49 protein-coding genes, 1 riboswitch and 2 other annotated features (1 of these 52 running past the window's edge) are annotated in these 57,671 nt (G+C 37.4%); of the genes, 6 read left to right on the top strand and 43 right to left on the bottom strand.

Features of this window, described 5'->3' with window-relative positions:
• The 12 genes from EJN67_RS04890 to EJN67_RS04835 form a co-directional block, all read right to left on the bottom strand.
• Positions 1-85: the start of a UDP-N-acetylmuramoyl-L-alanyl-D-glutamate--2,6-diaminopimelate ligase gene (locus EJN67_RS04890; protein ID WP_129723143.1), read on the bottom strand. 1,370 nt of this gene lie to the left of the window's left edge; only the first 85 of its 1,455 coding nucleotides appear in the window; its start codon is at positions 83-85; the stop codon falls past the left edge of the window.
• Positions 86-174: 89 nt separating this feature from the next.
• On the bottom strand, positions 175-2,307 hold the full coding sequence (locus tag EJN67_RS04885; protein WP_207207966.1) for a stage V sporulation protein D: 2,133 nt from the start codon (positions 2,305-2,307) through the stop codon (positions 175-177).
• A gap of 31 nt (positions 2,308-2,338) precedes the next feature.
• A complete protein-coding gene (locus tag EJN67_RS04880) occupies positions 2,339-2,815 on the bottom strand; it encodes an FtsB/FtsL family cell division protein (protein WP_129723139.1) in 477 nt (158 codons plus the stop codon).
• A 14-nt stretch (positions 2,816-2,829) separates the two neighbouring features.
• Positions 2,830-3,765 (bottom strand): 16S rRNA (cytosine(1402)-N(4))-methyltransferase RsmH, encoded by a 936-nt coding sequence (rsmH, locus tag EJN67_RS04875; protein ID WP_129723137.1) that lies wholly within the window; start codon positions 3,763-3,765, stop codon positions 2,830-2,832.
• 23 nt (positions 3,766-3,788) lie between these two features.
• Complete coding sequence (gene mraZ / locus EJN67_RS04870; RefSeq protein ID WP_129723135.1) at positions 3,789-4,220, bottom strand: division/cell wall cluster transcriptional repressor MraZ; 432 nt, start codon at positions 4,218-4,220, stop codon at positions 3,789-3,791.
• A gap of 249 nt (positions 4,221-4,469) precedes the next feature.
• Positions 4,470-5,207 (bottom strand): C40 family peptidase, encoded by a 738-nt coding sequence (locus EJN67_RS04865; RefSeq protein ID WP_165000738.1) that lies wholly within the window; start codon positions 5,205-5,207, stop codon positions 4,470-4,472.
• A gap of 141 nt (positions 5,208-5,348) precedes the next feature.
• Entirely contained in the window at positions 5,349-6,062 is a 714-nt protein-coding gene (locus EJN67_RS04860) for a PD-(D/E)XK nuclease family protein (RefSeq protein WP_129723131.1), read from the bottom strand.
• Entirely contained in the window at positions 6,052-8,250 is a 2,199-nt protein-coding gene (locus EJN67_RS04855) for an ATP-dependent helicase (RefSeq protein WP_129723130.1), read from the bottom strand. Before EJN67_RS04855 ends, EJN67_RS04860 begins: the two co-directional genes overlap by 11 nt.
• Position 8,251: 1 nt before the next feature.
• Entirely contained in the window at positions 8,252-10,306 is a 2,055-nt protein-coding gene (locus EJN67_RS04850; RefSeq protein WP_129723128.1) for a UvrD-helicase domain-containing protein, read from the bottom strand.
• Positions 10,307-10,330: 24 nt separating this feature from the next.
• On the bottom strand, positions 10,331-11,020 hold the full coding sequence (locus EJN67_RS04845; RefSeq protein ID WP_129723126.1) for a metallophosphoesterase: 690 nt from the start codon (positions 11,018-11,020) through the stop codon (positions 10,331-10,333).
• A gap of 52 nt (positions 11,021-11,072) precedes the next feature.
• Positions 11,073-11,711, bottom strand: a complete 639-nt coding sequence (locus EJN67_RS04840) for an adenylate kinase (RefSeq protein WP_129723124.1) — start codon at positions 11,709-11,711, stop codon at positions 11,073-11,075.
• A 91-nt stretch (positions 11,712-11,802) separates the two neighbouring features.
• The gene (locus EJN67_RS04835) at positions 11,803-12,570 is read right to left on the bottom strand and encodes a hypothetical protein (RefSeq protein ID WP_207207965.1); all 768 of its coding nucleotides are present in this window, start codon (positions 12,568-12,570) and stop codon (positions 11,803-11,805) included.
• A gap of 135 nt (positions 12,571-12,705) precedes the next feature.
• Here EJN67_RS04835 and EJN67_RS04830 point away from each other — a divergent pair, with 135 nt between their 5' ends.
• Positions 12,706-13,494: an amidohydrolase family protein gene (locus EJN67_RS04830; protein WP_129723119.1), complete on the top strand. Its 789-nt coding sequence runs from the start codon at positions 12,706-12,708 to the stop codon at positions 13,492-13,494.
• Positions 13,495-13,510: 16 nt separating this feature from the next.
• Here the strand turns inward: EJN67_RS04830 and EJN67_RS04825 are convergent, their stop codons facing one another.
• The 4 genes from EJN67_RS04825 to EJN67_RS04810 all read right to left on the bottom strand — a co-directional run bounded on the left by EJN67_RS04825 (position 13,511) and on the right by EJN67_RS04810 (position 16,508).
• Entirely contained in the window at positions 13,511-14,221 is a 711-nt protein-coding gene (locus EJN67_RS04825) for a phosphatase PAP2 family protein (protein ID WP_129723117.1), read from the bottom strand.
• Between the two features lie 84 nt (positions 14,222-14,305).
• Positions 14,306-15,136: an energy-coupling factor ABC transporter ATP-binding protein gene (locus EJN67_RS04820; protein ID WP_129723115.1), complete on the bottom strand. Its 831-nt coding sequence runs from the start codon at positions 15,134-15,136 to the stop codon at positions 14,306-14,308.
• A complete protein-coding gene (locus tag EJN67_RS04815) occupies positions 15,124-15,837 on the bottom strand; it encodes an energy-coupling factor transporter transmembrane component T family protein (protein WP_129723113.1) in 714 nt (237 codons plus the stop codon). Before EJN67_RS04815 ends, EJN67_RS04820 begins: the two co-directional genes overlap by 13 nt.
• On the bottom strand, positions 15,828-16,508 hold the full coding sequence (locus EJN67_RS04810; protein ID WP_129723111.1) for an energy-coupling factor ABC transporter permease: 681 nt from the start codon (positions 16,506-16,508) through the stop codon (positions 15,828-15,830). The genes EJN67_RS04815 and EJN67_RS04810 overlap by 10 nt, the downstream gene beginning before the upstream one ends.
• A gap of 297 nt (positions 16,509-16,805) precedes the next feature.
• Between EJN67_RS04810 and EJN67_RS04805 the strand changes: the two genes are divergently transcribed.
• Positions 16,806-20,711, top strand: a complete 3,906-nt coding sequence (locus EJN67_RS04805) for an AAA domain-containing protein (RefSeq protein WP_165000737.1) — start codon at positions 16,806-16,808, stop codon at positions 20,709-20,711.
• 88 nt (positions 20,712-20,799) lie between these two features.
• Here EJN67_RS04805 and EJN67_RS04800 read toward each other — a convergent pair whose 3' ends face one another.
• Genes EJN67_RS04800 through EJN67_RS04775 form a run of 6 tightly spaced genes read right to left on the bottom strand, consistent with a single transcriptional unit; the run spans position 20,800 to position 26,462 of the window.
• A complete protein-coding gene (locus tag EJN67_RS04800; protein ID WP_129723107.1) occupies positions 20,800-21,888 on the bottom strand; it encodes a GerAB/ArcD/ProY family transporter in 1,089 nt (362 codons plus the stop codon).
• 12 nt (positions 21,889-21,900) lie between these two features.
• A complete protein-coding gene (locus EJN67_RS04795; RefSeq protein WP_129723105.1) occupies positions 21,901-22,107 on the bottom strand; it encodes a hypothetical protein in 207 nt (68 codons plus the stop codon).
• Positions 22,107-23,300 carry a Ger(x)C family spore germination protein gene (locus EJN67_RS04790; RefSeq protein WP_129723103.1) on the bottom strand — a complete coding sequence of 398 codons (1,194 nt, stop codon included), beginning with the start codon at positions 23,298-23,300 and terminating at the stop codon, positions 22,107-22,109. The genes EJN67_RS04795 and EJN67_RS04790 overlap by 1 nt, the downstream gene beginning before the upstream one ends.
• Before the next feature lie 4 nt (positions 23,301-23,304).
• Positions 23,305-24,819 (bottom strand): spore germination protein, encoded by a 1,515-nt coding sequence (locus EJN67_RS04785; RefSeq protein WP_129723101.1) that lies wholly within the window; start codon positions 24,817-24,819, stop codon positions 23,305-23,307.
• Between the two features lie 51 nt (positions 24,820-24,870).
• Entirely contained in the window at positions 24,871-25,713 is an 843-nt protein-coding gene (locus tag EJN67_RS04780; RefSeq protein WP_129723099.1) for a hypothetical protein, read from the bottom strand.
• A 32-nt stretch (positions 25,714-25,745) separates the two neighbouring features.
• Positions 25,746-26,462, bottom strand: a complete 717-nt coding sequence (locus EJN67_RS04775) for a L,D-transpeptidase family protein (protein WP_243641231.1) — start codon at positions 26,460-26,462, stop codon at positions 25,746-25,748.
• A gap of 190 nt (positions 26,463-26,652) precedes the next feature.
• Positions 26,653-26,754: riboswitch (purine riboswitch) on the top strand.
• A 125-nt stretch (positions 26,755-26,879) separates the two neighbouring features.
• Here EJN67_RS04775 and EJN67_RS04770 point away from each other — a divergent pair.
• Both EJN67_RS04770 and EJN67_RS04765 read left to right on the top strand, forming a co-directional pair.
• Positions 26,880-27,947 (top strand): solute carrier family 23 protein, encoded by a 1,068-nt coding sequence (locus EJN67_RS04770; protein WP_129723095.1) that lies wholly within the window; start codon positions 26,880-26,882, stop codon positions 27,945-27,947.
• A gap of 34 nt (positions 27,948-27,981) precedes the next feature.
• Complete coding sequence (locus EJN67_RS04765) at positions 27,982-28,527, top strand: phosphoribosyltransferase family protein (protein WP_129723093.1); 546 nt, start codon at positions 27,982-27,984, stop codon at positions 28,525-28,527.
• Between the two features lie 42 nt (positions 28,528-28,569).
• Here EJN67_RS04765 and clpB read toward each other — a convergent pair whose 3' ends face one another.
• The 5 genes from clpB to EJN67_RS04740 all read right to left on the bottom strand — a co-directional run bounded on the left by clpB (position 28,570) and on the right by EJN67_RS04740 (position 35,165).
• Positions 28,570-31,167, bottom strand: coding sequence for an ATP-dependent chaperone ClpB (gene clpB, locus EJN67_RS04760; RefSeq protein WP_129723277.1), 2,598 nt, complete (start codon positions 31,165-31,167; stop codon positions 28,570-28,572).
• Positions 31,167-32,120 (bottom strand): DnaJ C-terminal domain-containing protein, encoded by a 954-nt coding sequence (locus EJN67_RS04755; protein WP_129723091.1) that lies wholly within the window; start codon positions 32,118-32,120, stop codon positions 31,167-31,169. The genes clpB and EJN67_RS04755 overlap by 1 nt, the downstream gene beginning before the upstream one ends.
• A gap of 107 nt (positions 32,121-32,227) precedes the next feature.
• On the bottom strand, positions 32,228-33,397 hold the full coding sequence (gene thiI / locus EJN67_RS04750; protein ID WP_129723089.1) for a tRNA uracil 4-sulfurtransferase ThiI: 1,170 nt from the start codon (positions 33,395-33,397) through the stop codon (positions 32,228-32,230).
• A 6-nt stretch (positions 33,398-33,403) separates the two neighbouring features.
• Entirely contained in the window at positions 33,404-34,600 is a 1,197-nt protein-coding gene (locus EJN67_RS04745) for a cysteine desulfurase family protein (protein ID WP_243641230.1), read from the bottom strand.
• Positions 34,601-34,628: 28 nt separating this feature from the next.
• Positions 34,629-35,165, bottom strand: a complete 537-nt coding sequence (locus EJN67_RS04740) for a DUF6106 family protein (RefSeq protein WP_129723087.1) — start codon at positions 35,163-35,165, stop codon at positions 34,629-34,631.
• Positions 35,166-35,323: 158 nt separating this feature from the next.
• Here EJN67_RS04740 and EJN67_RS04735 point away from each other — a divergent pair, with 158 nt between their 5' ends.
• Positions 35,324-36,811, top strand: coding sequence for a hypothetical protein (locus EJN67_RS04735; RefSeq protein ID WP_129723085.1), 1,488 nt, complete (start codon positions 35,324-35,326; stop codon positions 36,809-36,811).
• 40 nt (positions 36,812-36,851) lie between these two features.
• Here EJN67_RS04735 and EJN67_RS04730 read toward each other — a convergent pair whose 3' ends face one another.
• The 3 genes from EJN67_RS04730 to EJN67_RS04720 all read right to left on the bottom strand — a co-directional run bounded on the left by EJN67_RS04730 (position 36,852) and on the right by EJN67_RS04720 (position 40,217).
• The gene (locus tag EJN67_RS04730; protein ID WP_129723083.1) at positions 36,852-38,030 is read right to left on the bottom strand and encodes a S1C family serine protease; all 1,179 of its coding nucleotides are present in this window, start codon (positions 38,028-38,030) and stop codon (positions 36,852-36,854) included.
• 75 nt (positions 38,031-38,105) lie between these two features.
• Entirely contained in the window at positions 38,106-39,533 is a 1,428-nt protein-coding gene (locus EJN67_RS04725) for a sensor histidine kinase (RefSeq protein WP_129723081.1), read from the bottom strand.
• Positions 39,534-40,217, bottom strand: a complete 684-nt coding sequence (locus tag EJN67_RS04720; protein WP_207207969.1) for a response regulator — start codon at positions 40,215-40,217, stop codon at positions 39,534-39,536.
• A gap of 188 nt (positions 40,218-40,405) precedes the next feature.
• On the opposite strand from EJN67_RS04720, the gene EJN67_RS04715 reads away from it, so the two are divergent.
• A complete protein-coding gene (locus EJN67_RS04715; protein WP_129723077.1) occupies positions 40,406-42,556 on the top strand; it encodes a methyl-accepting chemotaxis protein in 2,151 nt (716 codons plus the stop codon).
• A 1-nt stretch (position 42,557) separates the two neighbouring features.
• Here the strand turns inward: EJN67_RS04715 and EJN67_RS04710 are convergent, their stop codons facing one another.
• The 13 genes from EJN67_RS04710 to EJN67_RS04650 all read right to left on the bottom strand — a co-directional run bounded on the left by EJN67_RS04710 (position 42,558) and on the right by EJN67_RS04650 (position 57,528).
• Positions 42,558-43,010: a hypothetical protein gene (locus EJN67_RS04710; RefSeq protein WP_129723075.1), complete on the bottom strand. Its 453-nt coding sequence runs from the start codon at positions 43,008-43,010 to the stop codon at positions 42,558-42,560.
• A 29-nt stretch (positions 43,011-43,039) separates the two neighbouring features.
• A complete protein-coding gene (locus tag EJN67_RS04705; protein WP_129723073.1) occupies positions 43,040-45,415 on the bottom strand; it encodes an endonuclease MutS2 in 2,376 nt (791 codons plus the stop codon).
• Between the two features lie 136 nt (positions 45,416-45,551).
• A complete protein-coding gene (locus tag EJN67_RS04700; RefSeq protein ID WP_129723071.1) occupies positions 45,552-47,087 on the bottom strand; it encodes a DUF4127 family protein in 1,536 nt (511 codons plus the stop codon).
• A 147-nt stretch (positions 47,088-47,234) separates the two neighbouring features.
• The gene (locus EJN67_RS04695) at positions 47,235-47,576 is read right to left on the bottom strand and encodes a cell division protein ZapA (protein WP_165000736.1); all 342 of its coding nucleotides are present in this window, start codon (positions 47,574-47,576) and stop codon (positions 47,235-47,237) included.
• A gap of 84 nt (positions 47,577-47,660) precedes the next feature.
• Entirely contained in the window at positions 47,661-50,054 is a 2,394-nt protein-coding gene (gene pheT, locus EJN67_RS04690) for a phenylalanine--tRNA ligase subunit beta (RefSeq protein ID WP_129723066.1), read from the bottom strand.
• Between the two features lie 15 nt (positions 50,055-50,069).
• Entirely contained in the window at positions 50,070-51,089 is a 1,020-nt protein-coding gene (gene pheS, locus EJN67_RS04685; RefSeq protein WP_129723064.1) for a phenylalanine--tRNA ligase subunit alpha, read from the bottom strand.
• Between the two features lie 53 nt (positions 51,090-51,142).
• Positions 51,143-51,377, bottom strand: a binding site (T-box leader).
• A 51-nt stretch (positions 51,378-51,428) separates the two neighbouring features.
• The gene (locus tag EJN67_RS04680; protein WP_129723062.1) at positions 51,429-52,229 is read right to left on the bottom strand and encodes a TrmH family RNA methyltransferase; all 801 of its coding nucleotides are present in this window, start codon (positions 52,227-52,229) and stop codon (positions 51,429-51,431) included.
• Positions 52,230-52,254: 25 nt separating this feature from the next.
• Positions 52,255-52,926 carry a potassium channel family protein gene (locus tag EJN67_RS04675; protein WP_129723060.1) on the bottom strand — a complete coding sequence of 224 codons (672 nt, stop codon included), beginning with the start codon at positions 52,924-52,926 and terminating at the stop codon, positions 52,255-52,257.
• An 18-nt stretch (positions 52,927-52,944) separates the two neighbouring features.
• Positions 52,945-54,300, bottom strand: a complete 1,356-nt coding sequence (locus EJN67_RS04670; protein ID WP_243641229.1) for a TrkH family potassium uptake protein — start codon at positions 54,298-54,300, stop codon at positions 52,945-52,947.
• Between the two features lie 220 nt (positions 54,301-54,520).
• The gene (gene rplT, locus EJN67_RS04665; protein ID WP_129723058.1) at positions 54,521-54,880 is read right to left on the bottom strand and encodes a 50S ribosomal protein L20; all 360 of its coding nucleotides are present in this window, start codon (positions 54,878-54,880) and stop codon (positions 54,521-54,523) included.
• Positions 54,881-54,909: 29 nt separating this feature from the next.
• Positions 54,910-55,107: a 50S ribosomal protein L35 gene (gene rpmI / locus EJN67_RS04660; RefSeq protein WP_129723056.1), complete on the bottom strand. Its 198-nt coding sequence runs from the start codon at positions 55,105-55,107 to the stop codon at positions 54,910-54,912.
• Between the two features lie 21 nt (positions 55,108-55,128).
• Positions 55,129-55,647 carry a translation initiation factor IF-3 gene (gene infC, locus EJN67_RS04655; RefSeq protein WP_207207968.1) on the bottom strand — a complete coding sequence of 173 codons (519 nt, stop codon included), beginning with the start codon at positions 55,645-55,647 and terminating at the stop codon, positions 55,129-55,131.
• A gap of 14 nt (positions 55,648-55,661) precedes the next feature.
• Positions 55,662-55,775: a sequence feature (ribosomal protein L20 leader region), on the bottom strand.
• 244 nt (positions 55,776-56,019) lie between these two features.
• On the bottom strand, positions 56,020-57,528 hold the full coding sequence (locus tag EJN67_RS04650) for a cellulase family glycosylhydrolase (RefSeq protein WP_165000735.1): 1,509 nt from the start codon (positions 57,526-57,528) through the stop codon (positions 56,020-56,022).
• Positions 57,529-57,671: the final 143 nt, after the last annotated feature.

Here is a 57,671-nt window from a genome sequence, read left to right as displayed (position 1 = left end):
CATAATGTAAACCCTGTATATCTATATTTAAATCTCCATCTGCCTTAATATATGGTACTTCCCTCAATATATCATTAAGTTTCATCGTTGCTCCTCCATTATAGGAATAATTTGAATTATCTTTTGAATTATCTATAGTATACTCACTTTATGGAAATCCATGCTAATATATGGCTATTCTTCCTCAGGAGCGTCAAATTTTACCGTAACAGTGCTCCCTTTATCAACCTCTTCTCCCGCCTCTGGCTGCTGCGATACTGCAATACCGCTTCCCTGTATGGTCATCTTAAGCCCTACGGATGATAATAACTGATTGGCCTCCCTTATGGACTTTCCTGCTAGATCTGGTACTATTGCACGCCCACTCCCGCCCTGTTCAGCATTTTGGGCATTTTCCCTTTTCATATATAAAAGCACTGTAGTATCTACCATTACCTCTGCTCCCGGCTTTGGCATTTGGTCTTCTACGATAGTACCTGTCTCCTCACCAATATAGTTAAGTTTAGCATCCTTTAGCTGTTTTGCAGCCTCAGTTAGCGGCAATCCTATAACATTTGGTACTTCTACCATTTGTCTATATTCCTCTGTATCTTCATCAAAGATAGGTTCTACTTCTAGGTATTTTAATGTATCCTCCAATATCATCTTTACATATGGTGCTGCAACTACACTTCCAAAATCAACCGGTGTCTGTGGCTCATCCACCATAAAAAGTACTACTACCTGTGGCGCCTCAGCAGGTGCAAATCCTATAAAAGATGATATATGCTTACCTTGCATTATCTTCCCATTTTCCCCATACTTCTGGGCAGTTCCTGTCTTGCCACCTATCCTATACCCTGGTATATATGCGTTTTTGCCGCCGCCTTCCGATACAACACTCTCCAATATATCACACATTATTCTAGAATTTTCAGCTGAAATTACCTGTCTTACCTTTTTAGGCTTTATTTCCTCTATTACATTTCCCTCTTCATCTTTAAATTCCTTGGCTAAATGGGGTTCCATTAGATTGCCGCCATTTATAACTGCAGAGACAGCATTTACAAGCTGTATTGGTGTAACCGCTATTGCCTGACCAAACCCCATACGTGCAAGATCTACATTTTTCACCCTGCTTTTGTTCATTACAACCCCTTGTTCCTCGCCTAAAATGTCTATACCCGTTTTTTGTCCTAGTCCAAAGGCATCCATGTATTTATAGAACTTATCCGTTCCCAATCTAAGTGCAATCTCCATAAAAACAGGGTTACACGAGTTTTGAACTGCCTTTTTGAAATCCTCATGCCCATGACCTCCCGCCTTCCAGCACTTTATCCTCTGCCCATCCACCATCTTATACCCAGGACAGTCAAATGTACTATCAAGGCTTACTACACCATCCTGAAGGCCTGATGCAGCAGTTAAAATCTTAAATGTAGAACCAGGATCTAAATTATCCTTTACAGAGATATTCTTTATATATTTTTGCATTTCATTAAAATCCAAGTTTCTTGGTGGATCATTTGGATCAAAATCAGGACGATTGGCTATTGCCAAAATCTCACCTGTATTTGGCTCCATTATAATACAATACACTTTTTTTGCTTTATAGTGCTCCATGGCATCAGCTACTGCCTTTTCAGCAAAATGTTGTATGGTCTGATCTATGGTTAAAACCAAGTTCCAACCATTCTCAGGCGGTATATATCTGCTTACATTATAGGGCAAAGTCCGCCCCCTTACATCTGTTTCTGTCACAATCTTACCTTGAAATCCCTTAAGCTGCTTATCATAAAACAGCTCTATACCTTCCTGACCTTCACCATCAACTCCAGTAAATCCGATTATATGTGATGCGAGATTTTTATTTGGATAATAGCGCTTGCTCTCCTCAGTAAATACTATTCCCTTTATATCCAGTTCTCGAACTTTATTAGCCATCTCTTTAGATATTTGCCTTTTAATCCATACTTCAGACTTTTTCTTATCGGATATCTTCTTATAAATATCTTCTTCAGGCATTTCTAGTACTGGTGCCAGCATTTGAGCTGCCTTTTTAGGATCTTTTATCTGATTGGGCCGTGCGGCCACCGTTTCAGCACTGGCACTCTGGGCCAGCACATTACCATTTCTATCATAGATAATACCCCGTTTAGGTGCAACAGGTAGTTCTCTGGTCCATTGACTCAATGCTTTCTTTTGCAGATCAACACCCCATACCAGTTGAACGTAAGCCAGACGTCCAATCAGTATAAAAAAAATCAGGGTTACCCCCATAAGCAGAAACAGTAACCTCTTTTTATTGGTAACCTTTGGCGCTGTCAAACACAACTCCCCCTCTCCCATATAAGGGTTGCTAGTCTAAAAAACTTATAATCCTTGTAAATACATCTTTTATGGAATGTTGCCGATTGGCATTACTTCCTGCACTATTTTTATTAGAAACTTGCTTGTTATCAGGAAGCTGAACGATCTGTATCTGACCCTTTGCAGGATAATTCATACCTAAATTTTCTTTGGCTACTTTTTCAATATTGTTTAGGTCTCCGCCTTCGGCCAGTTCTACTTTTAGTGCATCTTGAACGCTATAGCTTTTTTTAAGATTTGCCTCCATCTCCAGTATTTTTTGGTGATTTTCGGATATCTTTGCATAGCGCACCACTACTAAGCATGCCATACTAAATACTAAAAGCAAGGTTATGATAGGTTTTACCCTATTCTTCGGTTTTGCCCTTTTTTTTGGCCTCGGCTGAGTATTTTGCCGCGTTTGACGTTCAACCTCCTGCCAGTCTTCCTGAGTTACTAAATATTCCTGTTCTTGCGCTACTAACAATTTATTCAGCCTCCTTATATTTTATGCAGCTTTTGACATCCTCTAAGTTTTGCACTATGGGATCGAGGGTTTAGATTTAATTCTTCCTGTGTAGATGTTATTGGCTTTTTATTTATAAGATTTACAACAGGTTTTTTACCACAGGTACATATGGGTGCTTGAGGCGAACAGGTACAAGGATTCTTTAGCATTCTAAAAGTCTGCTTTACCAACCTGTCCTCCAAAGAATGGAATGTAATAATGCACAACCTTCCGCCTGGATTTAGCACATCTACTGCATCTGTGATGGCCTGTTTTAATATACCTAGTTCATCGTTGACTTCTATGCGTATAGCCTGGAAAGTTCGCTTTGCAGGATGCCCTCCAGTTCGCCTTGCCGATGCGGGTATAGCTGCTTTTATAATATCCACTAACTCCCCTGTAGTATCTACCGGTCTGCTATCTACGATAAATTTAGCTATACGTGATGCCCATCTCTCCTCGCCATATTCCCTTATAACCCTAGTCAGTTCCCTAACAGAATACTCATTTACCACATTCCAAGCACTAAATGATTGGGTCGGATCCATGCGCATATCAAGGGGTACGTCCACCTTATATGTAAATCCCCTATCAGCCGTATCTAGCTGATGGGATGATACCCCCAAATCTAGTAGCATTCCATCAATTCCACTTATATCAAGTCTAGATAATATATCCTTTATATGAACAAAATTGTCATGTAGCAATACAAAATTTCCTTCAAAATCTTTAAGCCTCTTCTCTGCTGCTTCAAGTGCATTAGTATCCCTATCTATACCTATCAACCTGCCCCCTGGAATAACGGATTTTATTATCTCAATAGCATGTCCAGCACCGCCTAGCGTACCGTCTACCATGATCTCCCCTGGATGGGGTTTTAACATTTCAAGTACCTCATCCAACAGGACAGGTGTGTGGTTAAATTGCATATATAGTCCTCCAATGTACTTTATTAAATACCCAACTCTGCCATGTGCTCTACTATTGCATCATGGTCTAAATCTGCATCTTCATTATAGCCATCCCACATATCCTTACTCCAAATCTCTATACGTGAAGATACGCCTATTATGACTACATCCTTCTCCAATGCAGCATGTTTACGTAAATTGGCAGGGATAAGAATACGTCCCTGCTTGTCCAGCTGACATTCAGTGGCCCCTGCAAAGAAAAATCTAGTAAATGCACGGGCTTCTTTGCTAGTAAGGGGTAAGGTGCGTAGTTTTTTCTCAAGTTCCATCCATTCATCATTGGGATATACAAACAGACAATTATCAAGGCCCTTGGTAACTACAAAGGTATCTCCAAGTTGCTCCCTGAATTTAGAAGGCATTATAATCCTGCCCTTTGCATCAATTGTATGCTGGTATTCCCCAATGAACATGTCCCAACTCACCCCTATATATTATTATGACACCACTTTACCCCACTTTCAACCACTTTATTATTATTTCTTTATTTTTTAGAAAATTCCTGCATTTATTTGAATGAAAATATATAAATGCCCAAATCATATACATCCATGAAAAACTTGATTTGATAGTATTTTAAGATTAGATGCATATTATGAGCACTAAAAAAGCACTATTTTTTATACAAAAAATAGTGCTTAATACCTAATATTTTATTGAGTTTATCTATCTATTCTTTTACCCCATTTAAAGCATCTTTGATAGAATCCTGAATTTAAAGAACTTACCTTTACGCCACCTGTTCTTTTAGAAGAAGATGCATGGATAAACTTGCCATTCCCTATATACAAACCTGCATGATTTACAGGATTGTTATTATTAGATGTGGTTTTGAAAAATACCAAATCTCCAGGTCTTAGTTGATTCTTTGATATGGTCATACCATATGAACCATGGGCCTGGGAATTTGCACTTCTTGGCAATTTTACACCAAATTTCTTATACACATATGTAGTAAAACCAGAACAATCGAATGCATTCGGGCCTGAAGCTCCATAACGATATGGCTTGCCAACAAACCCCATTGCAAAATCTATAATGTTTTGCGATGAATCTAAACCTATATTTGCTTCAACCCTTGCAGAACCCCTTGAGCTTGCAGAAGATGAATTAAACATCCTTGCACTTGTATTTTTTCCGACTATACCATCAGCCTTAAGACCATTGTCCCTTTGGAATTTCTTCACTGCTTCCCTGGTTATGGGACCATAGTAACCAGTTATATGAGATTTTTTTATGTATCCTTTGTTATATAACACCTGCTGTAATTTTGTTACTTCATTGCCCCTACTTCCTTCTCTCAGAAGTGAAGCTGCATAAGCTGTGCTGTCTACAGCTAATACCAACAAGCAGATGGCAATTGCCAATACACAGCATACCACTTTAGATAATTTTTTCAAAACAGTCCCCCCTAGTTTTATTCTCGCTTTTATCATTATAACCCTTGTCCTTAAAGGGGGCAAACCTGATTTTCTGTAATTATTACAATTCTATTACGTTGTATTAATATTTTCATAACATTTGCTATGTTTCCTTAACTTTTACTCCTTTTTTTGATTACAGAAATAACAATACTCACAACGTTCACAATTTTTTTCTCTGCCTGTCATATCATAAAGCTCATAATCAAACTGTTCTATCTCATCTATGAGCCTTTTCAGGCATATATAGTCATCTTCAAACTGTTCTTTTGAATATTGAAGCCTTATGGGATATTTAGCATATACAGGCTGCCAATATACCATGGTTATCTGTTCCGGCACCACTTCACTTCCTGTTAGCAGTCCACCCGCCTTTGCCATTACATATAGATATACCTTTGTCTGAAGCTGTGCCCTTGCCCATTTAGGAGATAACTCATGATGTTCGGTCTTCCAATCATATATTGTAATATTGTCCATTTCGTCTATTACCACAAGATCGTATTTTGCCCTAATCCTTTTTTCATCCCTAACCCGCAACTCATACTCTGGAAAATATCTAACCCTATCATCTATTGGGACAAATTGCTTTAAATCATCTATCCATTCATTCAGCTCAGCATATTCTTCCATATATGCATTGCTATCCGGTACACCTAAAAAATAGCGTTGGGCCATTAGATGAAAGTTTTTGCCCTTTTCTATGCTCATCTTGAACTCATCATCTTTATCATTATCCCAGTATAATCCATCTATATAACGATACTTAAATTTCAAAGGACAATGTCTAAATTCATTTAGGGCATACTGGCTAAAATAAAAATCATCTTTCATTATGCATTCCCCCTAAAGCCCTTGTTTTATCCCATTTTATATACTTCGCCAGTACATTGTAATATGCAGATGTACTGCCACTTGCTGTGATTACTAGGCTAATCTTTGCCCTTGTAATCCCCACATACAATAGGCGCATCTTTTCACCTATTGTATCTAGCCTAGACTGGATAATTGCATTATCTATACTACGCCTACCCGTTAATCGATCAACCTCAGCCCGTATTATAGCAGGAGCATTTTTATATTCTTCACTGAGCATGTTTAAATCACCCATAAAAGGATCATCAAGCCTTGCCTGAAAATCACCGGTATTCAGACAGGTTAAAAACACACCATCCCATTCAAGACCTTTCGATTTATGATATGTCGCTATAGTCACCTCTCCCGCCTTTGGTTCATATCCTTCCATGTCATATACCACGCCGGCAAAGTAATTATATGAATTTTTTATATTTTTAAGCTCCTCCGCCAGATCCTTAAGTGACCAGGAAGGATTGGCCATTGTGAAATATCTGATATCCCCTGCCACTTTCTGTGCTATGGCCATTTGCTGCTCGTCAAAATCAAGCCTCTCTCCTATATGCAATACTAAATATTCCGGCATACTGCTAGACATCTCCATGAGTTCCTTGAAAACCTCTTGCCATTTTTCCCACTCAGCCCACAATCCCTCTTCGATTACCTGTTTAGGTAGCATATCTCCATCAATTTTAGAATCTATTGGATAAAAAATATCCTCTAGATTTGCCTTGCTCAAAAATTGACGTATATGACGGGAACCCTTTATGTCTTCAAATTTAGGCAGAAAATTGAGTACATCAAGCAGCTTTTTATTATCGGACGGGGTGGATAGGTAATCAAGAAATGCACCTATTACATTAGCGGTATATGCCCTATCCTTTGGATAGCTTGTAAGCTCCCTATAAGGGATTGCCTTTTTTTCAAGTTTTTTTATGAGCAATTGTATATAACTGTTTTTAGGTACCAATACAGCTACTGTCTTATCCGGATGCTTTTTAATAAATTTACCTACCGATCGAGCTACAAAATCCATCTCATCATCTAGATTTTGAAATTGTCTACAGCACAAAGGATAGACCTCAGGCACAGGATTTGGGTAGGGATCAGTTCTATCAACCGGTTGTATATACTGATTCTCAAGCGCATCTAGGCATTCAGGTGGAATGACATCATTTTCCCTCGACCATGATACAAAATAATTGGCAAGATCAATTATTTTTTCACAGCTCCTGCTAGCTAGCCATATGGGTTGAATACATGTGCTATCCATGCTATAAAAGTCTTTAAACAGCTTTGGATCTGATGCCGTAAACGTAGACATTATGGCTTGATTGCCATCACCAACCCTCACTAGATTACCATGGGTTTTACACAAAAGCATTAGCATCTTTTGCTGAATTGGAGTGCTATCCTGAGCCTCATCTTCAAATATATATCCATACCTATTTTGATATTTTTCCAATATATCAGGATATCTTTCCAATGCATAAAGGGCGTTGGCCAGTATATCATCAAAATCAAGCACACCCCTTATAGAAAGCTCTGCCTGATACATCCTGTACACCTCGGCACACCAGTCGAGCATAAAGAAATGTCCATTTTCATTTAATACATCATCTAGTTTATCCGGACTCCATCCCGCAACTTTTATATAGGATATAAATGGCCCCACGAGCCGAATGAATGCATCTGACCATTTCTTCATATCCGCCTTACGGTATTCATGGCTAGATACCTGTGAAGTCGGCGGGAGAAGTGAATAAAACATTTTAGTATTTTCCTCTATAAATCTAGTACATACATCAGTTATTATAGATTTTTGTTCATTTTCATCCACTATCTGAAATTCATCATTTATGAATAACCTATCAGGCTTTTCCTTTATAATCTTCATTGCCAATGAATGGAGGGTCATTACCTCATATCCATCTACTGGATTTAAGCCTTCCGCCTCCAACGCTTTTGATATCCTCTGCTTAAAATTAGCAACAGCACTGTTCATATATGTAACTATAAGTATATTCTCTCCTGTCTCCCTTATAAGCTTGACAGCCAGCTGGGTAAGTATAAAAGTCTTGCCGGCACCTGGCACACTTGGAACTGCCAAATACCCCCCATCATACTCCATAACCCTATCCTGTCCAGGACGTAAGTATATGTCCATATCAGCTGTCCCTCCCCTTTAATGCCTTGTCCCAAAACATGGCAAGCAGTCCTTCCTCTTCATATCCCTGTCCATTATACCTGCTAGATGATAGTATAACCCGCTCCCCACAGCGACAGAGCAGGGATTTTACTATGACAGATAGCTTCTCGAAGGCAAAATATTCTTCCTTATCTGGAGTTAATCTCCCATCCATATCCCAGTCAACAGATAATACATAAGGGTTAAATAGCTCCTTTATATCCCTAGGGAGCCAAATATTGCTCCTTATATCACACCATATCTGTACCTTTTTATGTCTAGATGTGGATAGATAGTTTATGGGCGTCGTAAGGAGCACTCCTTCCCTCTCCATAACCTCCTGCATATCCAAGATGGTCTCTGCACCCTTGGCCCCTTTTAAAATAGTGAGTATAAACTCCCGTCCTGCTTTTTTTTCATCCTCAATAGCTGACAAGCTATCTAAAAAGGCTGAAGCAGTATCTATAAGCTGTTTACAATAGTTTATATTTTGTCTAGATTGGGGAAGCGGTACCAATATATCCATAAACATCCGCTTAAAAAACCCATCTATTGGGATAAAAGGACCTTTTATATAATCTAAAAGCCATTCCCTTACATATGCATATTTTTTTGAATTTTCTATACCTATGCGTCCTCGCCATGCTATATCCTCTACTGCAGGCAGCATATAAGGCTTTTCCCGGACTATGGCCTGGGCAAGAAGATCCGCACGTATAGGATCAATACCTAATATGAGACCTACTGCATCCCCTATATCCTTGCGATCTGGCAGTATTTCATACTCCGGATGGGCAATGGAAGCAAATGTTACCATGGCATTTATAAAACTGTTATCCTTGGCCCTACGCCTCCTAGTGCTGTTTACAACTTCTATCCCCTTATCATTTAAGAAATTATGTAATACTCCCTCAAGCACTGGATCCACAAAAGGCGATATGACAGCAATATCATTTGGATCATACCCTTCATCAACAAGCTTTTGTACAGTACATCCCACTCTATCCAGCATTTCACTACGAAGATCCGTATCTATAGCCCATTCTATATCAACAGTATTTACAAGAACAAAAGGTATAAGCCCTGTTTTTATGCCATCGCCAAATTCTCTTGCAAAACGGCACATGGATTGTGTACAGGTATAGCTCTTATCAAGGGAAAATGATGCACACTGAGGTTCTATTACCTTTAGTACATACTCGGGGTGGGCACCGTAGAATCTACTATATCCCCCATCATAGCCAAAGGAGAAGAATGCATCTTTTACATTTGACAGCAAAAAATCTATCAAATTAGCAGCAGCAGGTGTCATCTCTTCACAATTGTCCACTAACAATGCATCAAACCTATCTTTTAAGGACGCTTGGTATACATCATCCCCTAGCAATATATCATTGTATATGTAAGCAGACATTGCATAATCTAGACACCCGCACTCCAGACACTTATTTATATAATCTTCTATTATTGTATCCATCTGGTCATATAGGGCCATATCCATAAGATTGGCATCATATCGACCGCCATATAGCCTTGTTCCTATCTGGTTATATGGAATATTTGCCAGAGAAGCGCTTGTCAATGCGTTCATAAGCTGCATACCTATATCGTGGGATGGAGCCGATATGTCAGGTAAAAAACCCCGTTCCCTGTACCTATCTATGGTCTGATTCATCAAATGTTGGGCAGCCTCAAAAGAAAGATAATTAGGCTCTATATCATGTCGCCTTATTTTTGAGCAAACATTAAGCACTACGGGCCAGTAAGTCCTCACTTCCCTTTGTACAAAACCAAAGTAGGAAGTACGCATAACCTCACCTGGAACCATATCATCCACTTCTTCCTGCCATATAAGAGATTGGCCCCTGTTTAAAACCATCACCAGTATCCTTGATGAATCAAGTCCATCTCGTATCAATTTTAGATACCGCTCCTTCAAAACGGTGGTCTTACCGCTGCCTACGCATCCCTTTATAATTACCTTGCTGTTTATGGGCAAGTTCAATATCTCCTGCTGCTTCTTGTCAAGTAACATACACCCCACCCTCCCCTAATACATCTATACCTCCATTATCAATTTTAGTTCAAAATTTAAATAATCACATGATACCAGATGATAGTTTATTCCATCTATCAATCCTTCCGTCACATTGTTTAGGCTATCACCATGTAAATGCCCAAACAGTATATGTTTTATGGGATAACCCTCTATTATATCCATAATCTTTGTCTTTTTACCCCTATCATCGAAGGGTGGATAGTGGAACATCATTATGATCTCCTTATCCATAGGTATATCCTTAAGGGATAGTATAAGCCTGTTTAGCTCCCTCTCAAATATCTTTTGGTCGTGCTCTGTATAATCCTTACCGCCAGGTGCAGTCCAGCCCCTAGTCCCACAAAACACAAGACCGTCGAGCTCTAAATAGTCATTTTGTATGGCGTACATATTAGGCGGGAGAGCATTGCGCACCCTTGATATAGAACTCCACCAGTAATCATGATTACCCTTCATGAGTATTTTCCGCCCGGGCATGGCACCTATCTCATTTAGATCCATTATTGCCTCTCCCAAATTCATGGCCCAGCTAATATCACCTGGTATAAGCACTATATCCTCTGGTCTTACTTTTGATTGCCAGCTTGCCTTTATCTTATCCCAATGTCCCTGCCAATGGGAACCAAAGATGTCCATGGGTTTAGGATTGGAACCGGATAAATGCAAATCACTTATTGCAAATATTTTCATAAATAATAACTCCTTAGTAAAAAACCGTGGTGCCGGGCATCACGGTTTTATGTTAAATCTTGTCTATTATCTGTTTTTGTATATCGTCAGGCGTTTTGTCCACATCATCCACCATTATGCAGATATATTTTGAATCTCCCGATTTATAATATTGTTGAAGGGGAGCAGTCTTATTCTTATACTCCTCAAAACGTTCCTTTATAGTTTCTTCATTATCATCATCCCGCGTAATAAGCTTTCCACCGCACTTGGGGCACTTATCATACCCTTGCTTTTTATGGAAAACACCCTTACAGCTAGAGCACACCCTTCTGCCCAATAACCTATCTAAAAGCACCTCTTCGGTTACATCAAAGTCTATTACCATATCTACTTTTCTATCCCTAGAAGATAGCATATCATCTAAGGCCTCAGCCTGTGCTACTGTCCTTGGATATCCGTCGAATATCACGCCACTTTCATATTCCTCTTTATTTAGGGCGTCCTCTACCACCAGATTTACCACATCATCAGATACCAATTTACCCTCTTTTACCACCTGCACTTTAGGATATAATGGGTGGTCCTCGTCGCCCAATATCGCCCTAAAAAGATCTCCAGTAGATAGGTGGTTAAGACCAAATCGTTTTGCTAGAATCTGCCCCTGTGTCCCTTTTCCGGAACCTGGAGGGCCTAATAATACAATATACACCTATTTTCCTCCTTGCTGTAATTTTTACTATTCTACTGTTTTTCATTTTATAAGAATGATTTTACTAAAAATTTAACCTAATTACAAGATTTTATTCCAAAATCCCAACTATATTGACCTGTGCAGTACCACTATAAACATCGTCCTGAAGCTTTAGGGGCACTATAGTCAGCACTATAGCCGGTTTGTCCAATATTTCTGCTTTATCCTTTTCTATTTCCAAACACTCCTTTTGATCACAAAGTACGGTTTTTTGCCGACCTACACCGGTATATTGTATATTCGTTGCAGGAGGTTCCTTAATAACATATCCCTCCGGTATGATTTGATTTTTCACCTCCGTCCCTTCATCTAGTAAATTCCATACAAAGGCCTCATATATATCCCCTGTACCAGGAGCCAACTGGGTCCAGTTAAACACGGCATAATCATCAAGTTTTTCAAACATCTTATATGCGGGCAACTTCAACAATACATTCTTATCGTTCTTTTTACCCTTTTCAGCAATTTTTTCCCCCATGATATAACTCTTGTTTGCATAATATGAGAAATGATAAACGTCATAACCATCCTCACGTTTTTCTACTGCCATATCAAAATCGAGCCTCAATAGCTCCCCTTTATTGGAAAAAGTAACAGTAAACGGCTTTGCACTATCTTTATAGATATACGCCTTTCTATGTTCAAATTTATATCCCTTTTGGATATCGGAAAAGACGCTGCTGAAATGAACATCAAAGATATTATTTGGCATTTTTATCTTTGGTGTAAGCATAAACCATAAATATAGTACAAATAATAGTGCAATGAATATTACCAATCCTAAGATGCTCCATAGGACTACTTTTTTTCTGATCAACATCGCCACTCCTTCCTAGTATATTTTATTTCGCTATTCAATATAAAAATCCTTTATTTTTAAAAAAACAACTTGCACATAGTAATAATATGATATTATACATTATGGATAAACTTTAACCATGGAGATGATCAAATGAAACATATAATAGATATCCACACACATGCCTTTCCAAAAAACATTGAGCCAAAGGCAGTAAATTTTTTAAGAAAATACTATGGGCTTGAAATACCTTGTAGTGCAACAATGGATAGCCTCATTAAAAGTGCAAAACAGGGTAATGTAGATAAAATAGTCGTATGTTCCACGGCTACCTCAGCCCATCAGGTAGAAGATATAAACAATTTTATATCCTATAATACAGATGATAGATTAATAGGGTTTGGTACTATTCATCCCGATTATCTAGACTTTGAAAATGAGATTAAGCGCATACAACATTTAGGGCTTAAGGGTATAAAACTCCATCCGGATTTTCAAAAATTCTACATAGACGATCCAAAGATGTTCCCAATATATGAGGCGATTGGGGACAAACTCCCAATACTTATGCATACAGGGGATCCAAACGTAGATTATTCCAGTCCCAAAAGGCTCTCTAAGGTGCTAGATCTCTTCCCCAAGCTACGGATAATAGCAGCCCATATGGGAGGATACTGCCGTTGGTCCGAAGCAGAAGAATATTTGATAGGCAAGGAGCTTTTTATCGATACTTCCAGCACACTCTTCAAGCTATCTCCAAAACAGGTAACAGATATAATAAGGAAACATGGTACCCATAAAGTACTCTTTGGCACCGATTATCCCGTATCCTCACATAAGGAAGAACTGGATAGATTTTTCCATCTTCCACTAACAACCAAAGAACAGGAGGCAATACTTTGGGAAAATGCATCTGAGCTGTTGGATTTAAAAATGGAGTGATATTTTATCACTCCATTTAAATGTTTGATTTTGCCGATACCTCTTCTTGATTGGTAACCAATATATGGCGTTGTACAAATCGCGGCATATTATATACCAGAAAGTACATAACAGCTGCTAAAATGGTCCCCCACATCACATCCTTTATGGAATGCTGCTTTATAAACATGGTAGAAGCACATATGAGCACCATGCATATAAAAGATATGAGTTTTATTCCCGGCTTGTCATCTAGCATCCCACAACGCCTTAAAGCCATATGTACTGCTATGGAATTATATACATGTATGCTAGGGCACACATTTGTAGGTGTGTCAGTCATATATATATTCCTTATCATTCTAGATAGAATATCGTTTTCCACTATAACAGGGCGCAAGTTTTGCCCATTAGGAAATACCATATATATGGTATAGCATACGCACATTCCGCCAAACATATATATACATAATTTATAAAATTCCTTTTTTGATTCCTTCCCTACATACCAAAATATAACACCCATATATACAAACCAAAACAAATAGGGAATCACAAACCATTTTATAAAAGGTATGTGATAATCCAATCTTGATACCATATAATACTTAGGCTCTATTGTCCTTTCACAATAGTTAAACCAAATCTGGCACACTCCATACATCGAGGCCCAAGCATAATGCTTATACTCATAAATGATACCCTTAATTCTAGACCATTTAGTATTTTCATCTTTAGACTGCAGCATTTACAAAAACCCCTTTAACAAATATTTCACAACTTCTGATAAGCATTATACTACAAAACCTATATAAAATATCTTAATATTTTATTACTTTTTTAAAATATTTAATAAAATTTCTTCTGCCTCATCCATATCATGGGGAGTTTTTAAATCATACCCCTTACGTTTCAATCGAAAAAATAGTTCCATGAGAACAGGTGGCTCCAAATTGGCCTCTTTCAGTATATCTACCTTACTAAAGGTATCCTCCGGGCTTCCATTGTGTATTATCCTCCCGCCTGCTATCACATATACCTTATCGGCAATATGGGGTACCAGATTTATATCATGGGTTGTTATCACAAGAGAGGTACCCCATTCCCTATTTATATCATTTAAAAAATTTATCATATCCATCTTAGCCCTTGGATCGAGACTATCAAATGGTTCGTCCATTATCAAAATTCTAGGATGCATTATCATCGCTCCCGCCAGTGCCACCTTCTTTTTCTGTCCACCACTTAAATAATGCGGGATCTTATCTAGAAGATGGTCTATCCTTAGACGTTTTGAGATATCCCTTACCAGTTTTTCTGTTTTTTCTTTGTCAACCCCGTCATTTAATGGGGTAAAAGCTATATCATCGTATACAGTAGGACCTATTATCTGTTCATCCACATTTTGAAATACTACACCAATATCCTTACGTACATCATTGAATCTTTTATCCGGTCTCATCCCCATAACCTCTACCTTACCTTCAACCGGCGATAAAAGACCTAGTATATGTTCAAGGAGAGTAGTCTTGCCGGCACCATTAGGACCTAATATAACCACCCGTTCCCCTTCTTTTACTACAAAATCCAGTCCGCATATGCTAACCTCCGTATTATCTGGGTATACATGCTTTAAACATTTAACTCTTATTAAATCTTCCATGTCATCACCATCCCAATAAATATAAGCAAAGATAGGCTTAATAGCATTAAATCGTTTAAACCCATATTTCCCTTTGCCCTTCCGATCTTTATTCCCCCATTATACCCCCTTAACATATATATCCTATACATACGTTCGCTCATCTCAAACGAATGGAGTATTATAACCCCTAGCACTCTAGCCATATTAGCGAGATTTTTACCAAGCCCCAGCCTATGATATCCCCCACGAAGCCTCATGCTTTTCAGCGTATTTGCTATGGAGTCCACAAGGATAAAGAATGTCCTGTATGTAAATATAAATATATCAACCAAGATAGGAGGCATAAATACGGAAAACAGCGATAATATCTGGATATATGGGGTGGTTGAAAATAAAAAGAGCATAACAAGAGCTGCATCCACAGATTTTAATACTATTGCTAACGCAAGTGCCTTTGATTCCCCTATCTTAAATAGTGCAAATATCGCACTAAATATAGCAGGATATATGGCCAAATGCCCTATCCGTCCCAATGGGATACGGGCAACAAGAAATAAAACTATAACAAATATCAGCATGATACATAGCTTTATCAAATTGACAGTGGATATTATAAATATAAGCATAAAGATGGACAAAATTATCTTGGATAATGGCAGCGCCTTGTGAAAAGGGCTACTGCCATTATTGGATATATAATCAAAATACGCTAAATACATATAAGATCAGGCCTTACCTTTCTTAAAAAAGATACTACTAGTGCAGTAACTACACTTTCGATAGTAAAGCCAAGCAACAGCACGACAGATAGTGCCCCAAATCCTATCTGTTCTCCTTTGTGAGCCTGGTCAGTTATATGTGTTTCATGCCCATCATGATGATGTAACATGTGCTCCATATCAAGATTTCCAGACATCGCTAACACTCCAAACATGAGAGCTGTAGATACCATAAGAGCTATAAATGTAGAAAAACCGGCGGATAATGGTTGGCTCATCCTGCGGCTAAAAACATGAAATAACTTTGTGCCTACATACATCTCAACACCTATTATAATAGTATTGAGGCCTGCTACAGTAATACCTCCATGTCCTATAAATGCCAATATGATATTTACTACAAATATAGCTGTAAATGCCAGATTAGGCCCTGCCAGTATACCACTTAATACTGAAAAATTTATATGAAATGGTATAAAACCAAGGGGTATTGACATGGTTACAAGCATTATAGCCGCCACCACTCCTGTCATTGGAACCTTCTTTACTGCCTGATGACGGTCGATTCCCTTAAGGGATATGTACACTATAAGTATAGCTCCCACATATGCAGATAAAAGTAACCACCATACATTGTTAAGTACACCATCTGGTAAGTGTATATGACTCATTATAAAACCTCTTTTCTAAACTAAATGCATATCATTTGCATTTATATTTTATTATTGCACCCTCCCTTTGTCAATCCTATTTTACGAATCATTATAATATAAACCACATATATTATTGGCCTATGGGAAAAAATACTATACATATGCCTTAGGCAAAATTGATTAAATTCAACAAAAAAGCAAATAAACTTTGTAGATTTTTCCCATTATTAAAAGGTACAAAGTGTAGTATAATTCATAATATAATAAACTAATTCTAGTATTTTTTTAATTAATAAGATTTGGAGAGGGATGATTATGGCGGCATTAGCCAAACAACCAGACTGTAAAGTTTTGGACAATTTAGATGATATAGTAAACATACTGTCAAGAAGGGATAAGAAAAAGCGTCCTGCTTCTTTTACTTGGAGTCAAGTAGACAAAGAAGTGCATCGCCAAATATTATACCTTGTAGCAGACGAACTAAATCTATCCAGTCCCCGGTTTATAGCATCCAAACATCTGGAAAAACATAAATTTAAATTTTTAAATGGTTCTCCACTAAATGGTCTATATTCATATTATAAAAATAATGTTCCTAGAAAAAAAGGGGATCATATTATAATAAATATATGTGACCAACTGGATATACCAGATGTGGACATAGACGACTGGATACATTACTTAAAAAACAATAATATATTTTCGTGGAGAAACGTGCCAAATGATGTAAAACGAGAAGTTTTGCTCCGTGCCTGCCAGGAATTAGGCTATCCCCACCCCCTTTCTATCAAAAATAACGACTTTTCCCATAGATTTGAATTTTTAAATGGTAGAACCCTAACGGGTTTTTATACCTATTTTAAGAATATATCTAGTAATATGCGGGGAAATGTAATAAAAACAATGTGCGACACATTGAATATAGAGATAAGGGAAGAAGATTGGATAGAGTATATAGTAAGTGACTCCACCAATGTATTCTGGGATATAATCCCTACAGACATAATGGGAAGCATACTCTATAAATCGGCAAAACAAATGGGATATACCAATCCCCGTATGATGTCTATAGATGATCTCAAGATACCTATTAATTTTTTAAACGGACTTACTCTGTATAGTTTCGCCTCACGATTTTTTGGAGTTGATAAAGGCGGTACAGCTAGTGTAGATTATATATGCGATAGGTATGAGATACCTCAGTTGGAATTTAACGAATGGATATATCTAATATCCCATCATCAAGGATACAAATGGGAAAGAATGCCCCGTTCTTATATAAATCGCATACTGACTATAAGGGCAAATGAGATAGGAAAATCAAATCCACGGATGTTGAAATATGATGATATTTGTGCCCCATGTAAATTTTTGAACGGGAAAACACTATCTAGCCTATATACCTATTTTAGCAGTATCAAGCCAGATGGTGATGGAGATATAATAAACTTCATGTGTGATGAGACAGGTGTACAACCTCTTACCATATATGAATGGATATCTACTATAGAAGGGCCTAACTCAAAGACATGCTGGGATAATATTCCTCTGAGTGTAAAAAAGAATATACTTATTATGGCAGCAAATGAACTTGGACTTAAAAGCCCTAGGATGATGGATTATAAAGATTTTTGCAACACCCGCTTTAAATTTTTAAAAGGTAAAACCCTATCGGGCCTCTATGCCTCCTATGCGGCAAAGGACAAAAATGTAAATACACCTGTGGTAATTACCATATATGATGACTTAGGTATAGAGCAACTTACAACAAATGATTGGATAGAGGCCATAGGCCTTTCAAATATGTGCCGATGGGATAGTGTACCCCTAAAAGTGCAAAGGGAAATGATAATTAGGTCAGCATCTGAGATGGGACTTCCCCACCCTAGACTTATGGGTACAAAAGAATTTGATAGCGTTCCATTAGCTTTTTTAAAGGGTAAAACCTTGTGTGGCCTTTATTATCATTATGGGGCAAAACTACCGAATCCAAATATGCAGATAACCCAGTTTATTTTTGACACCCTAAATATCCCTAGATTGGATATTCACCCAAAGACTGGGAGAATAAATACTATAGATACAGAAACCCATAATAAATATTTCGATAGTCATGCCAACTTCAAGGCCTTTGTAAATGACTATTTGCAACATTTTAATATGGAAAGCCTATGTAAAAAGTATACTGCCATAAATAATGCAAAAAAAGCCGGTATATACAAAAAAGGGCTTGTAACCGTACTTGCACCCTTAAGCAAAGAAGAATATTTAGATTATCTATATGAGGCATTAAAGAACATACCGAGGGATGAACTAGGGTTTAGAAAAAAAGATGGAGACTATACACTACAGAGGAAAGATCTATATGCGATTGCAAAAGTTCCGTACCATGAGCGCCATAGGAATAAAATAGATTTTTCTTACCCACTCATAGTCCCTTTAAAGGAAAAAGCTTGGGTTATAGAACAGCTGAAGATGCACAAGGATATACTGAACATTACGGTTCAAAAGTTTCATGAGGTGCCTTGCATATATTTGGTTTATCTCGAAGAAACTGCTATCTTCCAAATTCCCATGGCTTTTATGCCAGGAGATATTTTAACCTCAAATACAGGATATGAGTTTGAAGTAGTTGATTGCCGAGAGAAGAAAACAGAGGATGCATACGTAGCTGAGCTTAGACCTTTATCCCCCATTCAGGATTGGGAGTTTAACGGTATTAAGTCTTTTACTAGGGACTCAAATGATAGCATATTAGCAACTTTTATGGAAAATCTTATAGAGGATGTCGAAATGGACACATTATCTCCCCTCATGGCGATAGTGCTGGGACTGAAAAAAGAAAAACGTCTAACTGAACAAAGCCTAAAAAAAATACCGGACAAAGAGTTTATCAACAAGGCTATTCTCACCAATTCGGCCCAGAAACAAGGGGTAGAACTGGCATGTTCCCTAGATGGCAAAGAAAACACCATTGCCATTATACAGGGTCCCCCTGGAACTGGAAAAACCACCTTGATAGAGGAGATTGCCCTTCAATATTATAATAAGGGTAAAAACGTCCTTATAATTGCAAAGACCAATGTAGCAGTAGATAATGTGCTCGAAAAGCTGATAACCCATAAGATAAGAGTGCTGCGTACTGGAAATAATATTGAACTTAAATCTGCACTACCATATGCAACTACCGTATCAACATCTAACGCAAGGTATATGGCCATGCTTGCAGATAATAACAGGATATCTCTAGGTACACCTATGGGATACTATCTAGATAAGAACATAGATCCATCTGAAGAACACTATGATATTGTAATAATAGACGAAGCTTCACAGATGGATATACCAGAAACGCTTTTTGCCCTACATTTTGCAGATAAATGTGTGATGATAGGTGACCATTTGCAAATACCTCCCTTCCCTACACCAACGGAGGTGCTCCTTGAATATGATCCATATATGGACATAACTACAAGGGAAGAATTGCAAAAAAGCCTGTTTGAAAACTTAATAACAGATAAATTTAGGTTCAATAGTCTGCTACTAGATATAAATTATAGAACTGATAATCCTAAAATGGTGTCCCTAATATCCGATCTAGTATATGATGGTAAGTTGTCCCCAAATAGGGATTCCATGTATTACATGGTGCCACGTACTAAACGGAAAAAATTGTTCCCGGATAATCTTATAGAGGTTATAGATACCTCTGAATTTGCCGATGAACGAACCAGGATGGAAACCGAAATAAACGCCACATATTATAACTTGTGTGAAGCCATGCTATCGGTAAAGAAGGTGCTGGATCTTGTACAAAAGGGCGAATCTTTAAATGATATATGCATAATAACACCCTATAAGGCCCATGCTGAAAAGATAAAAGAAATCTTTATGAACCAGTCAAAATATTTTATAGGATACAAGCAACCCCTGGCACAGTTTATCAATAAAAACATATATACAGTAGACTCGTTTCAGGGGCGGGAGCAACAAATAGTAATTATAAACTGGGTACGGAGCAATTACAGTCTACCTGGACTACCTACTAAGACTGGATTTTTAAGGGACTTTAGACGAGTAAACGTTGCCTTATCCCGAGCAAAGAAGCAACTTATAATAATAGGCGATTTTGAAACTCTAACTAAATCCGATAATATGAAGGTTAGATATATGTTTTCAAAATTAAAAGCCTTAAATGCCCAAAAGAAAATTGTATTATAGTGTGATTACTGGCCAGCTCATACTAAGCAGAATTATGAATTGCTTGATATAAGCTGGCCAGACAACCTATCTATTCTTAAATTTTTAATTATATCTTTTTTCGCACTTTGCCTATTATATATACAGAAACCGGTATTATTGCGCCAAAGGTAAGATCTCCAAAATCTGCTACTTTAGAAGAAAATGATTGCAATTCAAATAAACTCTTTGCTATGTACAGGCTAAAGAAATATATAAAAGTTAGCATTATCCATATAAATGGCTTTATAGTAGATAATTTAAACAAATATTTGCCTGTTTTCAAAGTAATATATGTCATAGTCGCAATTAATATGGCATCTGCAGATATCCATAGTATGACTACCAATGATTCCAATCTCTCCAGCGTATTAAAAAGGGATATGATCTTTACTGAAGCTACAAATGGTAAAGGTAATCTTTGTACTATGGAGGCTCCCACGCGTCCTATGACTATAAACAGAAAAAGCATTGTAGTTATAAAGAGAAAAAATGTAGTTTTTATCCCTGTTTTCCATATTTTTTCCTTATCGTTTATCTCATCACCAAAAAAAAACATATAAACAAAATACACCCACAATGATAAGATGCTCAAGCTACCATCTAAAATAGGTATTATATCCTTATATGTTATAGGGGTCAAATTTTTTATATCTACTTGAGGAAGCATCAAAAATATCAGAATTATAAAAACTGTAACTATCACATAAAATATAATTTCATTCATCCTGCATATGGTTACAATTCCAGATTGCAACATCACCCCTACAAAAGCTAGCATGCATATCATGAATATCCGTATATCACCATTCGGAAAAATAGTAGCAACCAATCTGCCTCCATAGTATCTGGTAAATAATGATGTAATTATTACAAACCACATAAGATACAATGCCGCCAGCACTATAGCTAGCGGTCTGCCTAATATATCTTCTATAATATCAAGCACAGAATTATTAGGATATTTTTTATAGATATTATGTAATAATATAAAAAGCACTGCTAAGACTATTGCAGTAGGTATAGGTATAAGCCATGCAGCTCGTCCTGCCTTTCGTGCTGTTGTCAGTGGTACAAACCTTATGGCAGCCGTAAATAGTATAGTCATAAAAAGTAGCATGGCCTGATATAATGACACTTTATTTTTATCAGATAACACCCCTATATCCTCCTATTCCTGTATTCCTAAAGTTTTTAGAGTAATATATGTAAAACTATTTCTATATGGATTAGCAAGATAAAAATAACCAAATAGCAAAGTAACTATGCTAAATCCTATAAGCACCTTTATATCCTTTTTAGTTCCTTCCCTCTTTAATTGTTTAATACCAAAATACACAGATAATACAATAACAAAAGTTAATATTATCCAGTCCATCATTGATCATCTCCCATACTTCTTGTAGATTGTCGTATATCATAAGTTCTATTTATCTTTCCCTCTACATGTACAGCCACATCTATATCTGGAAAGGTATCAAACCAACCATCCTTAATACTGTCCCACTGTATTGGGTATTTATTATAAATTGCATTGCTAAACTGAAATATATCTGCATTATGCTCTTTTGCAAATGCAAGAGCCGATAATACCTCCCTTTCTATTATTTTTTCTTGCTGCTCATTTAAATAGTCAATGTACTCCATTTTAAATATATTTGCATGCCCTTGATATTCTGATATATTGCTGCTCATGGCAATCCTTATCAATATGGATATCTGATCATCCAAAATCTTTGGAATTATTTTACCCTTTGCCTCAATTATATCAAGTGCTACTCTGTTTTTCTCCCTATCATAGACTATAATAGGACATGAAAAGACTCTATTTGTTGCCCAATTCAGTCCTCTAGTCGTATTGCTATCTAAAAAACCTGCCAATGTCGTTCCTTTAAAAATAGCTAACCCTGAAAGTTCGATATCCCTTTGTCCTGTAGTTTTATCCCTATTCTCTATTAACTGTACACATGGTATATATGAAGACACCTTCGTATCATCAAACATCTTCATCAAATCTATCAATTCTACTTTAGCCGATACAGATAAATTATCGTTATTCTTAAGTAGTGCTTTAAGTCTATCTCCTATAAATGCCTGGCTTGTGGTACCTGTCCGTATAAATTTCTCTGCGGTGCATCCTTTTACTATGAAAATATTGGAATTTAAACGCATTTCATGATCACGGGATAAAAAATCCATATATTTTAATATGTCATTTTTGGCAATTTCCTCATCTATTAATATATTACTAGTATGGCTATAAAAAGGCGTTTTATCTGCAAAACTATTTAATTTTCTTAAAGCTTCAAATATAGTCCTTCCTTCAGACACCAAAATAGCAGCTGTTCCCTGATTAGGTCCCCCCTGTTCATCCCCACCGCCCTGCCCTTTCTTGCCCTTAGCTGCAACAGTAATCTTTACATTATCTGGATTCGTAGAGGACTTATCAATTCCCATTACTTCTATAAAAAGCATATCATTTATTTCTATTCTACTACCAAATGGGTTTTTACATCCCACAAGCGTAAATAATATTATAAAAATGAGGATGAAACTTATAATTCTGCGCATCGCCTTAACCCCGCCTCTTTTTATTTGTGGTCTTTAAGTTTATAGGTCTATTTTTCTGCATACTTATTGGAAATCTAAACAATGCATCTTCCTCCCGTTCACCATTTGTTGCCACAAACGGTGATAAATATGGTACTCCCAATATATTAATAGTGCATAGATGATATAGTAGAATAAGCCCACCCATGCTCAATCCAAATAGTCCCGCTATACTACTTAGTATAACCAGTATAAATCGCCATAATCTAAGTGCATTGGAAAAATCCTGATTTGGTATGGCAAAACTTGATATGGCTGTCACTGCTACAGCAATAACAACGGCAGGAGATACCAATTTTGCACTTACTGCTGCCTGCCCTACTATAACTGCACCAACTATGGATACTGCCTGTCCGATATTTTGAGGCAGTCTAAGTCCAGCTTCAACTAAAACTTCAAAAGCTATAAGCATAATTATAATCTCCACAAAAGAGGGAAAAGGTACCCCTGCTTTTGAAAAATCAATGGATATGGCCAATTCCGTAGGAATCAGATCATGATGAAATGAAGTAATTGCCACATAAAATCCTGGCAGGTATAAAGTAACTACTACCAATATAAATCTTAAAAATCTTATTATGGAACTTATTATGAAATTTTGGGAATAGTCCTCAGGTGCCTGTAAAAACTGCAAAAAAACAGCAGGGACTATAAGCCCTAAGGATATTCCATCTATAACAAGCCCTATCCTGCCCTCTATTATATTGGAACAAAATTTATCCGGTCTTTCAGTATATAATACCTGGGGGAATACCGTATGCTTTTTATCTATTATGTATTCTTCTACAAAGGCAGTAGTAAGTACACCATCCACTTCAATATTTTTTAACCTTTTTTTTACTTCACTGACCATATTTCTATTAGTTAGATTATCAATATATATTATACCAACGGAGGTGGATGTCTGTTCCCCCAAGGTAATTTTTTCTATCCTTAGATTTGGAGATTTTATTTTTCGCCTTATAGTAGCCGTATTTACACGTAATGTTTCAACAAAAGCATCCTTTGCTCCCTTTATAATATTCTCTCCAGACGGTTCAGTTATACTCCTTTTCTCAAAACCCTTTACTTCAAAAGTAAAGGCAATATGTGAAGCATCAAAAACCAATGCAATGCTCCCGCTTAGGACATCATCTAGAACTTCACTTATATCACGCTGTTTTTTCTGCGATGAATAGTATACAGTACCTTTATCCAATCCCTTTATTATTTCTGCTTCCGTCTTTGCCCTTTTAAACTCCATTTGTTCCTCAAGTGGTTTTAATATAAAATTGCTTATAAGGCTATTATCAATTAGACCATCTATAAAAATCAGCTGCACAGGTACATTCTCTCCCACATATATGCACCTGAATATTACATCTTCGCTCCCGCCAAGTATCTTCTTTAAATTATGGGAGTTTAACTGTACATGCTCTTTGTTTTTATCCACATTTTCCCGATCCCTTAATTTTAACTTGTTTATAAGATCCCGAAACATAAATAACACCACCTAGGTGTTTATTATTCCCCTTAATATTAAATTAATGTATTAGCGCACCAATTTCAATTTATTTGGTATCAGAGATACAAAATAGACCAAAAAATATCCACAGACTAGAAGTATAGACGTTAATATATTAAATTTTAAAAAGAAGCTATCCACCAATTCTACAATCAAACTATGTATAATTTCTGGCGGTAATGGTGGAATATCTATAAAACCATACATCTGTACCATGCCTTTTATTATTATATATATGTAAATATCCAGCCCTGCTCCCGCCATCATGGCAGATCCAGACCATAGTACAGCATCTCTTATATCAAAGCTAATAAGCCATATAAGTCCGAAAAGCACCAATAAAAATGCTAAAAATACTAAAGGTGCCCTTTCCAATATGCCAAATATACGTCTTATACCCCAAAGAAATCTGGTAGACGTGATATCAGCTATTAATATACTGTCAGGCAAAGGAGACAACATGAGTTTTGTAAATTTTTGAACTGCTTTTGAAAAACCATTCTGTCCAATAACTTCCACCATTTTATCCTTTACAGGATCAATTTTTAATTTAGGAATTTCATTGGTTTCTCCTCTAAAAAATTCCATGCAATCTTTAAGTGTATTATCCACTTGACCCCGTACAAAAGATTCGTCCAACACCTCTTCCATTAGAGAAGCAGCTTCTGCACCATAGGGCAGAGTATTTCTCGTAATAACAAATGAAACCTGTCGCACTTGAGTATAAAATTGTTGTTTTTGAAAGGCATCCATGTAGAATTTATCCTTTAAAAAAGTCATGCTTGAAACTGCAGCAAATTGTAGAGCTGCAATTGAAAAACATAACATAACTATTAATATTGGGATAAATATGACCCTTATATACCTCATCGCATATATTCTCCTTTGTTATGCTAAAAAGACTATTCAAATGATATTATACCAAGGGCATTATAGGTTTGCCAATCCACTGTATGGTTGATAGGCAGTCCCATATCCTTTTTAAATCTTATAATTGCATTCTTTAATCCTTCTCCATAGATGCCATCCAAGCTGCCCTCATAATATCCAAGGTTTTTAAGGCGTTTTTGTACTTCCAACACATGGGAACTTCTATCCCCTGGGGTCAACTTTCTGAGTCCGCTTCCTATATTGCCAAATGGGCCACCATATACTACAACCCTTGTCCCTGTAGGCACTATATCATATAATTTTTCCACATCCCTGTTATGCATACGAAAACATCCTCCCGATGCCATGCTACCTATAGATCCTGGTTTGTTTGTACCATGTATGCCATATTTGCCCCATGGCACATTGAGCCCCATCCATCTTGTACCAAATCCTGAACCCCAATTTCTTGCCTTATATACTATCTTCCACGAACCTATAGGTGAAGGGGATGATGATTTACCCTGGGCCACCGGGTATTTTGCTACAAGTTCATCTCCCTTGAAGAGATATAACATGGATTTTGTAAGATCAATATATATATTATATTCATCTTCTTTTATTATCCCTGTCGCTAATGAAGTCTGTCCCAAATTGCCATCATAATTTCTCATTAACATATATACTACCAATAATATCACCAAATACACAATATTTATATATTTTTTATTAACCTTTTTTTTAGCCAAATCACCACCTCCAGTCAAGTTTAATATATTCATAGAATTTTATGTTTAGACCAAATATATTTTCAATAGCTTTATGTTAGTATCTTCTAATTAGCTATTGCCACCTTAAATGCAAATCTTTACTAACATATAACAGCATAAATTAGCGTAAAAATTATTTGTTTTTTGTCGTTTTATATGGTATAGTTTTATTGAATTGAATAAAGGGTCTCATATAATCCTGCTAATATGGAGCAGGAGTTTCTACTGGGCAACCGTAAATTGTTCAACTATGAGAACTACGGTTTTACCATGCCAATTTTAAGGCTTGGTATTATATTTTTTTGTCAAAAACCGGGTCTCTCATATAGAAAAGAGACCTGGTTTTCTGTTTTTATAAAATAAAATTTAATAAATAGATCGGAGGAAGAAACTCTAATGGAATTTATTCATGATTTATTAGCTGCACTAGGAGTAATACTAAATGGCTTACCGCAAGGACTATTAGCATTATCATTTGGATTTGCCTCGGTACCTACCGCCTTGGCCTTTGCAACTGGTGCCATAGGAAACAGCATAATAGGCTTAGTAGCCCCCATATCATTTCAGGCAGAAACCATAACGCTGGCAGGCACCATGGGAAAAGATTTTCAAGAGCGTATATCAATGATATTCATTGGCGGACTAATAATGACAGTCATAGGTGCATTTGGACTTTTAGAAAGGATAGTAGACTTTATAGGGCCTGCCATAACAGGAGGTATGATGGCCGGCGTAGGTATAATGCTGGCTAAAGTAGCTTTGGAAATGGCCCGCAAAAATAACATAGTGGGATTTTCATCTATAGGTATTGCATTTTTGACCTATTTTATGACTAAGGATCTTGTATATACCATAGTAATTTCAGTAGTAATATCCACCATAATATCCATAATACTTAAACAGGAATCGAATATAAAGGTTTCACCCAATGAAAAACTCACCCTTCAAAAACTTACAATAAATCCATCAGTACTAAGGGGCGCCCTATCCATGGTATGCTTAAATATCGGTGCCAACATAGCCTTTGGCAAGATAACAGGACAGATTGCCAATGCAAATGTCAATATAGATAAACTCTCGATAGTAAGTAGCCTAGCCGATATGGTATCCTCCATATTTGGAGGTGCCCCTGTAGAATCCATAATATCAGCTACTGGCAGTGCACCCCATCCCGTATTTTCAGGGGTAATTATGATGTCCATCATGGCAATTATACTATTTGTAGGATTACTACCCAAGCTCGGTAAATATGTACCCAGCGAATCAATAGCAGGATTCCTATTTGTGCTAGGTGCTATAGTAACCGTACCATCAAACGCCCAAGCCGCTCTTACCCAGGCTAATATAGCCGGTGGAGCAGTGATAGGAGGCGTTACCATGACAGTTACAGCAATAACAGATCCATTCCTTGGTATGCTGTCAGGTCTTATTGTAAAACTATTGGCAGGATGGTTGGGATTGTAGATTTTATAACCAAAATATCTTTGGAGGTAATATTATGCAAGATAGCTATACTTTAAAGGTTGCTGGCATAACAAGGCAACTACCTATAATACAAATAAGTGATAATTTGGCAATTGCCAGCTTTGTAATACTAGGAGATACGGAAATAGTATGTGCTTCAGCAAAGGAATTGTCAAAAAAACTCCCACCGGTAGACATATTAGTAACAGCAGAGGCAAAGGGAATTCCCCTGGTATTTGAGATATCCAGACTGCTTAGCATGAAACACTATATAGTAGCCAGAAAGAGCATAAAAGCATATATGGATGCACCCTTAGTAGATGAAGTAGAATCCATAACTACTCAAAAAAAGCAAATACTATGTCTTGATAATAACGATGCAGAGGCTATAAAAGGCAAAAAAGTAGCAATAATAGATGATGTTATAAGTACAGGCGAATCATTGGAAGCAGTGGAAAGGCTGGTCAAAAAGGCGGGAGGTATAATATCCGCCAGGGCAGCCATACTGGCAGAAGGTGATGCGGCAAAAAGGGACGACATAATATTCTTAGAAGAACTGCCTCTTTTTCCTCTGGAATAGATAAAAGCAGGGCAACTTTTGATATCAAAAGTTGCCCTGCTTTTATCTATTCTTAACTATATACTCAAAATCTCCATCTCGATTATCCACAACTACATGACAGCCATCATATATATCGCCCTGTATGATGCGCCTACCTATATCTGTTTCTAGATTACGCTCTATAAATCGTTTTATAGGTCGTGCACCATATACAGGATCATATCCACCTTCCAATATTAGATCTTTTGCTCCATCAGATACCTTTAAATATATATTCCTAGCCTTGAGTCTAGTCTTGAGATCCTGCAATTGAATATCTATAATGCGCTTTATCTCATCCCTTTGCAGCGGTTTAAATAGCACTATATCATCAATACGGTTTAAAAACTCCGGTCTAAAATTGCCCCTAAGTTCTCCCATAACGGCATTCCTTGTGGATTCATCTATACTCCCGCCTTCCATCAGCCTGTCCATGAGTATATCGCTACCCAAATTAGAAGTCATTATTATAATAGTATTTCTAAAATCCACCGTATGCCCCTGACTGTCGGTAAGCCTACCATCATCCAAAAGCTGCAGCAATATATTGAATACATCGCTATGGGCCTTTTCAATTTCGTCAAACAATACTACTGAATATGGCTTACGCCTTACCGCCTCTGTAAGCTGCCCTCCTTCTTCATATCCTACATATCCAGGAGGAGCACCTATAAGGCGCGATACTGCAAACTTCTCCATATATTCCGACATATCTATCCGTACCATATTTTCTTCACTATCAAACAGTACTCTGGCTAAAGTCTTTGCTACCTCAGTCTTTCCTACACCAGTAGGACCTAAAAATATAAAAGAACCTACGGGCTTTCGCGGATTTTTGAGCCCTGCCCTCGCACGTATGACGGCATCTACCACTGCCTGAACCGCTTCATCTTGTCCTACTACCCTTTTATGCATTATCTCATCTAGTCTAAGCAGTTTTTCCCGTTCTCCCTCCATCAATCTGGATACGGGAATGCCTGTCCAGTTAGCCACTACCTGGGCTATCTCCTCTTCTGTAACTTCTTCCTTTAAAAGCCTTTTACTATAGTCTGTAGACTCTATACTTTGTTTTTCTTCTTCCAGCTCTTTTTGTAGGTTTGGCAACACACCATATTGAAGCTCAGCCATCTTATTTAAATCATATTCCCGTTCGGCCTTTTCTATCTGGGATCTAGTATCCTCTATCCTCTTTTTTATATCCTTTAGCCGCTCTATAGAATCCTTTTCTCCCTGCCATTGTGCCTTCATAATATTTGATTTTTCATTTAATTCTACAAGTTCCTTTTCGAGATTTTGTAGCCTACGCTTGGAGGCCTCGTCGCTCTCCTTTTTAAGGGCTTCTCTCTCTATTTCAAGCTGCATTATACGTCTGGTGATCTCATCGAGTTCTGCCGGCATGCTATCTATTTCCGTCCTAAGCATAGCAGCTGCTTCATCCACCAGATCTATAGCCTTATCAGGCAGAAATCTATCGGTTATATATCGATTTGACAACACTGAAGCTGCTATAATGGCATTATCTTTTATCCTAACACCATGATATATCTCAAAACGTTCCTTAAGTCCCCGCAATATGGATATGGTATCCTCCACACTTGGTTGATCTATAAGTACCGGTTGAAATCTGCGTTCTAGCGCCGCATCCTTCTCTATATATTTTCTATACTCGTCAAGGGTAGTAGCACCTATGCATCTTAGCTCACCCCTTGCCAATTTTGGCTTTAGGATATTCCCTGCATCCATGGATCCCTCCGTCCTGCCGGCACCTACCACATTATGAAGTTCATCTATAAAGAGGAGCACTTCGCCATTTGATTGCTCCACCTCATCCAGTACTGCTTTTAGACGCTCTTCAAACTCACCCCTATATTTTGCTCCCGCTATTAGGGCAGCCATATCCAAGGCATACAGTTTCTTATTTTTTAAGGACTGTGGCACATCCCCCTTTAGTATACGCTGTGCTAAACCCTCTACCACAGCTGTCTTACCTACTCCTGGATCACCTATCAATACGGGGTTATTCTTGGTCCTTCTACTTAGAATGCGCACTACCCGTCTTATCTCCTCGTCCCTGCCTATTACAGGGTCCAGTTTGTTTTTAGCAGCTTCCTCAACCAAATCCCGCCCAAATCTATTCAATGCATCATACGTAGCCTCTGGATTTTGACTGGTTACCCGTTGATTTTTCCTTACCTCTGCCAAAGCCTTTAAAAACTTATCTTTGCTTATATTATATTGTCTTAATATGGATGTGTTAAAATCTGATTTATCCTCTAATATAGCCAGATAGAGGTGTTCCACACTTACATACTCATCATTAAAATCTTTCAATTTTTCCTGGGCACGTACAAGGACTTCGTTGAGCCTCCTTGTCATATATACAGATACATTACCCATTACCTTGGGGCGACGGTCTACTTCCCTTTGAAGATCCGATATATAGCCATCCAAGTTTACTTTCATATTTTTAAGTATCTTTGGTATAAGCCCGTCCTCCTGCGTTAAGAGTGCAAGATGAAGATGCTCTGCATCCACTTCCTGTTGCCCATTTTTCACTACTATGTTTTGGGCATCTACCAATGCCTCTTGGGCTTTTTGGGTAAATTTTTCAACAGCCATCATCTATCCCTCCTTGGATTCCAAGTCGATAATCGCTTTAAGTTTGCATATAAAGCCTTTTCCTCATCACTTAACCTAGGTGGCATAACTATCTTTAGTTTAATAAATAAATCTCCCCTTTTGCCTTTCCTATCCCTATAGCCTTTACCAGGTATTCGGAGTTTTTGACCTGAAGATATGCCAGAAGGTACCCTTACTGTTATGGTTTGGCCATCTAATACAGTAACCGATGCTTTAATGCCTAAAGCTGCCTCCCATGGTAGAACAGATAATTCCATCACCACATCCATTCCTTCAAGTACGTATGGATGACTATCCTTTATATGGATTGTAACTATTAGATCGCCTCCATCTATTCCTTGACCTTTTAAACGTATCTTATCCCCATCCCTTACTCCGGCAGGAACTTTTACCTTTATTCGCCTTACCCTGCCATCGGCACCCCTAAGTGACAAAATCCTATGTTCCCCTTTAAAGGCGGATTCTATATCCAGCGTTATTTCGGTCTTAATATCTTGACTAGGTGATTGATATTTAAAGGAATCTGAACCTGAAAAACCGCTAAAGTGACTAGAACCTCGTCCAAACCCCGATAGTATATCCCCTAAATCCAAACCTCCATCACCAAACACCATATCAAAAAAATCGCTAAAGCCACTTCCGCCACTGCTTTTATATGTGCGTCTTCCCCAACCGAATTGGGATGGGTCAAAATTCGTACCATTTTCAAAATTAAAATGCTGTCCAAAGCTATCATATTTTCTCCGCTTCTGTTCATCTCCCAGCACTTCATATGCCTCATTTATTTCCTTAAACTTCTGTTCTGCAGCCGTATCGCCTGGATTAAGGTCAGGGTGATACTTTTTTGCTAACTTGCGGTATGCCTTTTTTATATCATCCTGACTAGCCTCTTTTGACACACCTAATATCTTATAATAATCCCTGTACTCCATAGCACCACCACCATTGTTTACTTTGACTTTCTTTGACCTTATTCTAACACAAATATTCTATTGTAGCAATATTAATTTTATATTTTATACCATTTATATCGTCCTATTTATTTCACCATTACTATTTCACAGCCGTCTATGGCTTCCTTTATCAACTTATCCCCATCTATAAGCTTCTGAGATGCTTCTATATCCTCCAGCTTTGGATGTGTAACTGGATGCTTGGGTACAAATATAGTACAACAATCCTCATATGGCAGTATGGATGTCTCATATGTACCTATTTTATTTGCAACTTCAACTATCTCCACCTTATCAAAACCTATAAGGGGTCTAATTACGGGCATATCCACCGACTTATTAGTCACCACCAGGCTATCTAAAGTTTGGCTAGCTACCTGACCTATGCTCTCCCCGGTTATAAGGGCCTTTGCCCCTTCCTTTTCCGCTATTATTTCAGCTATTTTCATCATGTACACACGCATAAGGACTGTCAATTGGCTTTCAGGACACTTCTGATATATTTGCTGTTGTATCTCGGTAAAAGGTACCATATAAAGCTTCATAGGACCGCAATATTCCGATAATATACTGCATAGATCAACTACCTTCTGCTTTGCACGATCGCTTGTATATGGATAACTATGAAAATGTATTCCAAATACCTCCACGCCACGCTTTGCAACCATCCAACCCGCAACGGGACTATCTATCCCCCCTGATAGAAGCAAGGCTGTCTTGCCATTTGTACCAATTGGCATACCACCGGCTCCTGATATCTTTTGATAATATATGTATGCATATTCCCTAATCTCTATATTGACTGTAAAAGTGGGATTATGCACATCTACCTTTAACTGGGGGTATTTATCCAATATATATGCACCCATCTCGCGGCTTAAGGTCATCGAGTCCATAAAAAATCTCTTATCAGCCCTTCTGGATTCAACTTTAAATGTAACCCTTTCTCCTGTATACTCCTGCAGTGCTTTTTCCACTACATAGTCTACACCTTGTTTTATACTGTCCATATCCTTGTCCATTCTGACTGCAGGACTAACGGATATTATGCCGAATATTCTGGTCAACCTTTGTATGAGTTTTTGATCATCATGTGCATTATGAACATAAAATCTTCCTTGAGTTCTTTCTACCTCTATACCTTCATAGCCCTTGACCGCCCTTTTTATATTAGCCAAAAGCTGTTTTTCAAAAAAGGGACGATTCTGCCCCTTTAGATGTATTTCCCCATATCGCATAAGTATACTATAATTCAACCTTCATTACCTCCTTGTAAACGGTCTTAATTCTTCCACCGTCTCTTTTATTATATCTGGTACCTTTTCAATCTCATCTTTGCTGTTCATATATGATAAACTAAAACGTATAGCACTTTTAGCCCTATCCTTATCAAGCCCTATTGCATCCAGTACATGGCTTATGGTGTTTTTATGGGATGAACATGCCGAACCAGTACTTACAAACACCCCTTTAGATTCTAGGGCATGCAATAATACTTCTCCCCTTATACCTTTAAAGCTTACATTGAGTATATGTGGAGCCCCATCTTCAGGTCTAGGGCCATTTATAACAGCACCTGGAATTTTCTCTGTGATACCCTTTGCCAAATCTAATTTAAGATTGTATAGCTTATCCGGTTCATTTTTTATATACCCATTTACTATCTCGACCGCCTTACCCAATCCTGCTATACCTGGCATGTTTTCTGTACCACTCCTTAGTCCCCTCTCCTGACCTCCACCCCATTGCATAGGTTGAAGGCGCACACCTTGGCGTATATAAAGACCTCCCACACCTTTTGGTCCATTTATCTTGTGCCCGCTAAATGATAAGAGATCTATACCCACTTGTCCAGGATAAACGGGAATTTTCCCAAATGATTGTACACCATCTACATGAAAAAGGGGCCTATTTACCCTGTTTTTCAGCATAGCGCCAATCTCCTGTATAGGCTGAATCGATCCTAATTCATTATTTACATGCATTACACTTATAAGAACTGTATCAGGACGTATGGCATTTGCGAGATCTGCAATATCTATTACACCATCTTTATTTACAGGTAAAAAGGTAACTTCCCATCCCTCCTGCTGTAGATATACAAATGTACTTAAAACAGAAGGATGTTCTATGGATGTGGTAATAATATGGCGTCCCTCTTTTCTCTTTGCCATGGCAGCACCTAGAACTGCCAAATTGTTAGCCTCGGTCCCTCCAGATGTAAACACTATCTCATTTGTCTCTGCCGACAAAAAATCAGCAATCACTTCTCGTGTCCCTTTTATAATCATTTCGGCATTAAATCCCAACCTATGCAGTGAAGAGGGATTGCCAAATTCTTCAGTTAAACATTCCATCATTGCCGCCACAACGTCTTTATGTATAGGCGTAGTAGAAGCATTATCTAGATAGATCATATCCTTCATAACCAACAACTCCTTAATAAGTATTGTACCCATAAAAATATCCCCATATTAGGGGATATTTTTAACCGATTTTTACTGCTCTAGGATTAAATACTTTGAATATCTTTATCATCTCTTCGCCCGGTTCAAACACTATCATGGACTTGGTTCCTTCATGGTTGAATATACCATAATATAATCTGCTCCCTTTGTTTAAAAAAACATTGTATTTTTTGTCAATATCCTTATGATGAAGCATACGTTCAAATCCTTCATCACTTATGGGAGCTACTACTTCAAATTCCTTCACGTTTACTGACAAAAGCTTTTTACGTTTTGAATTGTTTATAACCTTTGCCACATCGAAAATTCCATTAGTAAACGTATAGTCATACTCTATCCTTTGATTGTTTTTAAGCACATACAGCCCATATGTCAATGCACCAAATATACCCGTCTCTATTAGAGATTGTACTAGATGCTGCCCCGTAAATACAATTTGCAACGACATCAATGCCATAAATCCAGATATTATCATAAGTATATATGCCAAAACGTATACTAGATTACTAAAACCAACCTTTTCCTTCCTTACTGATTCTTCATGAAATTGATCCACATGCATCGCCCTCCTAATACTGTTATAATTATAATAACATGACCAAGCAACTTTTTAAAGACTTTGTAATAAAATTTTTACATATGCATTAGTTTTGTAAGCAGGATTTCCCCGCTACATTACGAATTTTATATGTAGAGAAAGGAGGAGATACCTAAATGAAATGTCCTTCATGCAATAAAGAAAACAATTATTACCATAATTACTGCTATTTTTGTGGTGCAAAACTGCCCCAGGAAGATAGTGAGGTACAAGAAACACAAGATGTACCAGAAAAACAGCTACCTGAAGAGCATACACAAAAAACACCTTCACCAAAGGACAGTGAGGAAGTCATTACCGATTATAAGGATAATCCTGAAGAAGAATATATGGTATATTCAAGACGGGCACGAAAGAGGAAACCAAAAGGATCAGGTGCTACAAAGTGGGTAGTCACCATATGCCTTTTTATAATAGCTATAGCCATTTTTGCATTTGCCTTTTACGTGTTTTACAATCAATTTATAAATCCTTCTAGCAAATCGGATGATACGGAAAAAATTACCGCATCCTTTTCCATAAAGGCTGAGATGCTAGACGGAAAACCAGTACACAGGCTAATAGTGCAAACACCTAATGGTGAGCTGGTAAAGGTGCTTGACAAGGCCGTCCCTGTAAAGGATGGCCGGGCTGATGTCATTCTGCAAAATGATGAGCTAATGAATATACTATCTAAAAGTGAAAACAAGGATTCAAAGATCATTTTAGATGTAAAAATATCTAAAGCTGGGCTCCATGATAAGCAGTTCAAGGTATCTTTTGGAATGATTGTTCCAGAAACCCCGTTAAAGATACTTCAGCCTGCAAATGGTGAAGATACTGCTGATTCAAACGAATATATAATTAGACTACAGGTAAATCCAGGGGCGTCAGTATATATAAACAATGACAACTATACCGATCTTATAAAGGAAGATGGCAATCTTGAAGCAAAGATGAATATACCGGATCAGCCTGAGACACTATACGAGATAAAAGCCTCTCAAAAGGGATTTAATGATAATGTACAAAAGGTAGTAATAAAAAAGGGAGAACGAAATTCTCCTATTACCATAAATGAAAAGCAGCCCATAAAGACATCGGAAGACTGGGTAAGCATAACAGGTAAAATACCTGCTGGAGCTAGTTTAGAAGTAAACAGATCTTTAAAATCCCAACCGCAGATAGATCAGGTAACTGGCAATTTTCGCGTAGATGTACAGTTAGACAACCTTAGCCTTACCCCTTGCACAATAAAAATAACTGAAGACGGCAAGGAAGATTATACTACAGAGGTAGTCATAGAACGTTCTACCACCGCCAACGAATACACCAGTAAAGCTTGGGAGTTCAAATATGACCTATTAAAATCCGATAGTCAAAAATTTAATGGTAAAACATTTCTGGTAGCTGGTAAGATAAAAGAGGTATTAAATGTTAGTAACACTGGCAAAACAACATTCTTAGTAGATGTATCGCCAAATGGTGACAACTCACAACTTGCATATATAGAATACTGGGGTAATAAAAAACTTCAGGAAGGCCAAAATGTACGTGTGTTTGGTAATCGATGGGGTAATGACAAAGATGGTCATCCTAGAATACTTACCCAATTTGTATATTAATAAAAAAGGTTAGGAAATTAAAATTTCCTAACCTTTTTTATTAATCCTTTAATTGTTCAAGGGTTACTAATGTGTTTTGTTCCTGTCCATCACGCCATATTCTTATGGTAACTACATCGCCAACCTTGTGCTTTTTTATCTCTCCAGTCATATCTTCAATGGTCTTAACATCTTTATCACCAATACCTACTATAACATCTCCTGGGCGGATACCTGCCTTAGCTGCAGGACCTTCAGAGGCAACTGCCCTTACATATACCCCTACCGGATATTCCAGCTGTTTTGCCTGTTCTTTGCTAATCTCCTGTATCATTACACCTAAGCCAGGCCTCTCTATCATGCCCTTTTCCATCAATTCCTTTGCAATAGCCATAAAATCATTGGACGGTATTGCAAAACCCAACCCTTCTGCTTTGGAATTACCATCATCAATTATCTTAACCGTATTCATGCCAATTACTTCGCCTCTAGAATTTATTAGTGCACCACCACTATTACCAGGGCTTATGGCTGCATCTGTCTGAATTAGCTTTAATGTCCTGCCATTAACATTTAAATTTCTATTTACGGCGCTTACTATTCCAGCCGTAATTGTGCCTGCTAATTCGTGTCCCAAGGGATTACCTATGGCTACTGCCAACTCTCCTGGCTTTACTTTATCAGAATCTCCTATATTTGCTACTGTTAAATTTGGCTCGTCAATCTTTACAACAGCTACATCGCTTTTCTTATCTCCACCTATAAGCTTTGCTTTTATCTTCTTACCACCTTCTAGTATGACAAAGAGTTCCTTTGTACCTTCCACCACATGATAGTTGGTAACAATATATCCATCCTTACTTATTACTATACCCGAGCCATAACCTTCCTGTTCCATAACCCTTTCATTGAAAAAGAAATCCTGTACTAACACCTCGCTTTTGTTGGTAATCCCTACCACTGCAGGACCTACCTTTTCGGCAATTTCAACAACAGGATTATCAGACTTCATAAACAGATCGCTTTTTGTGTACACCGTATTATCATCATTATCCTTTGAACTGTCGGCTATATTTTGATTATTATTTTTATCTATCTTTTCGCTTCCATTAGCTACCGGCATGGCATAATACATTATAAGGGCACCTACAAGTGCGGCTATTATTGCAATTGCAATATATCTCCAAGCATTACTCCGCCTGGTATACCTATCTTCATCAAATTCGTAGAAATCTTTCATCTACCTGCACCTCCTTAAGTTACTTTTATTATAATAAAAGTTTTTTAAGAAAATATGAATAAGCTGTAAATAAATTTAGCCTTTTTTGGCAGGGGTTAGTGAAAATATAAAGGCCGTTCCTTCCCCTTCTTCACTATTTACCCAGATACTCTCTCCATGCTCTTCAATGATCTTCTTTACTATAGATAGTCCAAGTCCCGTACCACCTCTTTTAGGAGAACGGGATTTGTCCACCTGATAGAATCGCTCCCATATATGGACTATATCATCCTTGGGTATACCAGGCCCTTCATCCTGTATCTTTACAAATACCTTATCCTGATGCCTCCATGTTTTTATATGAAGCGTTCCTTCTTCCCTATTATATTTTATAGCATTGTCCAGTAAATTATATACCACTTGCTGGATACGATCTGGATCACCTTGTACCATGCAACGTTCATCCATAAAATCTATCTCTACATCCATACCTCCCTTGTTTATGCGCTCTTCCTGAGATATGAGTATACGCCTTATCTGCTCATTTATATCCAATATATCCATATTTAAAGGAAATTGACCTGACTCTATTTGAGACAAATCTAATAGCTCGTTTATCAATCTATTCAATCTATATGTTTCATCCAATGCAATACCAAGATATTTATCCTGGTCCTCAGGTGAAAACGTCTTATCCAGTACGCCTTGGATATATCCCCTTATGGAGGTAAGGGGAGATCGAAGCTCATGTGATACATTTGCTACAAAACTCCGCCGCATATCCTCCAATTTTTCCAGAGAATCGGCCATAGCATTGAAATTTACCGCCAACTGCCCTATCTCATCACGGGTAGTTACCTCTACCCTACTATTAAAATTGCCCATTGCAAACTCCCGTGAAATATGGTTCATCTCTATCAAAGGCTTTGATATTATTCTAGATATTATATACAAAAGCGCCACTGAAATAGCTATAGATATAAACGCTGCCCACCATATATTTATATATATATCTCTCATGGCACCCTTTATCTCTTCAACTGGTGAATGTATAAATATTGCACCTCTCACCTTGTCATCCATCTTTAACGGTACCCCAACTGTCAATACAGGTACAGGGAAGCGCTCACCAAATTTACCTACTTTAGTTATATTCTTCCCCTTTAAAACCTGAATAAACTCTTCCACCGTTAGCTGTTGTTCCTTCCATTTATCCTTATCCTCGTCACTGGATGAATATGAAAGCCATATATGTCCAGTAGCATCCACCACCCATATGGTGGTGTTCTTATACCTATCTGCCAGCTTAAAATAGCTATACAATGACCACTCACTAATATTCCCCACCGCATACATCTCAATATACTGATTTAATTCCGTAGCCTCCCGCTGCAATTCTTCCGTCCGCCTGTTAAAGGTATAGTTTTTTACAAAAGTAGATATTAACATGCCCAGCACTATTATAGTTATAAGTATTATTACAAAATAGGTGGACATAAGCTTTGAAAATATGGATTTAAACATCTATTTCACCTCAAATTTATAGCCAACACCCCAAACTGTCTTTATTTCCCACTTTTCATTAGGATCATTTAGCTTTTCCCTTAATCGTTTTATGTGCACATCTACTGTACGAGAATCTCCATAGAAATCAAATCCCCATACCTGTTCCAAAAGCTGTTCCCGTGTAAATACCTTGTTTACATGGGAGGCTAGAAAATATAAAAGTTCTAGTTCCTTAGGTGGCATCTGAATATTTTCTCCGTGATAGAGCACGGTATAATTTGATATATTTACTACCAAATTTGATAGCACCACTTCCTTATCCAATATCTTTGTCTGCTGCGCCCTTCTAAGTACAGCCTTTACCCTCGCTACCAGCTCTTTTGTATCAAATGGTTTCACTATATAGTCATCTGCACCCAATTCTAGTCCCAATACCTTATCAAAGGTTTCACCCTTTGCAGTTAGCATTATGATGGGGACATCACTTACCTTTCTAATTTCCTTACATACATCCCAACCATCCATACCTGGAAGCATTATATCCAATATGATAAGGTTTGGAGAACTTTGCCTAAAGGCATTTAAAGTATCAATACCATTTAAATAATGTTCTACCTCATATCCCTCTTTTTCAAGGTATAGCTTTACCAATTGCCCAATGTTTGGGTCATCGTCTACCACTATTATCTTTTGAGGTTGCATATTCATATTACCTCTCCTTTTCATTTATAAATTACTTCCTACTATTATTATACTCCATACTTTTTACCTATTGAAGTCATACACACTTTTTTATTAAAATAGAAGGAGGATTTTGACAAAGTTTGTAGAATACTCTGCTATATGAAAGTATTATTAATTTGTTAGATTTAAGGAGTGATAACTTAGTTATGAAGAAGATAAGCAATAAACTTATTCTAGCCTTTCTTATTATGATTATACCAATAACTATGCTAGGATATATCTCCCAAGGAAAAGCGGGAGCTGCCATAAAGGATTCTGCTATAAATTCATCCCATAAGACTATGGAACAAGCCCAAATGTATCTCGGACTTATTTTTAGTACCATAGATGATGCTTCTCTACAAATAATGATAAATAAAGATATACAAGACTATTTAAATAACAAGAACAATGATTTATCGGTATACGATCGTCTACAGGTAAAAAAAGAGGCCGAAGATATTTTGAACGGATATACAAATACAAGTAAATTTATAGAGCGCATCGTACTTTTACCTGCTGATCCAAATGTACAGAGTATTTCTGCAGGTGTATCCTCCGGTAGCCTAAAATACGATGATTTTAAGGATACAAATTGGACTAAAATGGCTCAAGAAAAAGGAAGACAAACTGTATGGATCGGCAAGCACAAGGAACTGGACGATACCATATCAGGTTTTTCCCAGCCCTATTCCCTTTCCGGTATTAGGATGCTAAAGAGTATGTCTACCAATAAGGACTTAGGACTTCTTATAATAGACGTAAAACAAAAACCCATACGTGAATCTCTATCCAATATGAACACCATGAAGGGCGGAGAAATTCATATGCTCAGCCCTGACGGAATAGACCTGACACCTGAAGATATAAATGTAAAAAAACAGGATGGAAAAAGTTCAGAGAAAAACGAAAAATCGTTAGATAAAAAAGATGATAAATCAAAGGATAAAAAGTCGGAAGAGCAAAAAGAAGTAGAAGAAGATTATAGCTCTGCTTTTTCAAAGCTTCCATTTGTACAAGAAATAGCAAAGAGTGAAAAGGAAAATGACCATAATACAGTCAACTATAACAAGAAAAATTATCTAATGGTCTACTCTAAGATAGGTGAAACTGGATTTACCCTTATAGATCTGCTTCCTGAAAAGGAATTGTTTTCAGCTATAAATGACATAAAAAAGGTTACATCCCTTTTAGTTTTATTTGCGGTAGCAGTAGCGCTATTGATAGGATTTGCACTAGCAAATAGCATGGGTAAAGATATAAACAATATGGTATCAGCTGCTGACGCCGCTGCTTCTGGTGATCTCACCAATATACCATATTCAAAAAGAAAGGATGAACTTGGTACATTAACTAGTAGCATAGCCGCAATGATGACTAGTATGAGGGATCTTATATCCAAGTCTGCTGGCATCTCAAAACAGGTCACCGATTCATCAGGTACTGTGGCAGCTACTGCCCAACAGGCTACTGCATCGGCTAATGAAATCTCCCGTGCCATACAGGAAATTGCAAAAGGTGCATCTGAGCAAGCGGCAGAAGTGCAACAAAGTGTAAACCAAATAGAGAACCTAGCAGAAGAGATAAATAATCTATCTAAGAATACAAATGTAATACATGAGGTATCTTTGTCATCAAAGGATTTAACTGCACAAGGCATAGAAACTGTACAGGATCTTAAGGAAAAGGCCAACCAGACTACCGTTATTGCAAAATCCGTGATAGATGACATAAAGACCCTAGATGCACAATCAAAATCCATCGGTAAAATAATAAAGGTAATAGATGGCATAGCTGATCAAACAAACCTATTAGCATTAAATGCAGCCATAGAAGCTGCCAGAGCCGGTGAAATGGGTAAAGGATTTGCAGTAGTAGCTACCGAAGTAAAAAAACTCGCTGAGCAATCTAGGGGAGCTACAAAGGAGATTTCTGAAATAATAAAGGCCATACAAAATCAGATGTCTACTACAGTTAAACAGGCCCATAATGCAGACAATATATTGGCATCTCAAAACCAGGCAGTAGATTATACAATATCAAGCTTTAACGACATCGCCGATTCTATGGAAACATTGACGAAAAAACTAGAAGATGTTACTACAAGCATAGGAAAAATGCAGGATAGCAAAGATGTGGTTGTATCGTATATGCATAATATATCGGCTGTAACACAGGAGTCAGCTGCATCGGCAGAGGAGGTCACTGCCTCTACTGAAGAACAATTAGCCGGTATGGAAGAACTAGCATCCTTTGCACAGGAGCTAAATCAAGCAGCCGATTCGTTGGTAAAATCCATAGATAAGTTTAAAGTATGAGTTAGGATTTTCTATCCATTGTACCTAGAAATGTCATAATAGGAAGAACTGCAACAAGCATCTCCAGTATATTGTTTATTATATTGTACATTTCAGCGCTGGCGGCAATTGACCCTCCAGCGCTTTTTATTATATATAGTAATGCAAAAGATGGTATATTGCCTATAATAGCAACTACTAATCCCCGCCATATATAATCATTCTTAACATTTTTCGAATAGGCCTTCCCATATTCAAACGAAAATGTGAAATAAGGAATACCTATGAAAAATAGTATAAGCCATACAGGTAGAGGGATTAGTACACCTATTGAACGTATATAGCTTGCAAGTTTTAACAATGTATATACTATGCCACCACCTATAGCCAAAAATACGGCATTTAAAATGGCCAATCCCACTCCCGCCCTTATTTGGTTATCGCTTTTAGGAAAATATTTGGTAAAAAAAGCCATAAACATACCCCCTTCATCCTTGTTGCTTATTATTTAAGTTTGACTATAGTCACTCCCGTTTCGCCTTCCCCATATTTACCTAGACGAAATGATGATACATAGGGGTTGGATTTTAAATGCTGCTGTATACTAGTTCTCAATACTCCGGTGCCTTTCCCGTGTATAATGCTTACCTCTCCCAACCCTGCTAAAAATGCATCATCTAAGTATCTATCCACTTCCATAATCGCTTCTTCTGCTGTATATCCTCTCAAATCTATCTCCTGAGAGATATGCTTATCCTTAATAGATGGCCTTTTATAAGAAGATGCTTGTCTTTGATTCTCTTCTTTAGTTTCTCTCAAATTGGAAATATGGACATTTATCTTCATAATACCTACTTGAACATCTAGTTGTCCATTATTATCCGGAAGGGTAAGCACTTGACCTTTTTGATCTAGATTTATAATATACACGGTTTGACCCAATTTTAGATCTTTAGGAGGTTTGGCTAGGCTATTTTTCCGTTTGGCTGATATATTATCAAGCCTTTCTTCCATAGAATTCATATTATGTTTTAAGCTTCGCCTAGTCTCTTCCATCTCGCGATTTCGCCTTGCTACATCCTCTTCACTTGCTAGCTTTTGTATCCTCTTTATAGCAGCATCAGCCTCTACCTTAGCACGTTTTATTATATCATTAGCCTCTGCATACGACTTCTTCATTATTTCCCTTTTCTGTCTGTCTATTTCAGCAAGCCTTGATTCAAGTTCAGCTCGCATACTATCCACACTCTGCTGTTTTTCTTTAATCTCTTCCAACTGCTTTTCCGACTGCACGCGATTATGCTCTATGGTGCTTAATACATCCTCAAACCTTATATCTTCGCTAGTTAAAAACTCTCTAGCCCCATCGATTAAAAAATCAGGCAGTCCTAAGCGTTTTGATATCTCAAACGCATTGCTCTTCCCCGGTACTCCTAAAAGGAGCCTATAGGTAGGCTGAAGGGTGGATACATCAAATTCCATAGATGCATTCTCCATACCCTGTGTAGTTAGGGCAAATATCTTTATCTCGCTATAATGGGTAGTGGCAGCCGTTTTTATATGTCTTTTACATAGGTAATCAAGAATACTCATTGCAAGTGCTGCACCCTCAGTAGGATCGGTGCCAGCACCCAGCTCATCAAAGAGCACCAGCGATCTATCGGTTATATTCTCTATAATGCTTACTATATTCGTCATATGGGATGAAAAAGTACTAAGGTTCTGCTCTATACTTTGTTCATCCCCTATATCTGCAAATATATTATCAAATATGCCTATCTGAGTTCCCTCATCTGCCGGCAGGTGTAGCCCTGATTGGGCCATAAGTACAAAAAGACCTATTGTCTTTAGCGTCACCGTTTTACCACCTGTATTTGGCCCTGTAACCACTAATACATCAAAGTCATAACCAATATGCACGTTTATAGGCACGACGGTTTCCTTATCTATTAGAGGATGACGACCATTTACTATCTTTAGTTTTTGTCCGTCTACTAATTTAGGACATACACCCCTTATGGATAAACTGTATTTAGCCTTGGCAAATATAAAATCCAACCTTGCCAATACATCCATAGTATGCTTTATATCCGAATGTACATATTGCACCTTTTCCGTAAGGTCTAACAATATACGCTCTATCTCCTGCTTCTCCTTAAGCATCAATTCCCTTATCTCATTATTTGCCTCCACTACTGCCATAGGCTCTATAAAAAGAGTTGCACCACTCGATGATTGATCATGGACAATTCCTTTAATATTACCCTTATGTTCCTGTTTAACAGGCACTACATATCTGTCACCCCTTATTGTAACTATGGGATCCTGCAAATATTTCTGATATTTTGGCGAACGTATTATATCATTTAGTCTATCCCTAACCTTATCATGGGCATGTCTTATGCGCCTTCTAATACTGGCAAGCTCAGAACTTGCATAATCTGATACATTATCCTCATCTTCTATGCATTTTAATATTTCTTCACACAGTTCTTTCTGTGGATATAATTTCTCTGACAAATCCCTTATTATCGATATATCTTCTACTCCAGGATATTCATTTATATACCTCTTAGTCCTATGGGCACATTTTAACACGTCTGCTATGCGTAAAAATTCAGCAGGCGATAACATGGATCCTAGAGAGGCTCGCTTCAAAACACCCGTAATATCATTAAAACCACCTACGGGATCACCTCCTAAGCTGGCAAGTATAGACTCAGCCTGAGAAGTTTCCCTAAGGGCCATATATATATTTTGCCTATCATCATAGGGTTTTAATGTCTCCACTATTTCTTTTCCAATTTCAGATACTGCAAATTCTGATACCTTTTTCACTATCTTGTGGTATTCCAATATCCTGATACTTCTATCATCCATTCTATCCTCCTGCAAAAGTTAAAATATATTTATCTACATTTTATAATATTAATACATGACTTTCCAGTCTTTTATTGATTCAATTTAAAACCATGGTTTTAAAATAGCAAGGAAGATATAGATGAATATAAATACTTTAAAACCAGTATTTTTTAGGTTGTACATACATATCCATACCTATTTCAAACATTCTATGCCATGGCGCATATACCTTATCCACTACTATATCAAAATCCTTAAAGCTATTCTTTATATGTTCACTCCAATGCCTATTTAATCTGTCTTTTATGACAGCTGTGATCTTATTTTCATTATCTCCTAGACTTGTAGAGCCACCATTTATATTCTGTATCTCATTTAAGGTAACATCCTGCCTTACAATACTTTGATAGCACCAATCTTCCATAAATCTAAAGGCAAGATTGTAGATACGCTCATTATCATTGTTGGAATCATAGCCGATAAGACCGGTAGCTATGGCAGTACCCATGGTATTACAGACTGTATTCCATCCGGCATATCCATATAAATGATCCATTATATTAAGGTCATCCATCATGTATACAAGCTCTGTATCCCCACCATTTATAAAAGCTACATCTGCTACTACACATTTTTTACCTTGAATTATATACTTTTTGATATTTTCCGCAAATTCCCTAAGGTTCCTATAGCTTGAATATGTTATATCCTTTTCTTTCTGATAAATAGATGCCTGCATCTCCTTACCGGGCGTATTAATTAAAAGTATAAAGTCACTTTCATCGGGAGAATCAGCTATCCAGCCACCAGCCGCTGTTATATGGGCCTTTACACTCTCACCTATTGGTCGATCTTCAAGATGTGGTACTATAAAGGGACCGTATACAGAGCTGTACACTGTGTAAACCTTGGGACGTCTAAAATAGTATTCATTATATGCCCTAGAAAGGAGTGTACAGCCTACCTCATCAGCACCGGGATAATTGTATATCTTAAAATTCAACCTCCAATTAGAGATTCTTCGCTCAACCACAGTATGATCCATTGGAGTAAAACCAAATTCCGAGCAATCATCCTGTGGAATGGAGAGAAAATGTATAAAGCCATCCTTTACTAGTATAATTGCCGCTTGATTTATAGCTAAATTTATCTTTCTTCTCTCTATATAATCATTTAGATACTCAGAAGGTATCTGATTTTTTAATGCCTCTATTTGTTTAATTTCTTCAGGAGTAATTATTCCCCTCTTTTCTTTGTCCGTAAGATGTCCAAATGTAAAGATATCTTTACCATAATCCCCATAATAATCGGGCTCCTCATCACTACTATTATATGAAGGTGTGCGCATTATTAAATTAGAAGCATATATTTTAATCCCTGGGTTGATTTCCTTTATTAGTTTTATCCTTTGAAGTCTTTCTAAACATTCATCTATGGACATGTGATGTATCCGTGAAGGCACAAGTCCACCATATACAAACATCTCAATGGATAGAACAATTGCATTACAATTAACTATATTGTCCTTCATCCAATTCCATAATCTATCAGTATCTGCCTCTTCCTTTTTCTTTCCCAACAAATCCAATGGGGGAATTATAAGTTCAATATCATCCTTTAAACCGGCAATCATAGATGGATATTGGTAGTTGCATGGTCGTTCATCAAGTGGTATATACATTATCTTCATCAAATTCACCTCTATTGCATGTTTATTTATCTATATATTAACATCTGTAACTTCATGCAACAATGCTCTATTTTGCTATGTTTTTAACCCTATTTGCTATTCCCCCCGTAGAAGTAAAAAAAGGGCAGTTCATAATGAACTGCCCTTTTACTTCCGTGCTCTACGTGCTACATCATATATGATAGGGGTGTTGTTTCTTTTTGTAGCCTCGTCTTTTTTCGAGCTTTCAGCCAACTGTTGTTCTAAATTATTTACCTGATTCTGTAGCTTGGCTACCTGACCCTTAAGCTTTAATACCTCGTCGGCTAAATTTACCGCAGTTAATACATATAGCATGGATGTACTCAAGCCAAGCTGCCGTTCTTCAATCTCTTCCATTTTTTTATCCACATAAATTGCTACATTGTGTATATATTCTTCAGATTCAAAACCCCTCATGGTATATTCCCGGCCACCTATATTTACAACAGTTTTGGTTACTTTATCCACATTTACACCCCCATACCGTTTGTACTTTATATTATATATCATCTACCATATTTATACAAGATATTTGTCGAAAAAACATCTATACTATCTTAAAGTGGCATTTATTTCTTCGCCTAGTTTTTGTATTATCTTTTCCTGTACCTTATTTACCTCTTCATCCTTAAGCGTACGATCTTTTGATCTATAAGTGAGTGAATACGCCATGCTCTTAAAGCCTTCCGGTACCTGGTTTCCTTCATATATGTCAAATAATTTTACATCTTCTAAAATATTACCACCATATTTTCTAATAATGCCTTCAATCTGCCCATTTAAAACCTTTTTATCCACCAGTATGGCTAGATCCCTTATTACTGCAGGATGCTTGGGCAATTGTTTATACTTCTTGTCCATATTAGCAAGATCCACTAACATATCAAAATCCAATTCGGCTAAGAACACCGGTATATCCAATTGATAATTTGTTAAAACTTTGGGATGAACTTCGCCAAACACCCCTATATCCTTACCTGAGACTTTCAAGAAGGCTGTACGCCCTGGATGAAATGTAGGATGGCTGTATGGTACAAACTCCGCATCTTCCAATACGCCAAACTCTTCTAAAAGTACTTCTATCTGCCCCTTTAAGTCATAGAAATCGATACATTCTCCATATTCTCCTATGCATAGCATATCTTTTTCGACAGGCAACTCCTCAAGCGGCAACCATTTTGGAAGAAATATACGATTTATTTCAAATATTTTGCATCTTTCAACACTTCTATTGCTATTTCTAGATAATATCTCCAATATGTTAGATATTAAAGTGGTCCTCATTATACTCTGATCCTCTCCTAATGGATTGGATATCTTAACAGCTAATGGCATATTTATAGGATCATCAAAACCTATTGCAGAGTATACCTTAGGACTTGTAAATGAATAGGTAACCACCTCATAAAGCCCCTCACCTACTAGCACTTCCTTGGCTAAATCCGTAAGCTTATGTTTGTCAGTCTTTGCAGCCCTTGAAGGGGTGTGCTCAAGTAAGGTAATAGGTATATTATTGTATCCATATATACGGGCTACTTCCTCTGCCAAATCTGCTACACCTTCTACATCCTGCCTGTATGATGGTATCAATACCTTTATATATTCATCCTGTCTGGTCACCTTGAAGTCTAGTCTAGTCAATATATCGCATATCTCCTCACAGGGCAAATCAATGCCCAAAAGTCTATTTATCTTTTGCCATTTGACCCTTATTATACGCTCATCCAAAGTACCACTACACATATCTATGGTACCTTCAACTATTGTACCGGCACCTAATTCATCTATAAGCTGTGCAGCTCTTTGTATTGCATAAAATGCATTGTGTATATCGAGCCCTTTTTCAAATCTAGTGGATGCCTCACTCCTAAGACCCAAAGCCTTAGCAGTCTTTCTTACACTCCCGCCTTCAAATACAGCACTCTCAAGGAGTATATCCTTCGTATGTTGTGTAATTTCAGAATTCATGCCGCCCATTACACCTGCAACTGCTACAGGTTTTTTAGCATCGGCTATAACCAACATATCAACATCCAGTTTTCTATCCATACCATCTAACGTAGTTATACGTTCATCTGGTCTTGCACGCCTTACTACCACAGTTTTTTCCTCTAACTTTTCTAGATCAAAGGCATGCATGGGCTGACCAAGCTCTAACATAACATAGTTCGTTATATCAACTATATTGTTGATAGGTCTTACCCCTGCAGCAGCTAGTCTACGGCGCATCCATTGTGGTGAAGGTCCAACCTTTATATCCTTTACCACCTTTGCACAATACCTTGGACATAATTCTCCATCCATAACCTTTACTTTGGCATAGCGGTTTATATCATCCACCCCTTGTGGTTCTCTTATGGCGGGATGGATAAATTTTGTATCTAGGGTAACTGCAGCCTCTCTAGCAAGCCCCACTATACTTAGACAATCAGGCCTGTTTGGTGTAATCTCAAAATCTATAACATCTCCACCTAAATCCAATGCATCCTTTATATCCATCCCCAGAGAATAATCTTCCTGCAGAATCATTATTCCATATTCCTCAGCAGTAGGATAATCAGCTTTTTTAAGATTCAACTCATCCCCCGAACACATCATACCATGGGATTCTATTCCCCTTAATTTGCTTCTTTTTATCTTTATACCTCCTGGAAGTATAGAACCATGTAATGCTACAGGTACCAATTGCCCTTCCTTTATATTAGATGCCCCTGTAACTATTTGAACTACCTCGTCTCCTACATCTACTTGGCATATCACCAGTTTATCCGCATTTGGATGCTTCTCTATGGATAGTATTTTGCCGACCACTACCCCAGATATATCCTCAGCTAATCTTGTTATAGTTTCCACATTGGATCCTGTCAAGGTCATACTATCGGCAAGCTCCTCTGTAGATACATTTATATTAACGTATTCTTTTAACCATTTTACCGGTGCTAACATCTTTATATCTCCCTTCTAAAATTGTTTTAAAAACCTTATATCATTTTCAAAGAGCAATCTTATATCGTCTATTCCGTATTTTATATTTGTTATTCGATCCAATCCCATTCCAAAGGCAAATCCGCTATATTCTTCCGGATCTATACCACCATTTTGCAGTACCTTTGGATGTACCATCCCTCCACCAAGTATCTCTATCCATCCAGTATGTGAACACACACTACAACCTTCCCCATGGCATATGGCACAGCTTACATCCACTTCTGCACTAGGCTCTGTAAATGGAAAGTGATGGGGACGTAGTTTAGTCCTAGTATCTTCACCAAACATCTTCTTTGCAAATGTATCTAAAACTCCCTTTAAATCGGCCATTGTTACATCTTTATCTATCACAAGACCTTCTATCTGATGGAATATTGGAGAATGGGTAGCATCCACCTCATCAGATCTGTATACTCTGCCTGGAATAATGACCTTTATCGGTGGCTTTTCCTGCTCCATAGTCCTTATTTGTACCGGTGATGTATGGGTTCTTAAAAGTATATTATCATTTATATAGAAGGTATCTTGTACATCTCTAGACGGGTGATTTTTAGGTATATTGAGCGCTTCAAAATTATAGTAGTCAAGCTCCACCTCAGGGCCATCGGCTACATCAAATCCCATACCCATGAAAATGTCTATTATCTCGTTTCGTACTATGGTAAGGGGATGAAGACTACCCCTTGCCGGTCTTCTGCCTGGCATGGTAACATCTACCCATTCCTGAGACAATTTATATTCCAATGCCTTATCCTGCAGCACATCCTTCTTTTCTATTAATTGCTTCTCTAAAGAGCCCCTTATCTTGTTAGCCAGCTGTCCTATCTCCGGCCTCTCATCCGGTGATACATCCTTCATTCCCCTAAGTATTTTTGTCAATTCACCTTTTTTACCCAGATATTTTAAACGAAAGTCTTCCAAATTTTCAAGATTGTTTAAGTCCTTAAGAGCATCCAATGCTTCTTCCTTTATCTTTTCCAATTTATCCTTCATACTAAAAAACTCCTTTCCGTTTTGTTTTTTGCATTAAAAAAAGCCCCATCCCTAAATGGGACGGAGGCCCCCTGTAACCTACGTGGTACCACCCATATTTATCCCTGACTATACAACCAAGGATCTCAATAATTATAACGGTATAAAACCGGCACGGTCTACTATTATTTCAACCGGCAGCTCCAGAGCGAACTTCTATCCCCAGGTCTGCAGAAGTGCTTTCAGCCGATGACACTCCCTCTCTGTCCATCCAATTTGGAATATACTCTTCTCCTTCATAGCAATATATATTTCCATACATTATAGCATATGCCCTTAATGTATTCAAGTTTATAATTTTCACATATAGTGACATTTATTAATAATATGATAAATCAATATACCTGCTGCAACAGATGCATTAAGGGATTCAGCATCTCCTATTATAGGGATCTTTACCATAGAAGAAGCAAATGTGCATATTGCCTCACTAACACCCTTTGATTCATTTCCTATAACCAATGCTACCTTGTCATAGCCACCCTTCCAATTGAACAGATTTTCACCATCTAAATGGCTGACCATCACATGGCATTCCCCGCCTATGAGCTTGTTCAAAAATGCTAGTTTATCCTCTACATAAAATATTGGCATTGTAAATATGGAACCCATAGTAGAACGTACTGTCTTGGGGTTATATGGATCGGCACATCCTGGAAACAGTACCACTCCATCTCCCCCTGCCCCATCCATAGTCCTTATTATAGTCCCAACATTCCCTGGATCCTGTACCCCATCCAATATTGTAAGAAAAAAGCTAGGGCGGTTTAATATCTGTTCCATATCATATGCAGGTTTGCCGATTACAGCCGTTATCCCTTGAGGAGTTCTAGTATCGCTCATTGAATCAAAAACACCTTTTGATACTCTATAGCATGGAATTTTATTATCCTGAACAATTTTACATATGGAAGAATGCTCCCAATTAAAATCCTCCCGTATCAGAATATACTTAACCTTAGCGCCCCTGGATACAGCTTCTTCCATACCTTTTATACCTTCTACAAAAAACTCATTCCACTGATCCCTATATTTTTTTGTGCTTAACGCCTTTACATGCTTTACTAGGTTATTTTGGCGACTGGTAATAACATTATCCAAACTCTATCGTCCACCTTTTCAGTTTTTATTTCTTCACAGAATCTTCTGCCCTCTTCTCCAATTTATCTATATCCTCATTAGTACCTATAACTACCACTATATCTCTTTCATATATCATATCATCTCCACCTGGAGATATGTTTATATTGCCATCTTGTTGCTTTATAGCCATTACATTTACTCCATAACGTACTCTCAAATCAAGCTCTCTAAGGCTTTTTCCAACCCACAATGGTATGGCTGATATCTCTACAACGCTATAGTTAGGATCCAGTTCAATATAATCCAGTATATTTGATGATACTAGATTATGTGCTACCCTGATCCCCATATCACGCTCTGGAAACACCACTTTATCTGCACCTATTTTATATAATACCTTTGCATGAAGCTCATTTTGCGCCTTTGCCAGCACATATTTGACGCCTAATTCCTTGCAAAGAAGGGTAATAAGAACGCTTGACTGTATATCCGATCCAACTGTAACAACAGCCACATCAAAATTCCTTATTCCAACTGCCTTTAAGGTACTCTCATCGGTTGCATCAGCCTGAACAGCATGGGTAACATAATCGGATATATCTTGAATCTGTTCTTCATCTTTATCTATTGCCAATACATCATGGCCCATGGCATACAATGTAGTAGCTATACTAGAGCCAAAACGCCCTAGACCTATGATAGCAAATTGTTTCATAATATATTGCCCCTTTCTCTAACCCACCATAACTTTTCCTTCAGGATATCTTATAGAATTATCACTTTGATTCTGGCGCTTTGCAAGTGCCAAAGTAAGTGTCAAAGGTCCCACACGACCTGCAAACATAGTAAGCATGACAAAAATCTTACTTATGGTGCTCATTGAACCATTATCAAAACTCGCAAGCCCAACTGTACCCAATGCAGAAGAAGTTTCAAACAATATATCTATAAATGGCTGCGGCTCTATTAAAGACAGCACCATGCTTACTCCTATTAATAACATGAGACTTATTAGAGTTATTGTTATAGCTCTATGGGCAATGGAATGGGAAATCCGCTTGCCGTATACCTGTATATCATCTCTACCCCTAACTACGCTTACCGTTAAAAAGAAGATAACACTTGCAGTTACCGTCTTTATGCCGCCACCTGTTGATGCAGGTGACGCACCTATAAACATAAGCAGAATAGTCATAAACTTCGACGCATCCTTAAGATTCGCCTGGTCTATAGTATTAAATCCGGCTGTACGTGGAGTAACCGACTGAAAAAGCGATGCTAGTATCTTTATAGGCAAAGGCTTGTCAGCTAATGTATATGGATTATTATACTCCACTATAAAAAAGAATGCTGTACCTATTAGTATCAACATAACGGTCATAAATACGGCTAATTTGCTGTGAAGGGATAATTTTTTAAATCTTCTATGATGCCAAATATCCAATATAACAGAAAATCCAAGTCCTCCAAGTATTATAAGTCCCATTACAGTCATATTTATTACCACATCATCTACAAACCCAGTAAGGTTTCTATAGTTTCCAATAAGATCAAATCCCGCATTACAAAATGCAGAAATAGCATGGAATATACTATAGTATAGCCCTTTTTTAAACCCATATAATGGTATAAATCTAGTAGACAACAGAAGAGCCCCTATGCCTTCTATAATAAAAGTAACACCTATTACATTTTTGGTAAGCCTTACTAAACCTTCTAGGTTAAATTGATTTAAAGCTTCCTGCATAACCAACCTTTCCCTAAGTGTAATTCGCTTACCCAAAGCCAAAAAAATCAAACTGGCTGCAGTCATAAAACCTAAACCACCTATCTGAATAAGGGTTATTATAACTATCTGTCCAAAAAGACTAAGATCTGTCCCCGTATCCACCACTACCAACCCAGTAACGCATACAGCAGAGGTAGCTTCAAACAATGAATTTATAAAGCCTATACTCTGACCATTGGCTGAAGCTACAGGCAATGAAAGCAATATGCCCCCTATTAATATAATGGAAGCAAAACCTATAGCAAGCACCTGGGTAGGAGATAGGCAGGTACGTTTTTTGACCATTTTATCTGTGAACATCTTCTATCTCCTTTGAAAATTATTATCCATATCAACGATAATCTATTATACCATCCTTAATAAAAAGTTAAAACGCCAGTTTAGAGTATTTTATTATATTTTATTCTTATATCCATATATTTATTAGAATATTAAGTCCTATCTCTGAAAAGCTAGATAAAGATATACCTTGCTTATTACCATGAAAAAAAGACCCCTTCTTCGAGGTCTTTCTTTTTCGTTAAGCATTCAGCTGCTGCTTTGCAACGTCAACTAGATTTGCAAAACCATCAGCATCATTTACTGCCATATCAGCTAATATCTTACGATCTACCTGTACTCCTGCCAGTTTTAGACCATTTATAAACCTGCTATAGCTCATGCCATTAGCTCTGGCAGCTGCATTTATACGAGAGATCCACAGCTTTCTAAAATCCCTTTTCTTTAATTTTCTTCCTGTATATGCATAATCCAAAGACTTCATGACAGCTTCGTTTGCAGCTTTATATTGCTTGCTTTTAGCGCCATAGTAGCCCTTAGCTAATTTTAATACTTTTTTATGTTTTTTCCTAGCATTAACAGCACCTTTAACTCTTGCCATAATAGCACCTCCTCTATATGATAATCATGTTACTTATATGGAATCAATTGCTTAATATTTTTCGCTTCAGCTGCATTAACATATCCAGTCTTCCTCAAATTTCTCTTTCTCTTGGTAGACTTTTTAGTTAAAATATGACTTCTATAGGCCTTGCCCCTTTTAACCTTACCAGACTTGGTAAGACTAAACCTCTTAGCGGCGCCTCGTTTTGTCTTCATTTTAGGCATGTGAATCCTCCTCCCGTTTGCTTATTCTTTTGGTGTTAAAACCATACTCATGCTCCTGCCTTCCAATTTGGGCTTAGAGTCTATATTAACTTCACTCGAAAGCATGGAGTTGAATCTTTCCATAACTTCATAACCAACCTCAGTATGAGCCATTTCCCTTCCTCTGAATCGAATGGAAACCTTTACTTTATCCCCTGATTTTAAGAATTTATCGGCATTTTTGGCCTTCACAGCTAGATCATGTTCTTCAATAGTTGCTGATAATCTTACTTCCTTAACGTTTATTACCTTCTGCTTTTTGCGTGCTTCCTTTTCCTTCTTTAGCATATCGAATCTGTATTTACCGTAGTCCATTATCTTGCACACCGGCGGTTTTGCCTGTGGTGCAATCTTTACCAAATCAAGTCCTTTGTCTTCTGCAATACCCAATGCTTTTTTAGTAGGCATCACACCCAGCTGTTCCCCATTAACGTCGATAACCCTAACCTCTCTGTCCCTAATTTGCTCGTTGATTAAGAGTTCTTTATTATTTATACCAATCCACCTCCGAAATAATTTAACAAAAAAAGTGGGTAGAATATCTACCCACTTTTTATACAATACTAAAAAACTTATTAACCTTTCTAGCCATGCTGAAAGGTGAGAAGTGGGGACTTCTACTTTACTCGTTATTTATATTAACACACCAAAGATAAGTTGTCAAATATTTTTTTATTTTTATAGTTAAATCTCTAAACCACATTACAAATCGCAGTTACTCCTGGGAAAATCCCTTTTGGGGTCTTACGCTATCCCCCATATGCCCCTTGATCGTCTGACAATATGAATACAATATTGGCCCTACTTGTATCCTTATTTCCATAAATATCATCTCCTATTAATATATAATAAAAATCAAAATTTTTTAAATATCTATAGGCTTCTAAAAGATCTTACACACTCCCGCCCTACAGGTGGAATTATTATATATCCATCTTTATCATTTATCATCTTTAAAGAAAACTCATGTAGTTTAGGTTCAAGCTCTATATCATGCAAATTTATTATGCCAGGCATATATATTACAGTAGGCATATCTATATCGCCATGTTCCTGCCATGTAAAATTAAACTCTTTTTTATATACATTATAGCTATAGGACTTTATAGTCCCTGATGTATACATGGGATAGGCAGTATTTAATGCTTTGAAAAATCCCCTCTGTTCTAAATTATGGCTGTCGGTATAAGACCAGTATGTATGGCTGCAGAGATGTTTATCAAAGAGGCGGGAGATGAATACTGCCATATCCTCTGCCCCATCATTATCATAAAAAGCACCCCATTCGCCTACTATAATAGGCATGGAAAGTTCTTTTGCTTTTTCGAAATGTCTGGATAAAATAAGATTTATGCGTTGATTGCTTGAAAGATTTAAAAATGAAGTATCAGTTATAATATCATATCCATGAGGTGCATATGCTACCCTATCATCTATCTTGCCATTTGGTAAATATATAGGCTCTATACCTGAACGTACTCCAGCATTTGATGTTATATTGGTCTCCAAAAATAATATACTGTTATTGTCCACTTTTCTTATGTACTTCGCTACTTTGTCGTAAAACGGCATTAAATACTCACGCTCAAACCGCTGACTTTCATATTCCATACTGTCTATTAAAGAAGAGAAAATATTGATATCCGATAAAAAACTTATGATCTTTTGACGCCCTTCAAGGGAAGTTAATACAATGTCTATATCTCCTAGGGAAAGAAGTTCTGAAGCTATATCATTTGGTACCTTTTCTGCCAATATTCTTTTTATTTCATCATATATAGGCTCCTTGAGAGACTTTATACTGCTTCCCATAAATGGCTCATTCATTATATCATATCCTATTACAGCATCGTTATTAGCATAGTGCATGGCTACATGTTGCCATGCTGCAGCATAGTGATCCTGCAATCCCAGGTCATCCACCTTTATATTGTCCCAGAAGTTATCAAATGCCCTTTGGATTGCCGGGCTAGTGAAATAGGCATCGCTCCATGTCCCTTCATGAGCTATATGGAGCAAGCCATCATCAAGGCAGGCCCAGGCGGGAGCACCATCGGCACCGTATACATAGCTGTATAGATCCTGATGCATATCCAATATTACCCATATATCATTCCTATAAGCAAGCTCTATGATCCTATCCATTCTATCAAGATACTCATCATTATACACTCCTGGCTGTGGTTCTAAACCATCCCATATGATACCTAGCCTTATTACATTCACGCCCCATGATTTTAACTTATTAAAATCTTCATCATCCCACGTTCCTATATATCCTTTGTTTCTATCCTTAGATACCATATTTATGCCCTTTAATATGACTTGTCGTCCATGTTCGTCCATAAACTTATCCCCTTTAGTAGATATACCAAACCCCATATGCATTAAATCCCTCCCTTGTATAATTAGTATTGTATTAATCAGTGAATGAAAGCACTATCAAACCTGCAAATTTAATAGTTAATCACATCAAACAAAACCAATCTAATCTAAATATCAAATACATTTTTGGCTCCATATCT

The organism is Xylanivirga thermophila (assembly GCF_004138105.1).
GTDB lineage: Bacteria > Bacillota > Clostridia > Caldicoprobacterales > Xylanivirgaceae > Xylanivirga > Xylanivirga thermophila.
This window is presented reverse-complemented; position numbering and strand designations above follow the sequence as displayed.

What these genes read in the sequence shown, in the direction of transcription:
- EJN67_RS04810 (WP_129723111.1), bottom strand. Translation starts at nt 16,508, where the DNA reads ATGAGTCATATACACTTACCAGATGGTGTACTTAACAATGTATGGTGG.
- EJN67_RS04755 (WP_129723091.1), bottom strand. Translation starts at nt 32,120, where the DNA reads ATGGAGTACAGGGATTATTATAAGATATTAGGTGTGTCAAAAGAGGCT.
- EJN67_RS04815 (WP_129723113.1), bottom strand. Translation starts at nt 15,837, where the DNA reads ATGTATTTAGCGTATTTTGATTATATATCCAATAATGGCAGTAGCCCT.
- mraZ (WP_129723135.1), bottom strand. Translation starts at nt 4,220, where the DNA reads ATGTTCATTGGGGAATACCAGCATACAATTGATGCAAAGGGCAGGATT.
- EJN67_RS04820 (WP_129723115.1), bottom strand. Translation starts at nt 15,136, where the DNA reads ATGGAAGATTTAATAAGAGTTAAATGTTTAAAGCATGTATACCCAGAT.
- EJN67_RS04830 (WP_129723119.1), top strand. Translation starts at nt 12,706, where the DNA reads ATGAAACATATAATAGATATCCACACACATGCCTTTCCAAAAAACATT.
- EJN67_RS04670 (WP_243641229.1), bottom strand. Translation starts at nt 54,300, where the DNA reads ATGTTCACAGATAAAATGGTCAAAAAACGTACCTGCCTATCTCCTACC.
- rsmH (WP_129723137.1), bottom strand. Translation starts at nt 3,765, where the DNA reads ATGCAATTTAACCACACACCTGTCCTGTTGGATGAGGTACTTGAAATG.
- rplT (WP_129723058.1), bottom strand. Translation starts at nt 54,880, where the DNA reads ATGGCAAGAGTTAAAGGTGCTGTTAATGCTAGGAAAAAACATAAAAAA.
- EJN67_RS04675 (WP_129723060.1), bottom strand. Translation starts at nt 52,926, where the DNA reads ATGAAACAATTTGCTATCATAGGTCTAGGGCGTTTTGGCTCTAGTATA.
- EJN67_RS04790 (WP_129723103.1), bottom strand. Translation starts at nt 23,300, where the DNA reads ATGCGCAGAATTATAAGTTTCATCCTCATTTTTATAATATTATTTACG.
- EJN67_RS04855 (WP_129723130.1), bottom strand. Translation starts at nt 8,250, where the DNA reads ATGGACATATACTTACGTCCTGGACAGGATAGGGTTATGGAGTATGAT.
- EJN67_RS04700 (WP_129723071.1), bottom strand. Translation starts at nt 47,087, where the DNA reads ATGAAGATAATGTATATACCACTTGATGAACGACCATGCAACTACCAA.
- EJN67_RS04715 (WP_129723077.1), top strand. Translation starts at nt 40,406, where the DNA reads ATGAAGAAGATAAGCAATAAACTTATTCTAGCCTTTCTTATTATGATT.
- EJN67_RS04825 (WP_129723117.1), bottom strand. Translation starts at nt 14,221, where the DNA reads ATGCTGCAGTCTAAAGATGAAAATACTAAATGGTCTAGAATTAAGGGT.
- EJN67_RS04850 (WP_129723128.1), bottom strand. Translation starts at nt 10,306, where the DNA reads ATGTTACTTGACAAGAAGCAGCAGGAGATATTGAACTTGCCCATAAAC.
- EJN67_RS04745 (WP_243641230.1), bottom strand. Translation starts at nt 34,600, where the DNA reads ATGGGTACAATACTTATTAAGGAGTTGTTGGTTATGAAGGATATGATC.
- EJN67_RS04780 (WP_129723099.1), bottom strand. Translation starts at nt 25,713, where the DNA reads ATGAGGTATATAAGGGTCATATTTATCCCAATATTAATAGTTATGTTA.
- EJN67_RS04770 (WP_129723095.1), top strand. Translation starts at nt 26,880, where the DNA reads ATGGAATTTATTCATGATTTATTAGCTGCACTAGGAGTAATACTAAAT.
- EJN67_RS04705 (WP_129723073.1), bottom strand. Translation starts at nt 45,415, where the DNA reads ATGGATGATAGAAGTATCAGGATATTGGAATACCACAAGATAGTGAAA.
- EJN67_RS04725 (WP_129723081.1), bottom strand. Translation starts at nt 39,533, where the DNA reads ATGTTTAAATCCATATTTTCAAAGCTTATGTCCACCTATTTTGTAATA.
- EJN67_RS04765 (WP_129723093.1), top strand. Translation starts at nt 27,982, where the DNA reads ATGCAAGATAGCTATACTTTAAAGGTTGCTGGCATAACAAGGCAACTA.
- rpmI (WP_129723056.1), bottom strand. Translation starts at nt 55,107, where the DNA reads ATGCCTAAAATGAAGACAAAACGAGGCGCCGCTAAGAGGTTTAGTCTT.
- EJN67_RS04720 (WP_207207969.1), bottom strand. Translation starts at nt 40,217, where the DNA reads ATGCAACCTCAAAAGATAATAGTGGTAGACGATGACCCAAACATTGGG.
- EJN67_RS04710 (WP_129723075.1), bottom strand. Translation starts at nt 43,010, where the DNA reads ATGGCTTTTTTTACCAAATATTTTCCTAAAAGCGATAACCAAATAAGG.
- EJN67_RS04730 (WP_129723083.1), bottom strand. Translation starts at nt 38,030, where the DNA reads ATGAAAGATTTCTACGAATTTGATGAAGATAGGTATACCAGGCGGAGT.
- EJN67_RS04845 (WP_129723126.1), bottom strand. Translation starts at nt 11,020, where the DNA reads ATGAAAATATTTGCAATAAGTGATTTGCATTTATCCGGTTCCAATCCT.
- EJN67_RS04805 (WP_165000737.1), top strand. Translation starts at nt 16,806, where the DNA reads ATGGCGGCATTAGCCAAACAACCAGACTGTAAAGTTTTGGACAATTTA.
- EJN67_RS04735 (WP_129723085.1), top strand. Translation starts at nt 35,324, where the DNA reads ATGAAATGTCCTTCATGCAATAAAGAAAACAATTATTACCATAATTAC.
- EJN67_RS04795 (WP_129723105.1), bottom strand. Translation starts at nt 22,107, where the DNA reads ATGGACTGGATAATATTAACTTTTGTTATTGTATTATCTGTGTATTTT.
- pheT (WP_129723066.1), bottom strand. Translation starts at nt 50,054, where the DNA reads ATGTTAGCACCGGTAAAATGGTTAAAAGAATACGTTAATATAAATGTA.
- EJN67_RS04785 (WP_129723101.1), bottom strand. Translation starts at nt 24,819, where the DNA reads ATGTTTCGGGATCTTATAAACAAGTTAAAATTAAGGGATCGGGAAAAT.
- EJN67_RS04860 (WP_129723131.1), bottom strand. Translation starts at nt 6,062, where the DNA reads ATGAAAGATGATTTTTATTTTAGCCAGTATGCCCTAAATGAATTTAGA.
- EJN67_RS04650 (WP_165000735.1), bottom strand. Translation starts at nt 57,528, where the DNA reads ATGGGGTTTGGTATATCTACTAAAGGGGATAAGTTTATGGACGAACAT.
- pheS (WP_129723064.1), bottom strand. Translation starts at nt 51,089, where the DNA reads ATGAAGGATAAATTGGAAAAGATAAAGGAAGAAGCATTGGATGCTCTT.
- clpB (WP_129723277.1), bottom strand. Translation starts at nt 31,167, where the DNA reads ATGGCTGTTGAAAAATTTACCCAAAAAGCCCAAGAGGCATTGGTAGAT.